The following is a 57,017-nucleotide window of genomic DNA, read 5'->3' on the forward strand; positions in this document are numbered from 1 at the left end:
GACGGTGAAAAGCTTTTATGCGTCTTCAACCTCGGTGAAGACGCGGCGAACTGGGCCGGACATGAAGGTGAGCCGACGTTGGTGCTGGGTGTCGGCGGTGTCGACAGCGCGGGCACACAAGCATTACCCGTCTGTGGCGGCTTTATCGCCAAACTATAGACAAAAAAGGGGCCAACAGCCCCTTTTATTTACCGCAAAATTAGATCTAGGATCCGCAGGATTCGCGGATAATGAGATCTGTGGGCAGGTTTGACGGCTGCACCGCCTGCCCTTCCAGCATGCGCAACAGTTTGCTGACAATCAACCGGCCAGCCTTTGTTACATCCTGCCTGATCGTGCTGAGCGCGGGGCTGGCAAACGCCGCTACCAGCACATCATCATACCCAATGACCGACACATCGTCGGGTACATTTTTGTCCGCACTGGCCAGCGCCCGCATTGCACCGATCGCGATCATGTCACTTGCCGCGACCACACCGTCAAACTGGATGCCTTCCTCAAGCAGGACGTCAATCGCCTCCATGGCTGATTCCGGGTAGAAATGTGCCGGGCGCACAAGGTGTGGATCAAGCGGCATGCCTGACAGTTCAAGCGCTTCCTTATAGCCGGCAAAGCGCAGCTGTACTTCAGGGCCGTCGGTATCACCAAGGAAAGCGATGCGTTTGCGGCCCATGCGAATGAGGTGGTTGGTCGCGCGCCTCCCGCCCTGCTGGTTATCACTCCCTACGGAGCAGTAAACCTGCCCCGGAAGCTGTGCACCCCAGGCCACAAATGGCACCTTCATCTGCGCCAGTTGGTTGAGCTGGTCATGCAGCGTGCTTTGCCCGATCACCACCAGTCCGTCACACCTGCCGCTGGCAACAAGATTGGCCGCGCTGTGATAATCCGTCATGGTCAGGTGCGAGATCAGCATGTCACAGTTCTGCTCCTTGAGCGCATCACCAATACCGCCAATCAGATCGAGGGTGAACGGGTCGGAAAGGCGTGTGTCACGGCCCTGTGGTGGCGGGATCACGATCGAAATCGTCTTGTCCGCATCATCAGTGTAGACCTTGTCCTTGAGACGACCGGAATAATTGTTGTTCTGGGCCAACGACATGATGCGCTTTTTTGTGCGGTCGGACACCAGCGGGCTATCGTTCAGTGCACGCGACACGGTCGAGATCGAGACGTTCGCAAGTGCCGCCAAATCCTCCAGCCGCTTCAGGTTCTTCTTGTTTGTATCGTCCATCACTACCCAATCTTGCACATTTTTGCATCAATACCGAGCCGGCATGCAGCCTGACACAGTTTAGCTTGATATCATCGTAGTTTGAAAGAGGGAATATTTTTGCAAGTCTTGCAATTTGTTGCCGGATAAAGCGCAAAGAAAAAGCCCCGGGCCGCAGCCCGGGGCTGATGGTTTTCATGTCGACGAAGGTCAGGCCTTGGCCTTGGCCCGTGTCTCAAGCTTGCGCAGCAGCACGTAGAACACCGGCGTGAAGAAAAGGCCAAAGAAGGTCACCCCCAGCATGCCGGAGAACACCGCGATACCCATCACGTTGCGCATCTCTGCGCCCGCACCTGTGGATAATACCATCGGCACCACCCCCATGATAAACGCGAATGACGTCATCAGGATCGGGCGAAGACGCAGACGGGCAGCTTCAATCGCGGCGTCAACAGTGCTGCGGCCATGCATCTCAAGCTCGCGGGCGAACTCCACAATCAGGATGGCGTTCTTGCACGCCAGTCCCGCCAGCACAAAAAGGCTGATCTGAGTGAAGATGTTATTGTCGCCGCCCGTCAGCCACACACCAACAACCGCCGACAGCACAGCCATCGGCACAATCAGGATCACGGCGAGCGGTAACGCAAGACTTTCGTACTGCGCCGCCAGCACCAGAAACACCAGAAGCACACAAAGCGGGAAGACAAACACCGCGGTGTTCCCTGCCAGGATTTGCTGGTAGGTCAGGTCCGTCCACTCATACTCCATGCCCTTGGGCAGGGTCTCGTCGAGGATTTTGGCGATCGCTGCCTGCGCCTGCCCGCTGGAATAACCCGGTGCTGCATCGCCGTTCAGGTCCGCCGCCCGAAAGCCGTTGTAGCGCTGCGCACTTTCAGGCCCGTAACTTTCGTCAAGCGACATGACAGCCGCCAGCGGGATCATATCTCCGGCATTGTTTCGCACCTTCAGTTGCAGCGCGTCCTGTGTTGTAGACCGATATTGTTTATCGGCTTGGGCCACAACCTGATAGGTACGACCAAAGTTGTTGAAATCATTCACATAAAGTGAACCGAGGTAAATCTGCATCGTTGTGAAGATTTCGTCGATATCGAGGCCAAGCTGTTTCGCACGCTCCCGGTCAAGGTCCGCATAGAGCTGCGGCACATTGATCTGGTAACTGGAGAATACCCCGGTCAACTCCGGCGCGGCCCATGCTTTTTGCAACACCTCCTGAAGCGCGGCGTTGAGTGCCTCATAACCAAGGTCCGTACGGTCCTCGATCTGCAGCTTGAAGCCACCGATGGTGCCAAGACCCTGGACAGGGGGCGGCGGGAAGATGGCGATGAAAGCTTCCTTGATATCACCGAACTTCTGGTTGAGGCGGCCAGCAATGGCACCGCCGGACATGTTGGCACCCTTGCGTTTCTCAAACTCGTCAAGGCTGACAAATACAATGCCCGCGCTTGAACTGTTGGTGAAGCCGTTGATGGAAAGCCCCGGGAACTGAATGGCGCTTTTCACACCGGGTTCCGCAAGCGCGATCTCACCCATCTCGCGGATCACCGCTTCCGTACGTTCCAGAGTGGCACCGTCGGGCAATTGCGCGAACCCGACAAGATACTGCTTGTCCTGTCCCGGTACAAAGCCTTGGGGCACTTCCTCGAAACCCTGATAGGTCAGACCCAGCAGGACAGCATAAAGCACAACCGCGACCGATTTACGGCCAAGGATTTTACTCACGCCCGACGAATATCCGTTCGAGCTCTTTTTAAAGCCGCGGTTAAACAGGCGGAAGAAACCGCCAAAGACAAAATCAATGCCCTTTGTCAGCCTGTCTTTCGGCGCGTCATGACCTTTCAGAAGCAGCGCTGCAAGCGCAGGGCTCAGGGTCAGCGAGTTAAAGGCGGAAATCACGGTCGAGATCGCGATCGTCAGCGCAAACTGTTTGTAGAACTGACCCGTCAGGCCGCTGATGAAAGCAATCGGCACAAAGACCGCCACCAGCGTCAGCGAGATGGCAATAATCGGGCCTGATACCTCACGCATGGCCTGATAGGTCGCTTCCTTGGGCTGCAGGCCCTTCTCGATGTACCGTTCGACGTTCTCAACCACCACGATGGCATCATCCACCACGATGCCGATCGCCAGTACCAAGCCAAAGAGAGAGAGAGCATTGATGGAGAATCCGAACAGAAGCATCAATGCAAAGGTACCGACGATCGACACCGGCACGGCGAGCAAGGGAATGATCGATGCACGCCATGTCTGGAGAAAGACGATGACAACAAGAACAACAAGCGCAACGGCTTCCAGAAGTGTTTTTACGACAGCCTCGATGGAGCCCCGCACAAACACCGTGGGGTCGTAGGCGATGGCATAGTCCACGCCTTCGGGGAAGTTTCTTTTAAGTTCTGCCATGGTGGCGCGAACATTATCTGAAATCTGGATCGCATTAGCGCCCGGTGCCTGGAATATGGGAATTGCCACAGCGGGCTTGTTGTCCAGCATGGAACGCAGCGCATATTGCTGAGCACCAAGCTCGACCCGTGCGACATCCTTGAGCCGCGTGATTTGCCCGTTTTCACCGGCGCGGATTACAATATTTTCAAATTCGTCCACACTCTCAAGCCGCCCCTTGGCGTTGATCGGCAACTGAAGCTGGATACCGTCATCATAAGGCGCGCCACCAATCACACCCGCAGCGACCTGAATGTTCTGTTCCCTGACCGCCGTGACAACCTCACCCGCCGTCAAACCTCGTTCAGCGATTTTCTCCGGGTCAAGCCACAGACGCATGGCATAGTCACCTGCGCCGAAAATACGAACCTGGCCGACACCTTCGATCCGCGCCAGTTGGTCCTTCACGTTAAGCACTGCATAGTTTCTGAGATAAAGCGGGTCGTAGCGCTCGCTCGGTGAGCGCAAATGCACCACCATCGTCAGGTCTGGTGAGCTTTTGACCGTAGTCACTCCAAGCCGGCGTGTAACCTCAGGCAACCTTGGTGTGGCCTGTGCCACCCGGTTCTGCACCTGCTGCTGCGCGAGGTCAGGGTCGGTGCCGATACGGAAGGTCACCGTCAGGGTCATCATGCCGTCCGAGGTGGCTTGCGAGAACATATAAAGCATGTTCTCCACCCCGTTGATCTGCTCCTCAAGCGGCGTCGCCACCGTTTCGGCAATAACCTTGGGGTTAGCACCAGGGAACTGGGCATTCACCACAATCGACGGCGGAACCACCTCAGGGTATTCGGAGATCGGCAACCGGAACATGGCGATCAGACCCGCCAGGAAAATGATGATGGATAACACGCCTGCGAAAATCGGCCTGTCCACAAAAAACTTGGAGATATTCATCTATTGTCTCCGCCTCATTGGCTGGGCGCACACCAGGGCCAGCGCAAGGAATGGAAAAAGAGCCACCCGTGGTGGCCAACCTGAAAACATGCTGAAAACTACAGGCACCACGTTGGTACATTTTTGGGGTGCGCCCCGGGGTGTGATGCCCGGAGCGCTGGGGGAGAATACCGCAAAATGATGCTATAGAGTTAGCCGAAGTTGACGCTTAGCGGCTTTGCGCAGCGCTGGCGGTTTGCACGACAGCATCGTCGCTGCGCGCGGCCACCGTCACATTGGGTCGTACCCGCTGTAGCCCGTTGATAATGACACGGTCACCAGGCTGAAGGCCTGTAAGCACAACACGGCCACCCGATACGGCACGACCGAGCTTCACCTCGCGATACTCCACAACGTTATCGTCGTTGACCGTATAGACAAACTTCTTGTCCTGATCGGTGCCGATGGCCTTGTCACTGACGACAAGAACGTCTTCCTTGGTAGGGGACCCAAGGCGAATTTCCGCGAACATGCCCGGCGTCAGCGCGCCGTCTGTGTTTTCAAATACCGCGCGGGCCCGAATGGTGCCGGACCGCAGGTCAAGCTTGTTATCGAAGGAATAGAGCTCGCCCTCATACGACACGGATGCGTCGCCCGCCAGGCTCATGATCACGGGCATTTTCCCTCCCTTCGAACCTTGGCGCTTGGCGTTCACATAGGTGCGTTCGTCGACGTTAAATTCGGCATAAAGCTTGTCATTTGACACAATGGTCGTCAGCACAGGGGCCGACACACCAGCCTCAATAACATTGCCTTCCGTAATTTCCGCACGGCTCACAACACCGGAAACCGGTGCCGTCACATGGGCATAGTCAAGATTCAGTTTCGCTGTCGTGAGCTCGGCTTCAGCCGATGTCAGCGTTGCTTGTGCAACGTCAAAATCGTTTTTGCGTTTATCATAGGCGCTTTTGGATACAAAGCTGCTTTCGACCAGTTCAGCCGCACGCTTCAACTCGGCTTCAGAAAGCACAAGTTGCGACCTCGCAGAGGCAAGCTGGGCTTCAGCACGTGCCACCGCCGCCTCAAACGGACGCGGGTCGATCACGAACAAGAGGTCGCCTTTGTTGACATAATCGCCGTCCTCAAAAGCCACTTCATGAATGGTGCCACCCACACGCGGACGGATTTCCACATAATCAACCGCCGTCAGCCGGCCGGAAAATTCGCTCCACTGGCGCAGAGCCTCGGGCTCAATGGTGGAAACCACCACTTCAGGCGTCGCAGGCGCCGACGCCTGTGGCGCTTCACCGGCGTATGCATCGTCAAGGTGGTAGACACTGACACCACCAATCAACGCTGTGGCCAAGAGGGCGGCAACAGCGGTATGGCGCTTCAGATATGCTTTGGTGCTGCTCATTTTATGTTCCTCAGTTCCTGTCGTGTAACCGGTTTACATACCAGTCGGTTTGTTTCGCTTGAGGCTAAAATGCATACCGGTCGGTATGTTTTCAAGGGTTGAGGCAATTTTTAATTCTGATAGCGGCCATTCATGAGCGTGATAGCGCTGCATTCACACGGCTTTCAGCGCAAACCCTGCGTGGAATGCAAAGCTCCCCTGCGTTCGGCGGGAAGCTGAGAGGGACTGGCCAGACCAGACGGGCTAAACCAATGACCGGGGGAAAACGGTGTTTAGCGACTCACGCCGCCTTTGGCTGGGCCTGTACGCGATATTCCGTCTTCAGGTCAAGCAGGCGGTATAGACCCGTGCGAATGTCGCGGCGCACAAGCTCAAGGTCCGCATGGGTGCGGCCATAAAGCAGTAACCCCTGAATATATTGCAACATCATCCGCGCAACCTGTTCGCTGTCACAGTCGCTGTTCAAATACCCGTCGGCCTTGAGGCTGCGGACCAGCGCAACATCATACTTGAGCGCATTGGCGCACATGATACGCCCGGCTTCGCGCACCTTGTCCTCGCCTGTCCCCACCTGCGCGCCCGCGGTGAAAAAGGGACAGCCAAGCACGGGGTTATCGTCACCCGACTCTTCGCTTTGGTGGTCAAGAATGTGATTGATCAGGTTCTCGAGCTGCTCGATCGGCGTATAACGGGGTGAGAACACTTCGTCCAGCTCCGGCTGTTTCTGCTCCCAGTGGTGCATGGACGCCTCAAAGAAAAGATCGGCTTTGGTTTCAAAATAATGATAAAAGCCGCCTTTTGTGACACCTGCACATTTGCAGATCTCATTCACGCCGACGCGCGTATAGTTGCTTTTCCAGATCAGGTCGATCGCGGTATCAAGCAACTTTTCCCGTGTATTTTTTGACCTTGTCATTCCAACCTCTTGTAGCTTTTCCCGACCTCATGGGCTGAATTTCATTACCTTATATACATACCGGTCGGTATCTTTTCAAGGTCGGTTCATCGCACCGGGGCACCATACCGTCCGGGATGTTCCGGATAGTGAAACAGGGCATTCTATTTTTTTATAGTAGAAATTGTCGGGCGAGTGCTTATCTAATGGACATAATAAAACATAAATGAACACGACAGGAGACCAACATGATCACCCCACAACCCCGAGGCAGGGCCGACCCATCAGGCGGCACGCCTAAAGTGCTCACCATCCTTAACCTCGCCGCAGTCACCGGCTTCATGGTTTACATGTTTTTGGTATAGGGCAACGCTTTAAGCGCGGGGGCGTCAGGCGCCCGCGCCTTCCACTTCGTGTTTGATGCGAATGCGGTCCTGTTCGGTTACGCCAAGAAGACCGGCAATTTTCGCCAGCACGTTGGCTTCAAAGTTATCGATCCGGTTGTCGGCAAAGGCAACCTGCCACAACAGCCGCACGATTTCCTGTCGGCCGTCCTGGTCCAGTTCCTTGGCGATAGCGCGGGTGAACTTATACAGGCTTGGCGCGTCCCGTTCCTCCACTCTTGCCTGATCGATAATTTCTTCCGCCTCTTCCGAAGAAAGCCAGAAATGCTCGGTCATGCAATCGGTCAGCCGCTCGCGCTCGTCATCGCAGAAGTCGCCGTCGCTTGATGCCACATGCACCATCAGTGCGGCGGTCGCCAGTTGCACATCGCTGGCGTTACTGTCTTTTTTATCGGCCCCGAGCCCCAGAAGCTCAGATACTTTGTTCCACATGAGTTTTCCTCATCATTGCTTATTCCCGGCTGTCTTCACCCTCCTATATGGCCCGCGCGGCGGCACAGCTCAAGCTTTGTGCGGCATTTTCACCAAAAACTGAATTCGACAGCAAGCTTCGGAGAGCACCGCGCCACACCCCCACATATGATGGCGGCAATGCTTGACATATGACACGAGGAATGAACGATGACACATGCAGCAACCATTAACGTAGCGCCTGACATGACGGACAATACCTATAGAACAAATGACGACAAATGGCAGGCCGTGCTGAAGCGCGATGCGACGGCCGATGGCGCCTTCTTCTTCTCTGTGGCTACCACAGGGGTGTATTGCCGCCCGTCCTGTGGTGCCCGCCAGCCCCGGCGCGAGAATGTGGATTTCCACAACAGCCCGGAGGCGGCAGAAGGCGCCGGTTTCCGCCCCTGCAAACGGTGCAGGCCGGATGAAACACCTGCCTGGGCGGAGCGCGAGGCCCTTGTCGCCCGCGCCTGCCGTTTCATTGAAGACGCGGACACTACGCCGGTGCTGGCAGATATCGCCGACCATATAGGCCTCAGCCCCTACCATTTTCACCGTGTCTTCAAGGAGATAACCGGCATTACCCCCAAGGCCTATGCCGATAGCCACCGCACCCGAAGCGTGAAAGGCAGCCTGAAGGAAAGCCGCACAGTGACCGACGCGATATACGACGCGGGCTACAATGCCAACAGCCGCTTTTACGAGAATGCACAAGGCTTCCTAGGCATGACGCCAAGAGAGTATCGCACTGGCGCGGCGGGCAAAAGCATTCGCTACACGGTCAGTGAATGTTCACTGGGGCTTATGCTGGTGGCTGCGACGGAACGCGGTGTCTGCGCAATCCAGCTTGGCGACAGCAGGGAGGCGCTCAAGGCTGACCTCAGGGCAGAATTTCCCGAGGCAGAAATCGATGAAGCAACCGACACGCTTGGTGGTATGCTCACCACGGCGCTTGCCCTTGTCGACCGGGGGAAAAAGGCCGGTGAAAGTTTGCCGCTTGATATTCGCGGTACCGCGTTTCAGCAAAGGGTGTGGCAGGCGCTTCAGGATATTCCGGATGGGAAAACAGCCACTTACAAGGATATCGCCAAAGCCATCGGCAAGCCCGGGGCCGTCCGCGCCGTGGCAAATGCCTGCGCAAACAACCGCATTGCGGTTGCCATTCCGTGCCACCGCGTGATCAGAAGCGACGGCAGCCTGAGCGGATACCGCTGGGGGGTGGATCGCAAACGCAAGCTTCTTGATAAGGAGGCGCAATGATGAACATGCAGGATACGGGCACAAGCCTTGGCAACCGCATCCAGTCCCTTGACTGGGAAAGGACAGAAAAAGACCTGCTGGAACAGGGTTTTGCCATCTTACCCCAATTGCTGACGGCGGCAGAGTGTTCCTTTTTCCGCGCGCGATACGACGATGAGAGCCTGTACCGCAAACAGGTTTTCATGGCGCGCCATGGCTATGGCGAGGGGGATTACCGCTACTATCGGTACCCCCTGCCCGACCCGTTGCAAGCATTGCGGCACACCAGTTTCCCGTATCTGGCACACACCGCTAATGAATGGGCCAAACGGTTGCAGCGCGACGTGATATTCCCCGAAAACCATGAGGAATTTCAAAAGCTGTGCCACGGGCTCGGCCAGCTTCGCCCGACCCCGCTGATCCTCAAATATACCGCGGGTGGATATAACCGCCTGCATCAGGACCTCTACGGCGAGGTCTATTTCCCTTTCCAGATGGCGGTGCTGCTCAGCCAGCCCGGGGAAGAATTTGAGGGCGGCGAATTTGTCCTGGTAGAAAACCGGCCCCGCATGCAATCCCGCCCGCGGGTTATCCCGCTCAGGCGCGGGGACGCTGTGGTTTTTGCCGTCAACGAACGTCCGCAGTTGGGGAAAACCGGGTACCACAAAGTCAGCCTCCGGCATGGGGTCAGTGACGTCACCGCCGGCACACGGTACACACTCGGGGTGATCTACCATGATGCGCTTTAGGGCCATGATATGAATGACCTTTTAGCAAACCTGCGACCCGCCGCCGAGGAGATGAAAGACGGTGCTTTCCTGCTGGCGAATTTTGCGGATACCGACAAAATCCTGCAGGAACTGCCCCGTCTTTTGGAAGCTTCCCCGCTCCGGCACATGACAACGCCCGGCGGGCGGCAGATGCGCGTAGCAATGACAAATTGCGGGCAATACGGCTGGGTTTCCGCGCCCTCAGGCTACCGCTATGACAGCACCGATCCCACCACCGGCAACCCGTGGCCGGATATGCCCGAACCCTTTATGGCCCTGGCAAAAAATGCAGCCGCTGCTGCCGGATATGACGGTTTTGCGCCGGACGTCTGCCTGATAAACCGCTACGGGGTTGGCACCCGGCTGAGCCCGCATATCGATCAGGATGAGGCGGAAAAATCATGGCCGATTGTCTCGGTCTCGATCGGAATTCCGGCGATATTTCAACTATTTGGCTCCGCGCGGGGTGGTACAGCAACCAACATCCCGCTTTATGACGGCGACGTCATGGTACTTGGCGGCAGGGCCCGCATGTATTATCATGGCGTAAAGCCGGTGACGGCCGCGCGCGATGCACGCATCGGCGCGCTGAGGTATAACCTGACCTTCCGCCGCGCGCGCTGAAGGAGCTAACCGGGCCCGCACACATATGCGCGAAAAGTGTGCGGAAAACAGCCGGATATGTGCAGAAAATGTGCGGAAAATGTGCGAGATCTGTGCGGCGATAAAACCCCCGTTCCCCGGCCCTGCAACACACAGAAGAAAAAGTGGCAATATAGCCCTTGATCGGATTTTTTTTTGTGTTAGAAGATGCGCCACGCAAAACACGCACCCCGAAAAACTTCCATGTCCGGGCCCTGCGTGCAGGCCGTGATGTGCCGGTATAGCTCAGCTGGTAGAGCAGTTGATTTGTAATCATCAGGTCCCGGGTTCGACTCCTGGTGCCGGCACCACTTTTCTCCAGAATTCGATCATATTATCAGGCCAGTGCGCGTTACCGGACAGCCGCCTTACCGGTCTGAGGAACGAGTGCTGCGAAGCCGTGCCCCAAAACACGGACCATGCGGTCGAGTATGGTTGCAAAATCGTCTGACCGGCACAGCCCCGCTGACAAAACATCGATGCGTCCGGTCTGGGCGAGCGATAATGAGATCGCGCCAGACACAAAATGATAATACCAGTACAGGTCCGCTTTCGGCACTTCCGGGCGCACATCTGCCAGCAGGTCAACAAGCCTTCCCACCACCGGATCGAACGGCGTATGAGTGGTATCCACATCCCCGCCCATGGCCGTGCTGTTCAATTTGGCAATCAACGCGCCGTAATTCAGGGTCCCCGGATCTCCGGACATCATGAAACGGAAGGTGGGCTCCAGATAAGCCCGCAACACCCCTTCAGCTGTCATCCTGCCCGCATGCGACGTGGCATATGCCTCAAGCGATGCCTGCCGGGTTTCATTCACAAGGCTTGCCCGGCGCGCGACCACCGCATCGAAAAGCCCTGCTTTTGTCTCAAAATAATAATGGAGAAGCGCCGTGTCCGCACCCGACGCGGTTGCGATCTCCCGCATGGTGACACCGTCATAACCTCGCCGGGCAAACAGCTCTTCAGCAGCATCGAGGATACGCTCCTGCGATAGTTCCCGTCGATCCGCCTGGCTCCGGCGCGCCGGTTGCCTTTTTCTTTGTTGTGTTCCTGTCATCCCTGCCCCTTTTGGTTTCCGGCACTTGGGTTTCTGGCACTTGGGTTTCTGGCACTTGGGTTTCTGGCACTTGGGTTTCCGGCACTTTGGCGCGGCGGACGGTTGATGACAAGCCTCAACGTCAATTTATTTATTCATCAATCAATAAATAAATTGACAAAACCTTATATTGACGCAAGCCTTAAACATAGCGCAGGGAAGGCGCCAACCCGGCGGCAGAACCATCCGGGTGTGAAATGGGAGGATTACAGATGACCAGTGTTGAACGGACTTTGCCGGCGCGGCTGCTGCTTGCCAGCGTATCGGCCGCGTCGCTCGCCACAGGCATGCCGGCCACCGCACAGGACAGCGCCGGCGATGCGGAAGCTTTTGGCATAGACACCATTGTCGTAACAGCGCGGCGCCGTGATGAGGCCATCGTCGATGTGCCGATCGCGCTGACCACGTTTGATGCCGACAAGCTGGATTTGCGCGGCGCACTCGATATCACCGCGCTGCAGCGCAACACACCAAACCTTACCCTGCAGGTCTCGCGCGGCACCAACTCCACCCTCACCGCTTTCATTCGGGGCATCGGGCAACAGGACCCGCTGTGGGGCTTTGAGCCCGGGGTTGGCCTCTATGTGGACGATGTCTATATCGCCCGCCCACAAGGCGCAATCCTCGACATATTCGACATCGAACGGCTTGAGGTTCTGCGCGGCCCGCAGGGCACGCTCTATGGTCGCAACACGATCGGCGGCGCGGTCAAATATATCACCAAACGACTGGATCAGGACCCATCGTTCAAGGTCCGCACCAACCTTGGCAACTATGGCCAGCGTGACCTTGTTGCCTCCGGCTCCGCACCTCTCGGTGACAAGGTCGCGATCGGCGCTGCGGTCGGATGGTATAACCGGGACGGTTACGGCACCAATCACTTCACCGGGGAGGATACCAACAACAAACAGTCATTTGCGGCGCGTATCACACTTGAAGCGACCCCGACCCCCAACCTGTTCTTCCGCCTGAGCGCAGACCGCACGGACGATGATTCAAACACTAATCACGGCCACCGCGAGACAGCGGTGCCTGCGGATTGGGCTGTATTACCCGCTGTATTACCGGGTTACAGCCCGGCAGCCGACCCCGTGCCCGCAGGCGCGTTCCCGGTGCAGGAAAGCAAATATGACACCTGGGCAGGCCTTGGCGACGCCAGTGAAGTGATCACACAGGGCCTGTCGATGTTGGCGGAATGGACATTGAATGACACCCTGACGTTCAAGTCCATCACCGCGTACCGCGAAGGCATCACCCACTCTGCCGGGATCGACTTTGACGGCACGCCGGCCCCGATCCTTGATATCGCCTCCAGCGGCTCGGTTTATGATGACAATCAGTTCTCCGAAGAACTGCAACTGGTGATCCAGAGCGACAGCTGGAGTGGCATACTTGGCGTCTATTATCTGGATGCAAAGGCAACAGGCCAGTATGATACCATCCTCGCAATTGGCGCGGCAGCGATCCCGGGCGTACCAACCCCACACCTCACACAGGGAACAAGCGGCGAAGTTGACACCAAATCCATCGCCGTCTTCGGTGATTTCGATGTGGATCTGGGTGATCGCTGGAACCTGTCGCTTGGCGGCCGCTGGACCCGCGACAAGAAGGAAGGCACGGTCTTCAAGGCCAATTACCTTGGCCTTGGGTCGCCCATCTCGGGCGCGGACAGCAGCATCCTGATCCAGACACTTACCGACTATACCCGCGACCTGACCTTCGAGGAATTCACCCCGCGTGTCAGCCTTACCTATGCTCTTGCGGATGAGCTGAACATCTACGCCGCCTATAGCCGTGGTTTCAAGTCGGGCGGTTTCGACATGCGCGGCGACGCCACGGCCACACCCGCTACCGCGGACGGTTATGAGCCGGAAACGGTTGATTCATACGAAGTTGGCCTCAAGGGAAACCTGCTTGATGGTCGGCTTTCCTTTGCTGGCGCCATCTTCCACACCTCCTACGACGGCCAGCAAGTCACCAGCCAGCAGGTCAACCAGTCAGGCACCGGTGTGGTCAGCTTTGTCGACAACGTCGGTTCGTCCACCATCAACGGGGCGGAGATCGAGGCCACGGCCTGGCTATCGAATGCCTTCAGTATCGATTTTGCGCTTGGGTATGTAGATGCCGAGTTCGACCAGTATCTGGCCTATGCGCCGGACCCCGGCGGTACGGGTTACGTTCAGGTGGATGTGGCCGACCAGCGCCAGTTCCAGAACACGCCTGAGTGGAACGGCAATGTTGCCCTTAACTACATGATCGACCTGGACACACGCGGTACCCTCGCGCTGCGCGGCGCGCTTTCGTTCCGCAGCGCAGTCAATATGTTCGAAACCCCGGTTCCGGCGATTGATCAGCCAGCCTATGAGCTGTTCGACGCCAGCATTGTCTGGACCTCCGCCAGTGACCGCTGGCGGGTTGGGCTGCATGGCCGAAACCTGGGGAATGAGCGTTACCGCACAGGTGCTTATAATTTCCCCGGGCTTGCTTTCGGGGATTCGGTCATTGGCTTCTACGGCCCTCCGCGCACCGTTTTTGCCTCAATCGAATATCGCTATTAAGCAACGCAACGCCGCCGGGCCAGCTGAAACCGGCGGCGTTCCCAGCGAGGGTAATAAGAATAATGCAGGATTTCTTCTGGCGCTCGCATGACGGGCTCAAGCTTCATGCCGCCGAGCACCTCCCCGCGTCAACGCCTACCGGCCTGCCCATCATCTGCGTGCCGGGCCTGACCCGCAACAGCCGGGACTTCAGCGACTTTGCACCCTGGGCTACCGGACTGGGCCACCGGGTGCTGGCGATTTCCCTGCGGGGTCGCGGCCTGTCGGACCGCGACAGCAAACCCAGGCGTTATCGCCCCACCATCTATGCCCGGGACGTTATCGGCCTTCTTGACGCGACTGGTATCGACCAAGCGGTCTTTGTTGGCACCTCGCTTGGCGGGCTGGTGACGATGGAAACTGCAAAGCAGGCAGGAGACAGGGTTGCAGCCGCCATCCTCAACGACATTGGCCCCACGGTAGAGAGAGGGGGCCTAGACCGCATTGCGTCCTATGCCGGGTCCGCCGCCCCTGTGACCGACTGGCAATCGGCGGTGGCCCATTGCCGACACATCAACGGCATAGCCTTCCCGGACTTCCAGGAAGCCGACTGGCAACGCCTTGCGCGTTGGACATTCAGGGAGGGGCCTGACGGCGCCCCGGTGACCGACTATGACCGCGCCATCTTCCGGCCCGCACCGGCGTGGGCGCTCCCGATCATGGAATGGCTGCTGTGGCGGCGTTTCCGCCACCTCGCTACGGGGCGACCGGTCCTTGCCCTGCGCGGGGCGCTCTCGGATATCCTGTCGTCAGCTACGTTGGCTGCCATGCGGAACGCGGGCCCCCTAGTGACCACAGCCGAAGTGCCTCGGGTCGGACATGCCCCCACCTTGGCGGAGCCGGAGGCACGCTCCGCCATGCAGGCTTTCCTTACCCGCTTGTCAGGCATATAAATCACCGCCCATCCACCACAGGCACACTATTCGTTTAAGGATCGGGGAGCGCCCAGGCGCTAACCAGCCGCTGTGATCAGCACGCCGCTTTTGGAAACTGCCGGCTCAGTGCATTGGCTGCGGTTAAAACAGCAGGGGCGGCGTTTGCCGTGCTCCAGCATATCGATTGCAGTGTTGATGCGCTTCGCCCGCGTCGCGGCCACCTTGGTGGCACGTATCCACCTGATCCAATCCCACCGCGCGATGGTGGTGATATCCCCCCACTGGGCCGCGGCGGCCGACGCAGCATCAAATGCAGCCTTCAGGTCGTCGGGCAGCTCTGGCTCCAGCCAGTCGTCGGTGGCTTTGATTTCCAGAACAACGGTTTCGCCGGCGGCCGTATCCATGGCTTTACCCAGCGTTTTGTCCACGTGAAGCCAATGGCTACCCTTGCCATCAGGTTCAAGCGCCGCCTTGAAGGCAACGTCGTTCATGGTCCCCTCAACCATCGTCACCCCGCGTGACGGCAGCGCCTTGCTCGCGCTTTCAGGCAAGCTGACAATTGTCCAGTCGTTGATTTTATAGATAGGCGCTTCAAAGCGTGCCGACGACATATTTCCCTCACTTACCTGACTGTTCAAAAGCCTTTTTTTACAGGCAGGGCCTGCGCTTGCCGGCATTCTATTAAAAAATAGTACCGTTGCAACCTTCGTCATACCGGGCCACGCCTGTAAACGGCGGGAGAGACAACCAATCCGGTGCACAGGGATGAGCCCGTCTTCACGTCGCCGCCAATGTGTAACCCCCGTGTAACCGGTAACACGCCCACCAGCCGCGACTTTCCGCCGCGCCAGTTTCTTGCTTATTCTGTCTGACAGCGCTTGTCATTTGCGATCTGCATCGTTAATAAGTCTGATAATCATTCTTATAAACGAACTTTCGGGGGCAACCGCCCATGCGGCGCAGCACCATTCGCATCTGGTACCTGACCCACAAGTGGACGAGCATATTATGCACGGCCTTCCTGTTGATGTTGTGCATCACCGGCCTGCCACTGATTTTCGAGCATGAGATCGAGGACTTGACCGGCGACGCCTACGTCATGCCACTGGTCGCTGATGAGGGCCAGCGCACCAGCCTTGATACGGTACTTGCCAATGCCCTTGCCTCCCGCTCCCGCGAGGTTGGCCTGTTCATGAGCTTCGACGAGGACCGACCGGTGGTCAATGTGACCTCAGGCCCCGCTCCAGATGCACCGGGCGGCCAGATGACCCTAATGTCGCTTGACTGGCGCACGGGCGATTTTGTACCCGCCCCCCATGAAGGCGGCGTGATGGGCTTTCTGCTGCAACTTCATACAGACATGTTCCTGGGCCTGCCGGGCATGTTGTTCCTTGGGGCCATGGGCTTCCTGTTTTTCACGGCAATCGTCTCGGGCGTGGTGATCTACGCGCCTTTCATGCGCAAGCTGGATTTCGGCACCGTGCGCGTGGGCCGCAGCAAGCGGTTGAAGTGGCTGGATTACCATAACCTGATGGGCGTCGTAAGCTTGATGTGGGCCAGCGTGGTTGGCCTCACTGGCGTGATTAACACCTTGTCGGACCAAATCACTACCTTATGGCAACATGACCAACTGGCTGAGATGACGCGGGAATATGAGGGCATGGGCATCCCGGCGCAACTTTCGTCCATCCAGGCGGCAATTGATACGGCCAAGGCCGCCGCGCCCGGCATGCGGGTCCAATTTGTTGCCTTCCCCGGGGGCACCTTCTCCACACAGCATCACTATGCGGTCTTCTTGCAAGGCAATACAGCCCTGACCAAAAAGCTGCTGACACCCGCGCTGATTGACGCGGAGACCGGCGCCTTCACCGCCATGCGTTCCATGCCGTGGTATATGCAGGCGCTCCTGCTGTCGCAGCCGCTGCATTTCGGCGATTATGGCGGGCTGCCGATGAAAATCCTATGGGCGGTGCTGGATATCTTCACCATCGTGGTGCTTGTCAGCGGGCTTTATCTGTGGCTGGGCAAACGCGGTACCAGCGTGGACGCCCGCGTGCGCGAACTTGAAAGCGGCGGCCGTAAAAGCCCCGAGGTCGCGGAGGCACAGACATGAGCCAGCCCCACACCGCCGCAAAACCGTCAACCATTCGCACACCGTGGCAGATATTCAAGGTGCCTGCCGCCCTCGCCGCGCTCAGCCTCCTCGGGCTTGTGAGCGCGCTGACGGGGGACGGCCTGCGCGACGCACTTTCATGGGCCGGCCTTGCCGCCCCCGTTGTTGTAACCCTGTGGGCGCTCAAGGCGCGCCGCAGATAAGGCATCCATAACAAGCACCCCTCCCCCAAAGCCGGGTGCAACATGAGGAAACGACCAATGAAACACCTATCCTCCATCAGGCGGCTTACGCTTTTGAGCGCAACCAGCCTGGCCCTTGCGGGCACTGCCATCGCGCAAGACACTGCCCGCACGGACGACGACCTTGAGACCATCGTCGTCACCGCACCAAACTATGTGCCTGTAGGCACGGGTGTGGCGACCAAAAGCGACATTCCGCTGGTGGAAACACCGCAGTCCATTTCTGTTATCACGCGTGACCAGATCGACCTGCTGGACTGGACCAACCTTGGCCAGACGGTGCGTTATGTGGCTGGTGTGAACGGCGAGAACTATGGCCCGGACGAACGGGTTGACTGGCTGACCATGCGCGGGTTTGAGCCAGTACAATATATTGACGGCGTTCAGTCTTCCATCGGCTCGATCGCCAACACGGGGCTTGACCTCTACGGCGCCCAGTCGGTTGAAATTCTCAAAGGCCCGTCGTCAGCACTTTATGGCCTGACCCCGCCCGGCGGTATCGTCAATGTAACCAGCCGCCGCCCCGACGAAGAATTTGGTGGCGAAATTGAAGCCCAATATGGCAACCGCGACCATATCCAGGTGAACGGCACCATCACCGGCGCGATCACCGACACCGTCAGCGCGCGCCTGACCGCCTTGTACCGTGACCACGACACCCAGACCTTCGGTGTAAACTCGGACCGGCTTTATGTCGCACCCGCCATCACCTTCCAGCCGGGCGAGGCTACCCGCTTCACCCTGCTCTCCTTCTATCAGGAAGATGAAATCACCGGGGACGGCGGCGGCTTCCTGCCAAGCCAGGGCTCGCTGTTTGGCAACCCGGAGGGTGAAATTTCCTCCACCGCGAACCTTGGTGAGCTGAGCTACAACCGCTTCTACCGCGAACATTACGGCATCGGTTATGACGCCGAGCACGCGTTTAACGAGACCTTCTCGGTGCAGCAAAACCTGAAGTACACACATCTGGACAGCGACCAGCGTGGCATCGGCGGCAGCGGCTTCGTGGATGCGGACTTTGACGGCACGCCCGACGATTACCGCACCGTTAACCGCTATAGCTTCTCGTTTGCGGAAGATGTGGACACCTTTGGCATCGACACGCGCCTGAACATCGACGTGGTGGATGATGGCGTGATGGAGCACAATGCCTTTGTCGGAGTTGATTACCGCACCTATGACTATGTTGGGGCGTCTGCTTTCAGCTTTGCGGGCATTCCGACCATTGATATCTTCGCGCCTGTTTACGGCCATGATATCCCGCTGCTGGCACCAGTGAAATTCTCCGACATCAAGCAAAAGCAAACTGGCGTTTATGTGCAGGACCACATCAGTATGGGTGGCCTGCGGTTCACTGCAAGCGTACGCCATGACTGGGTGGACACCACCGACCGCATGACGGGCGAAGAGCGTACGGACAAGGATTTTTCCTACCGGGGTGGTGTGTCCTATGTGTTTGAAAACGGCTTCGCGCCCTATGTTTCCTATGCGCGGTCCTACCAGCCAACCGCCGGCGCAGACCGGGACGGCACACCGTTTGAGCCGACAACCGGCAACCAGCTTGAAGCCGGGATAAAATATGACGCCCGCGGCCTGCCACGTGGCGTCAAGCTGTTCTCAACCCTCAGCGCCTATACGCTCAGCCAGAAAAACGTGCTGACGCCAGACCCGACCAACACCGGCGCGGAGGCCTTTGAGGTGCAGACCGGCGAAGTGCAAGTGAAGGGTGTGGAGTTTGAGGTGATTGGCCGCTTTGATGAGCGCCTGAGCATCAACGCAAGCTATACCTACACAGATAGCGAAGTGACGGAAAGCAACGGCCCGGAGCTGGGCGCGGAACTACCGGTCACGCCAACGCACAAGATCTCCGCGCTGGCGGACTATACGCTGCAGGACGGCACACTTGCCGGCCTTGGCGCCAGCTTCGGTGTGCGGTATCTGAGCGAAAGCGCGGGCAACCTGCCATCCACCTTTACGCCGGAAGTCTATACCAACCCGGCCGTGACCCTGTTTGATGCCAGCGTGCACTATGACCTTGAAGACTGGCGGCTCTCGGTTTCCGCCAGCAACCTGTTTGACAAGGAATATGTCGCCCGCTGTTACAGCGCGTCCAACTGCTTCTTTGGTACACGCCGCATGGTGGTCGCAAGCATCGCCCGTAAATTCTAGGCGCACACCTCACCAGCATCAAAGCCCGCGAGAGCATGTCTTTCGCGGGCTTTTTAATGCAATTCACCCTTGAGACAACTGAATTTACCTCGCCAAAACAATGTGTTGAGCATCGCCCCACGGTGCGGGCATAGTAAAAGGAGGTTAAGTCATGAAACGTAACATTTTGACACTTGCCATGATTACCGCTGTTGCGGGTATGGACGGCGCAGCCACCGCCGGTGACACAAACCCCTTCAGCACAGCCCTTGAGGATGGGAGCCACATCCAGCTCACCGGTGATGTAGTCGACATTAATGCCAGAATTTCACCCTCGACTATGGTGACGGTTTCATCACGGTCGAGATAAACGACTGGGACTGGTACAATGAAAACAGCCAGATTCTGGATGGCGACAAGGTAACTGTACGCGGTGTCATTGACGACGACCTATGTGAGCAGCGGTCCATTGAGGCGGATAGCGTATATGTACATTCCATCGCCATGACCTATTACGCCAACGACGCTGATGCGGAACAAGTGGTCCGCCTGATGGCCTTCTCCAGCTACCCCGCGTATCGGACAGTGATGCCTGAGGGCACATGGATGACGGTGGTTGGAACTGTCACTGACATTGATGGTCGCGAGTATCCTGAGTTCTGCGCATAAAACCGCTGCGCCTTCCCGGCGCGGCGGTTTTTGATTGAGTCACTCTGCGTCACCACCCGCTTTTCAAGCTTAGTCATAAACGAAGGTTTAATTTCCGACTTCATTTCTTGCGCGTGATGACACCGCCAGACAAGATTATTGTGCGTGCGTGTTATGTTCCCCACATTATGCTGCAAAGTCGCAGAAAAACGCCATATTTATGATTAACCCCCTTTAACCTTGGCGCAAGACAGTGTATTCCCTCGCGCTTAGCGTTCATGTGTTTCGAGTTTGTGAGTTGTCGTTTTGATACCCGGTTTGAAGAACATTAAAGACGCCCTGCGGCCCAGCCGTGAGAGCCTTTCCCGCAGCCCTGCGGATGAACGTGACAATACCACTTTTAAAAGTGCGTCGGTCGAACACCCTCTACTGGAAGCACTGTTTCGTTTCTGGTCAACCAAAAAGGCCAAACTGGGTCAGTTGCCCTCGCGCCGCGATATCTCGCCATCGGAAATCAAGAAATTGCTGCCGTATATCGCAATCGCCGATGTCATCGACGGCGGCCTCGACTTCTCGTTCCGGGTGTGTGGCACCATGATCTCGGAGGGCGCGGGCATTGAGCTTACCGGCAAAACCTGGTCCAGCTTCGAAAATACCCAGCACATCATCGAACGCACCCGTATCCTTGTGGAAAAAGCTGAGCCCTATTACCTGACCAATCAGCGCGCCACCTGGGCCCCGAAAGACTTCCAGCACTATAGCGTATTGGCGTTACCGCTGGCGCGCGACGGCAAGTCTGTTGATATGGTGCTCTATGGTGTGGTTTATCAGCCCATGGAACGGCGTGATTAAAACGCCTTCACGGCGGCAGCACACCATGTAATAGTTATCCCCCATCAAGGGGAAAGCGATGTCGTCAGCTATCATTCGCTGCACACTTCTGTGCATGCTTTTCATTACCGCGCACGCGGGCGCCAGCGACATGAAACTGGTGATGCTGGGTACCGGCACGCCAAACGCCGACCCCGCTCGCTCCGGCCCCGCGGTTGCGGTTGTTGTTGGCGGCAGGTCCTTCGTTGTTGATGCCGGGCCTGGGGTTGTGCGCCGCGCCGCAGCCGCCGCAGCAAACGGCATCCCCGCGCTCGCCCCCGACAAGCTCGATACCGCTTTCCTCACCCATCTGCATTCGGACCACACCGTCGGACTGCCCGACCTTATTTTCACTTCCTGGGTGCTCGAGCGGCCCATCCTCTTGAGACTATTTGGTCCCAAGGGTACGGCAGACATGGCTGGCCATCTGGCGAAAGCATATTCAGTTGATGTCCAGATGCGCCTGAGCGGCCTCGAGCCAGCAACGCCCGAAGGCCACAAGGTCAAGGTAAAAGAAATCTCACCGGGTATCGTGCTTGAGAGCGACGGTGTCACGGTCGAGGCGATCCCGGTGTTGCATGGCAGTTGGGAAGAAGCATACGGCTATAAATTCACGTCAGGCGGCAAAACCATTGTCATCTCCGGTGATGCCAGAACCAGTCCCGCGCTTATCGAAGCGGCAAAAGGCGTGGATATCCTTGTGCATGAGGTCTATTCGGATGCCGGTTTCAAAAGGCGGCAACCAGTCTGGCAAAAATATCATGCCAGCTTCCATACGTCCGCGAGCGAACTGGCCGCCATCGCGAACGAGGCAAAACCCAAACTTCTGGTGCTTTACCACCAATTATACTGGGGCACAGCCGACGAGGACCTCGTAAGGGAAATCCACGCCGCTGGTTATAACGGCGCGGTTATCTCAGCCAAGGACCTTGAGGTGTTTGAGCCTTAATCCGCCAAATTGGGCCGGATCCAGCGTTTGATCTGGTCGGTATCCACACCGCGGCGGTCGGCATACTCCGCCACTTGGTCTTCACCCACCTTGCCAACGCCAAAATAGTGCGTCTCGGGGTGCGCGAAATAGAAGCCGGAAACTGCCGCCGTTGGCAGCATGGCGAAACTTTCCGTCAGCTGAATACCGGCCTCTGCCTCCGCATCCAGAAGGCGGAACAGCTCGGGCTTTTCGCTATGGTCCGGGCACGCCGGGTAACCGGGTGCCGGGCGAATGCCTGAGTAGCGTTCCTTGATCAGTTCAGCCTTGTCCAGATTTTCATCCGCAGCATAACCCCAGAACTCCTTGCGCACCCGCTCATGCATACGCTCGGCAAAGGCTTCGGCCAGCCGGTCAGCCAGCGCTTTGAGGAGGATGTCGTTATAGTCGTCATGCGCGGCCTTGAAACGCGCCAGATGTTCCTCAATCCCGTGCCCGGTGGTGACGGCAAAGCCGCCCACCCAGTCAGGCTTTGTACCTTCGGGGGCGACAAAATCAGCAAGGCAGTCATTGGCGCGGCCTTCACGCTTCTGTACTTGCTGCCGTAGGAAATGCAGCCGCGTCAGTTCCTCATTCCGGTTATCACCGGTATAGAGCACCACATCGTCACCCACGGCATTGGCCGGCCAGAAACCCACAACAGCCCTGGCTGTCAGCCATTTTTCATCGACGATCTGTTTGAGCATGGCTTGTGCATCGGCAAACAGGCTGCGCGCACTTTCGCCCACGACCTTGTCCTCAAGGATCGCCGGGTAATTGCCCGCCAGTTCCCACGTGCGGAAAAACGGTGTCCAGTCGATATAGGGCACCAGTTCCGCCAACGGATATTCATCAAATACCCTGGTGCCGGTAAAGGCTGGCCGTGTCGGCGTAAAGGCTTCGAAATCTGGCGTGGCTTTATTGGCGCGCGCGGCCTCAAGGCTCACCAGCCGGTCGGACTTTGGCCGGGCGAGGCGCTTTTCGCGGATATCGTCATACTCGGCCTTCACCTTGGCGACAAAATCGGCACGCATGCCTTCCGACACCAGCGTGCTGGCGACACCCACTGCACGGGAAGCATCCAGCACGTGCGTCACGGCGCCCGAATACTCCGGTGCTATCTTGACAGCGGTGTGCACACGGCTGGTGGTGGCGCCGCCAATCAGAAGCGGAGTATTGAAGCCCGAACGCTCCATCTCGTGCGCCACGGTCACCATCTCATCAAGGCTGGGTGTGATCAGCCCGGAAAGACCGATCATATCCGCACTGTGGTCGTTCGCGGCCTTGAGGATATCAGCCCATGGCACCATCACACCAAGGTCGATGACTTCAAAGTTGTTACACTGCAACACCACGCCGACAATATTTTTGCCGATATCGTGCACGTCACCCTTCACCGTGGCCATGACAATCTTGCCCTTGGCTTTGGCGCCTTCGGCTTTCTCGGCCTCGATATAGGGTTGCAGGTAGTTGACCGATTGTTTCATCACGCGGGCGGATTTCACCACCTGGGGCAGGAACATTTCGCCCGCGCCAAACAGGTCACCGACCACATTCATACCGTCCATCAACGGGCCTTCAATCACCTCGATGGGGCGGTCGAACATCTGCCGCGCTTCTTCCGTATCCTCAATGATATAATCGGCGATGCCCTTTACCAGTGCATGCTCAAGCCGTTTGGCGACCGGCTGTTCGCGCCACGACAAGTCCTCAACGCGGGCAACGCCGCCCTGACCCTTGAACTGATCAGCGATTTCAAGCAAGCGTTCCGTGGCATCTGACCGCCGGTTCAGGACCACATCCTCCACCCGCTCCTTAAGCTCAGGCGGTATATCGGAATAAACCGTGAGCTGGCCTGCGTTCACAATGCCCATATCCATGCCCGCGCGCACGGCATGATAGAGGAACACGCTATGCATCGCCTCGCGCACCGGATTATTGCCCCGGAAGGAGAAAGACACATTAGACACCCCGCCCGAAACTTTGGCGTACGGCAGGTTCTTTTTGATCAGCTTTGTCGCTTCAATGAAGTCCACACCGTAGTTGTCGTGTTCCTCAATACCCGTGGCGACCGCGAAAATATTCGGGTCAAAGATGATATCCTCGGGTGGGAAACCAACCTCGTTCACCAGAATATCGTAGGAGCGTTTGCAGATATCGAACTTGCGCTCAAGGGTATCCGCCTGCCCCTTCTCATCAAACGCCATCACCACAACGGCAGCGCCATAACGCATAACCCGTTTCGCGTACGAAACAAAATCGTCCTTGCCTTCCTTGAGGCTGATCGAGTTGACCACCGCCTTGCCCTGCACACACTTCAACCCCGCCTCGATCACCGACCATTTGGAGCTGTCGATCATGACCGGCACACGGGCGATATCCGGTTCAGCCGCCAAAAGCTTGAGGAATTTCTCCATCGCTTCTTCAGCGTCAAGCATAGCGTCATCGAAGTTGATGTCGATAATCTGCGCGCCGCCTTCCACCTGATGACGCGCAACAGAAACGGCTTCCTCATAGTTCTCCTCAAAGATCAGTTTCTTGAACTTTGCGGAACCGGCAACATTGGTACGTTCGCCAACATTGATAAACTGCGCAGTGGGTTTACTCATAAAATTGGTACCTTACTCAGCCGCGTTGATAATGGTGATGGGGTCAATGCCGGAAAGCCGCATGGCGGGTTTGTGCTTGGGCACCTTGCGCGGTGCAACGCCCTCTACCGCCTTTGCGATCGCCGCGATATGCTCAGGCGTGGTACCGCAACAACCCCCGACGATATTCAGCAGCCCCTCTTCAGCCCACTCTTTCAAATGCCCGCCTGTGACCTCAGGCGTTTCGTCATATTCGCCCATCTCGTTCGGCAGGCCCGCGTTCGGGTAGATGGCGATACGCGCATCTGCAATGGCGGATAATGTCACCGCATGCGGACGCAGATGCTCTGCCCCGAACGCACAATTGAGGCCAATGGTGAACGGCTTGGCGTGGCGCACTGAATACCAGAAGGCTTCAACCGTCTGACCCGACAGGTTACGGCCCGACATATCCGTCACGGTACAGGAGAGCATAATCGGCAACCTGGTGCCGCGTGCCTCAAACACATTCTCGGTGGCGAAAATCGCTGCCTTGGCGTTCAGGGTATCAAACACTGTCTCAATCAGAATGATATCCACGCCGCCATCGATCAGGCCGTCCACCTGCTCTTCATAAGCTGCTACGACATCATCAAAGTTCACTTCACGGAAACCCGGGTTGTTCACATCGGGCGAAACGCTGAGCGTTTTGTTTGTCGGACCAACAGAGCCAGCGACAAAACGCGGCTTGTCCGGCGTGCGCGCTGTCCATTCATCGGCCACACGGCGGGCCAGCCGTGCACCTTCCACATTGATTTCGCGCGCCAGCGCCTGCATATCATAATCCGCCATGGAGATCGACGTGCCATTAAAAGTATCGGTCTCGATAATATCCGCACCAGCCTCGAGAAACGCCGCGTGAATATCCGCGATTACATCCGGGTTGGTCAGCACCAGAAGGTCATTGTTGCCCTTGAGGTCCGACGGCCAGTCCTTGAAGCGTTCGCCGCGATAATCCGCTTCCTGCAGCTTACGCTTCTGGATCATGGTGCCCATGGCACCGTCCATCACCAGAATGCGTTCAGCGGCCAGCTTGTTCAGAAGTTCCAGTTTACCCGACATGATCAAACCTCTTCATCCGCACCGCGTATGCCCAGCATATGGCAAATCGCATAGGTAAGCTCCGCGCGGTTAAGCGTGTAAAAATGAAAATCGCGCACGCCGCCTGCATACAGACGCCGTACCATCTCACCCGCCACGGTGGCGGCGACAAGGCTGCGGGTTTGCGGGCGTTCGTCCAGTCCCTCGAACAACTTGCCAAGCCACACCGGCACACTGGCGCCACAGGCTCCGGCAAAATTCTTCAGCGTGGCAAAGTTGGTTACCGGCAAGATGCCTGGCACCACCGGCACGTCAATGCCATAGCTTTCACAGTGGTCAAGGAAACGGAAATAGCTGTCCGGCTCAAAGAAAAACTGTGTGATCGCGCGGTTGGCACCGGCATCCACCTTGCGCTTGAGGTTCTCAAGGTCGGCGGCAAGGTTGGCACTGTCCGGGTGGCGCTCGGGATATGCGGCGACAGAGATATCAAAATCACCAACGCTGCGCAGGCCTTCGACGAGTGCCGCCGCGTTTTCATAGCCGCCGGGATGCGGTGTGTAACAGCTTGCACCTTCCGGCGCATCGCCGCGTAGCGCCACGATGGACCGCACACCGGCATCCCAATAGTCACGCACGACCTCATCCACCTCAGCCTTGTCAGCGCCAACGCACGTCAGGTGAGCAGCAGGTGTCAAGCTGGTTTCATCCAGAATGCGCTTGACCGTTTTGTGCGTGCGCTCCCGCGTGGTGCCGCCCGCGCCGTAGGTGACAGAGACAAACTTGGGGTTCAGTGCCTCAAGCGTCTTGATGGAATGCCACAATGTTTCGTCCATCTTCGGGGTCTTCGGGGGGAAAAACTCAAACGAGACATTCACGTCGCTGGCCATTTCTTCAAACAGCGAGCGTCCACCAAGACCGGTAGCACCATTTCGGGCCATACCCCTACTCCTTACCATTGGCAGGCCTGTCGCACCGCCAGATCGTCACACGCAGGCGGCCACCATCAAGGTGCCGCACCTCTGTTGTTTCAAGCCCCGCAACTGCACACCAGTTGGCGACTTCCTCATCCGCGAAACCAAGACGCCGGTGCGCCTGCTCGTCGCGTAAAAATTCTTCCCTATGGGGCGCAAAATCCGCCACCAGCAGCGTGCCACCCGGGGCCAGCACACGCGCGGCCTCCCGGATCGCGCGTTGCGGGTCATCGGCAAAGTGCAACACCTGATGAAACAGCACCATGTCCTGCGTGCTGTCACCAAGCGCGAGGTCATACATATCGCCCTGGCGCACCTGGCACTGCTCCAGCGATTTCATTGCCAGATTGCCGCGTGCCACCGCCAGCATGTCACGCGATACATCAATCCCCAGCGCCTGTTCGGTGAGCTCCGCGAATACTTCCAGCATGCGCCCGGTGCCGGTACCAACATCCAGCATACGCGCCATCCTGCGCGCGCCTTGCATCTCAAGAAGCGCGGCCTCAACTTCGGCTTCCGCCACGTAAAGCGAGCGTATCTGGTCCCACTCTTCCGCGTGTGCGCGGAAATAGGCCTGCGCCCGCTCGAACCGCTCCGCGCGGATGTCATCCAGCACCTTATAATCGGCCGCCAGTTCATCGTCGGTTTCCGGCAGCAGCTCCAGAAGCGCGTCGCTCAACCTCGCTCCCAAACCCCCATCAGTAAGGCGGTAAAAAACCTGCGTCCCCTCCTGAAAGCGATCCAGCAGCTCCGCCTCGCCCATCAGTTTCAGGTGGCGCGACACACGAGGCTGACTCTGCCCCAGAATCTGGACAAGTTCGCCGACCGTCAATTCGCCCTTGCCGAGAAGGGCAAGGATGCGAAGCCGTGTCGCTTCACCCGCAGCGCGGAGGGCAGCCAGAAGTTGTTCCATAAGATATGGGTCCCGTGATCGTGTTCGAGATCAATATAAAGATTTCTTTATATATGTAAAGGTATGATTTTCTGCGACCGGCGGGATATTTTTTCTAACTCATCACACGGGCATGTGAACAATGTAGGAGTGAAAAATTACACGCCCTCTTGTAGAAACCGCCTATTATTGCCACATTGCTGCAATAATTGCCAAAAAAAGACTATACCGCGAATCCGCTCGCGACTGAGGACAGTATGATATTTTCACACCATGGGAAAAGCGCCGTGGCTGCGGCTGCATTGTTGATGACAACCGCCTGCGCCTCCACGCACCCCGGCACCGCCTCCGGGGCTCACGACCCTCTCGAGCCAATGAACCGGGCCGTGTTTGAGTTTAACCGCGTGACCGACCGTGTGCTCCTCAAACCCGTCAGCGCTGCCTATATTGCCGTCGTACCGGAAGCGCCGCGTCAGGGTGTTTCAAACGTAATGCGAAACCTGCGCGAACCATGGGTGTTCCTCAATGATCTCTTGCAGTTCAAGTTTGACCGCGCGGGGGCGACGCTGGGCCGCTTCATCCTGAATTCGACCGTCGGCATCGCCGGCCTTTTCAAGGTATCGGACGATGTGGGCATTCCCTATCATAGCGAAGATTTTGGCCAGACCCTCGCCACCTGGGGCATTGGTGATGGTCCCTATCTTGTCCTGCCATTCGTCGGCCCCTCAAATGGCCGGGACGCCATTGGCTTTGCCGCCAATGTGTATGGTGACCCAGTGACACTGACACTGCAGGAAATTGATGACAGCAAGAAGTTCTTCGACCTCAGCCTGACCCGCACAGCCATTGAAGCTTTTGACGCACGCGTTCGCTTCCACAACGAGATTGATGAACTCTATAAGGAAGACGACCCCTATGTGGTAGCGCGCTCGGTTTACTGGCAACGCCGCCGGTACGAGATTTATGACGGCGCACCGCCGGAGCCTGAAGAAGACTTGTTTGACCAGTTGGAAGAGCAGCAGGCCGCTATTGAGGCAGAAGATGCCGCCCGACCGGACTAGCCAGATCAAGCGGCCGGCCTGCCGCCGTTTGCTGCACATGGCCATCCACAAAAAAAGGGGCCCTTGAAGGCCCCTTTGTTGTTTTTACAGCGCTGCGCCCTAGCGGGTGAAGCGACGGTATTTGATGCGGTGCGGCTGGGTTGCGTCGGCACCCAGGCGGCGCTTCTTGTCTTCTTCATAGGCTTCGAAGTTACCTTCAAACCATTCCACATGGCTGTCGCCTTCAAAGGCGAGAATATGGGTGGCAATACGGTCAAGGAAGAAGCGGTCGTGGCTGATAACCACCGCACAACCGGCGAAGTTTTCAAGCGCTTCCTCAAGGGCAGCCAGGGTTTCGGTATCAAGGTCGTTTGTCGGCTCATCGAGCAGGAGCACGTTGCCCCCCTCCTTGAGCATTTTGGCAAGGTGTACGCGGTTACGTTCGCCCCCCGATAGCAGGCCAACCTTCTTCTGCTGATCACCGCCTTTGAAGTTGAACGCGCCCACATAGGCGCGGGTGTTAATCTCGGTTTTACCGAAATAAAACACATCATGCCCGCCGGAGATTTCCTCCCAGACGTTTTTGTCAGCGTGCAGCGCGTCGCGGGACTGGTCTACGTATCCCAGCTCAACGGTTTCGCCCACATTGATCTCGCCAGAGTCCGGCTTTTCCTGGCCGGTAATCAACTTGAAGAGCGTGGTCTTACCGGCACCGTTGGGGCCAATCACGCCAACAATGCCCCCAGGTGGCAGGCTGAAGTCAAGCCCGTCAAACAGCAGCTTGTCACCGAAAGCTTTGGTCAGCCCGTTGGCTTCGATCACTTTTCCGCCAAGGCGTTTTGGTGGCTGAATCTTGATTTGCGCCGGGCCTGCAACACGGTCATGTTGCTGCTCGATCATCTCGTCATAAGCCTTAATGCGTGCCTTGGACTTGGCCTGCCGCGCCTTGGGCGACTGCCGGATCCACTCCAGCTCCGATTCCATGGCTTTCTGGCGCGCCTTGTCTGAGCGTTCTTCCTGCGCCATGCGCTTGGTCTTCATCTCAAGCCATGCGCTATAGTTGCCTTCAAACGGAATGCCCTGACCACGGTCAAGCTCCAGCACCCACCCCACAACGTTATCAAGGAAGTAGCGATCGTGCGTAACCAAAATCACACAGCCCTTGTATTGTTGCAGGTGTTTCTCAAGCCATGCCACGGTTTCTGCGTCAAGGTGGTTGGTTGGTTCATCAAGCAGCAGAATTTCAGGCTTCTCCAGCAACAGCTTGCACAGCGCCACCCGGCGTTTCTCACCGCCTGATAGCTTGTCCACTGGCCAATCATTTGGCGGGCAGCACAGCGCGTCCATCGCCACTTCAGCGCGCGACTGCAAATCCCACGCGTCGGCGGCGTCGATTTGTTCCTGCAGTTCGCCCATTTTGGCCAACAGGTCCATGTTTTCAGGGTCCATGCCATAGTCGGTCGCGACCTGGTTGAAGTCATCCACCAGTGCCTGAGTGGCTGCCAAACCTTCCATCACGTTACCCAGCACGTCTTTTTCCGGGTTCAGTTGTGGTTCCTGCGGCAGGTACCCGACGCGGATACCTTCGGCAGCCCATGCTTCGCCGGCAAACTCCCTGTCGTAGCCAGCCATGATTTTCATCAGGGTCGACTTACCCGCGCCGTTCTGGCCGATGACAGCGATCTTGGCGTCCGGCATGAAGTTGAGGGAGACGTTGTTGAGCACCTGTTTGCCGCCCGCATAGGTCTTGGACAGCTTGTGCATCTGGTAAACATACTGATAGGAGGCCATGAAATCGGTCCTTGGAATTTCGCGTGAAAACTTTGCGCCTCTGTTAACGCAGAATGGCGGTCAGAACAAGCGGGATTGCGGGATAGGCCCGGCTATTTGTCAGCTTTCGCCTTCTTCCTCGAATTTGCGGAAGACAGGCAGATGGTCGCTCAGTTCCACCCACGGCATGCGTGTTTTGACATAGACATGGGCTTCGGGTTCAAACTCTGCCGCCTGATCAAGGAACAGGGCGTGAAAATGAATCTCCCCCGGCCATGCCTCGCCCTCGAACGAAACCGGGCTGCCGCAAGTACCGCAGAAGCGGCGTTTGACCCCGGGGCTGGACTTATAGAGCTTTGGGTCCTCACCCGTGAAGCGCACAGCCACGCGTTCAAACCCCACATAGGTCGCAAAGCCGGCGCTGGTCGCCTTCTGGCAACTGGGGCAATGACAATGGCTGGACCATTTGGCCCGCGCCACAATCTCCGCCTTCACACTGCCGCACAGGCACCGACCGGTATAATTGACCTCTTCACGCATGAAATTTTTTATCCTTATTTGTCATTGTCGCCGAAGAATTTATCGTAGGCTTTTTTGGTGCGCTCAAAGCTGCGGGTCACCACCGGGTCGTCCTTCACCCGGTCCCAATAATCGGCGAGTTTTTTATTTTCGCCAAAACCTTCAAGCCCGAAACGCGGCATCAAGGCACCGTACCAATACAGATGGGAAATCAACGCGCAGTCGGCAATCGTCCAGTTGTCCCCCACCGCGCGCGTACCGTCACCCATATATTTGCATGCATAGGCCAGCGCCTTGGGGATATCTTCCTCGCGCGCCTTGGCGATCTCATCATCCGTTGCGGTACCACCAAAAGCCACCCGCCCCATGGGGCGCACGGCTTCCGCATAATAAAGGTCCAGAATCCGGGCGATGGCACGGGCGTCGGTCGCTGCATCAAAGTCTTCAGGCGTTAATAGTGTGCCGCCCAATGTGCGGTCCAGATATTCGAGAATCACCTGCCCCTCGGTCAGGGTGCTGCCATCATCCTTGATCAGATACGGGATCTTGCCTAAGGGGTGCGCCTTCCAGTGCGCGTCTGACTTGAAACCCCCGTCCGGCATGCCGTAGTCAAGCTTGTCGGTCATACCCTTGATATCAAGGCCTATATACACGCGTTCAAAATAGGGTGATACACTTTCGCCCACCAGTTTCATCATCTTCCCTCTTCCCGTCGTCATGTTGCCTGCTGCGCTTTGGCCGCCGCGATGCGCTTGAGCAAAAACTCCAGCGCTGCCGCCATGCGTTTATGGCTCCTGACCACGATATCAGATTCCTTATGCTTGTCCCACCATGCAGCAAGTTTTGGCCGCCCTTCAAACACTGTCACTTCAAACTCCTTTAGGAAAACGAGGAAATGGAACATGTGCGGTATGAGTGCGGTGTCAGCAAAACTGAAAGCATCCCCCACCACATAATCGCCGCCACCAAGATAGCCCTCAATGAGGTCAAGCCCCAGCGGCAAGCCGTCCTCAACCGCCGCCTTGATAGCCGCTTCGTCCCGAATACCACGTGTGATGCTGCGCGCCAGCGATGAGGTGTGCGGTCCGACATAAAGGTCGATCGTGCGGCACACGAGCTTGGCCTTCGCGGCCTCAAGTGCCGTGGCGGGCATCAAGTCAGGCCCTTCGAACGTTTCGTTGAAATACTCGGCAATGACTTGCCCTTCGGGGATAAATTCCCCGTCCGGCAGGCGAAGATACGGGATCTTGCCGGTCGGGTTGGCAGCTTTCAGTTCCGGCGAGCCAAACGGCCCCGGAGGCAATGCCAGTTCCACTTCATCCAGCGCGCCCTTGACATCAAGGGTGATGACCGCACGTTCAAAATATGGCGACAGGCTGATGCCGACAAGCTGCATGTGACTATTCCTTATGTGGGTTTCCCTTAAAGGGAAAGTTGGTGCCGTATGAGGAGGAATGCAACCCCAAGCATGACAATCGTGATGATGCTGTCGAGCACACGCCATGTTACCGGTTTTGCAAACAGGGGCGCCGCGCGCCTGGCACCATATCCGATGGTGTAAAACCACATGACAGAGGCCAGAACGGCACCCAGAAGGAACATCAACCGCGCGGCATCCGTGTCATATTTCACGCTAACACCCCCAATCAGCACCATGGTATCCACGTAAGCCCAGGGGTTGAGCCACGCAAACGCCAGTGCGTGCAGGACGGCGATTTTTGCACCCCTGCCCGCCGCAGCACCAGCGGAAGCGTCTATGCGATCATCTGTTATGACATCGGGCCTGATGGCAGCCTTCAGACTTTTAGACGCAAACCACATAAGGAATGCAACACCGCCCCACCCGAGCCAGTAGGCAAGCGCCGGAAAGTCAGCGAAAAATCGCCCGACCCCCATCACACCAAGGCTGATCATCAAGGCATCCGAGACAAAGGTGGTGGTGGTAACGGCAAAGACATGGCGGTGCTTCAGCCCTTGCCTCAACACATAAAAATTCTGCGGCCCGATGGCAAGCAGAAGCCCGAACGAGACCACAAGCCCTTCCAGAAAAACCGGCAGCATAGAACCGCTCCTGCGCCTCGCAGGCCGACCCTCATCAGGCGAAGTGGCGCTGCATCCAGTCCATGATCGCGGTGTTTACATCATCCGCGCGTTCCTGCTGGCTCCAGTGCCCGCAGCCTTTGAGGTCGATACGCTCATAGGGCGTGCACATGCCAGCCATGGCATCAGCAATAACAGGTGGGCAGGCGCGGTCAAGGTCTGCGGTGATCATCAGACACGGCAGGTTCACATGCGGCAGTCTGCCACCTTCGAGGAAGCGTTTCTGGTCCTGCCAGTTAGCGGTAAAATTGCGGTACCAGTGGATGGGGCCGGTAAAACCGTTTTTCTTATATGCCTTGGCGTAGACAGCTGTCTCCCTGTCCGACAACAGCCGCTCACCGCCCCAGGCGTCTTCGCCTTTTTCCAATAGCCCCAACAGGTCAAGGCTTTTTTCCTCAAACGGCACGTCAGACTTCTGCACCTTGCCCTTGTTGGGTTTGCGCAAGAAAAACTTGAAAGTCTGCATCAGGTCGCGCTCAAGAATCGGCTCGCACGCGCCCTCTTCCTGAAAGCGCACGATATACATATCCTCGCCAAACCTTGCGCGGAACATGGCGACAGGGTCCATCGGGTAATGCGGCAACAGTGGCACATTAAGCCCGGCGCAGCCCAACACACGCTCCGGCATATAAAACGGCAGTTGCCACAGGATGATGGCACCCCAGTCGTGCCCCACGAACACAGCTTTCTCGATGCCGTAATGGTCCAGTAGGCCGCGCAGGTCGTCGGTCAATTTCTGCATGGTAAACTGTTGCACACCCTCAGGCGCGTCTGAAACACCATATCCGCGCTGATCAGGCGTAAAAACACTGTGGCCCGCTTCGGCAAAAGCGGTCATCTGCGCGCGCCAGCTATAGGCAATTTCGGGGAAGCCATGCAGAAAAAAAACGGCCGGCTTGCCACTCTCCGCTGGTTCCGGGCCCATGCGGTAAACGCCAAGTGTCACGCCATTTGTGGGCACCATCTCCGGTACTGGCCACTCTGTCATACGATCCTCCCCTTCCGGTAATCAGCCCAACACCGCACCGATAAAAAGTGCGGTGATGGCCAGCGGCGCAATGATGCGCACCACCATGTACCAGAGGGTAAATAGCCTGCCATCCGCCATCGGCAAGGCTGCACGCACGTCATCGCGTCTCAGCGCCCAGCCGATGATCAGACAATAGGCAAGGCCGGAAAGCGGCAGGATAAAGTTGCTGACGCCTTCGCGGATCAGGTCAAAGGCCGTCAGCCCGTCAAAGCCAAGGGCTGCAAGCGGGTATACTTCCCGTCCGTCCGAGAAGGAATATACCGTGGCAAGGCTGGCAATAAAGGCTGTACCCGCCATCAGGCAGGCAGCAAACGGGCGCCCGGTGCGGCCCTCCGTCATGCGCGCCACCGTGGGAGCAAGCAGCGAAATGGATGATGTCACCGCTGCAAAGGTCAACAGCAGGAAAAAAGCAAAGGCAACAAAGGCGCCGCCGGGAATTTCGGTGAAGATGATCGGCAGGGTCAGGAACACAAGCCCCGGTCCCGCCGTAGGTTCCACACCACTGGCGAACACCAGCGGGAAGATGGCAAGCCCGGCGGCAAGCGCTACAAACAGGTCCATCGCCACGATCCAGAAGGTGGCGCGCGGCAGTTTCACGTCATCGCCCATGTAGGAGCCATAGGTCATAATGCCGCCCACCCCCACACCAAGGGTGAAAAACGCCTGTCCTACAGCTTCGAGGAACAGGCGCGAGGTGAAATTGATCTCATGAAAACCAAACAGAAAATCGACCGCACGGCCCATATCGCCGGTTTGCCCGCTATAGATCACCAACCCGATCAGCATAACAAACAAGGTGGGCATCATAACCTTGCCCGCGCGCTCAATCCCGGTGCGAATGTCGAAGGAAACGATGGCCGCTGTGAAGGCCATGAAGACCGCGGACCATAAGGCCATGGCCAATGGGTCAGCTTTGAAGTCCGCGTCCAGCGCGACAACCGCACCTTCGGGCCAGCCAGCAAACCCGCCCTGAAGCGCGATCAGGCCGTAATACATCGCCTGCCCGGCAATCACGGCATAAAAGCTGAGCACCATGATCGTGCCCACAAGGCCAATCCAGCCTATGGTGGGCCAACTGAGCTTCGCGCCAATGCTGGCTTGCAGTTCACCAAGCGCTGTGGGTGGGCTGGCCTTGCCCATGCGGCCAATCAGCATTTCCGCCATGAAGGCGGGCCCTGCCACAAACGCCAGCGCAAGCAGGTAAATAAGCACAAAACCGCCGCCGCCATTGGCACCAGCGACATAGGTAAAACCCCAAACGTTGCCCAGTCCGACGGCGGACCCTGCCGCTGCAATGATAAATGCCAGCCGTGATGTGAAGGACGGGTAGGCCCCCTTCGCCTGCATGCGCTCTCCCCTTACGCTTTTATGCTCCGTACAGTGTGTCCACGGCGCGGATTGCGGCGTCAACTGCGCCGTTGACATAAGCGTAGGCGGAACTGTCGGAATTGGCGATGGCTAATTTGCCGACCGGCTTGCGCGCCTCGATATGCGGGCCTTTTTGCGGGCTCCAGTCGCCGTCATAAAGCTCATTATATTCATAGGCATAGCCGTGTGGCCACCGGTTGACTGTAATGCCTGCGATATCGCGTTCTGCGTCAAAACCATAAGGGCCGAAGGCCTGGGTGAGCTCATTCACAATGGCGGTCTCGAAGTCCTCGAACGTAAGGGCATACATCTCATAGCGACCCGCCTTGTGCTGTTCGCGCGAGGTCAGGCCCGGAGATGTTGGTACATAGGTCATATGCAGCATGATCGGATCTTCGGGCTTGGCGGCGAAAGAATAGCCGCCCATCGAAACCGGGAAATCCAGCGAATAGTTGGAGAACAGGGCACCGGGCGTGAACACATAATGTACACCGGCGTTTTTGAAGGCCTGCCAGTTCCTCAGCGCCACGTTTATGTAGGCAAGCGGTACCTTCTCGGGCCAATCCAGCAGTTCGCGTTGTTTTTCACCAAGTTCGGGCATGATGAACGGCAGGATATGGTTATAACACGCCATAATGCCCGCGCGCGCTTCCACGCGTTCTACCTTGCCGTCGCGCACGTAGGTGACCTCAACGCCCTTGTCGGTATTCATCGCCTGCACAGCGGTTGAAGACAGGCGAATGCGCACCTTGTTTTCAGCCCCGTCAAGCCGGTCATAGTGTGCGCGGGTCAGCACTTCGTCTTCCATCGTGTGCGCTGGCAGCGCGTCGGGGATCAGCTTGGCAACCGCGAGGCGCGCAACGCCTGCGTTGCCGTCCGGGAAGTGGAAAATATAGGGCTCGTCCCAATGATACGGTTTGGGCACCGCCTGAGGGTCCAGCCCCAGACCAAGCGTTCCGCCCTGGCCCAGCCGCAAGGCTTCAAGGCCCGAGATCGCGTCCCAGCCAAGACCCCAAAGGCCGGTCATCTCATTGCGCATCAGCGCAAGCGCATCCTCGCCAAACCCGCCAAACTCCTGCATACAGTGCTCATAGGAATGGCTGCGCAGATAGTCGACCTTCTCATCGCGGCTCATGTGCGCCAGCCAGTCGGGCTGGTCCACCAGCCAGCGATGCAGGGCTTTTTTGTCCTCCGCACCAAGCGGCAGCTTCCCGATCATGGCGGCGACACGCTTTTTTCCATCAGCGTCATAGGCTGCCCAAACAGCAGACGAACCGCCCCCCGGTCCCACCGGGATCATCTCACCGCCAGGGAAACGGTCCGGGTTTGGGTGCACAGCCACACCAAGGCCGGCCCGTTCATAAAAGGTCTGGTCAAAATAACGGTAGAATTTTTCCGTATCGATGCCCAGTGCCTGAAGAAACGCGCGTGAGCCTTCGCTGTAATGCGCTGGTCCTTCAAGCGTCTGGCTCCCGCCATAACCGACCAGCATTTTACCGTCTACGTTGAATTCGTTGCGTTTGGCATGGCCGCCGAAATCATCATGGTTGTCGATGATCAGGATACGGGCGTCCGTACCCAGCTTCTCCTGCGCCAGCACAGCACTCGCCAGCCCGCTGATACCAGCCCCCACGACCACAAGATCATAAAGCCCGTCTGTCGCATCTTCAGGCCGCTCGTAGGTTTTACCTTCCCACGAGATGGCGTGGGCCACTTCAAAGCTGCCCACGTGGCTGCCGCGCATGCCGGTTTTGGCTGGTGGATATGTCCATACACCGTCTGACTTCACAAGCCCTTCGGCCATTGCCGCCACCGGGCTCAAGCCCACGGCAAGGCCCGTTAGCGCCACGCCGTTCAAAAAATCGCGTCTGTTGATGCCCCTGAGCTTGGACATGATATCCCTTTCCCCTCACAAGATGGCGCTACCCCTAGCGCCACCACGCGGGAGCATATCGCGTTTACGCAAACAGCAAAAGAGAAATGTGATCACATTATCGCACGAGATTACAGCAGTACCTCAATGTGCTTGCGGATGGCTTCGGGTTTGTCGGTTGGTGCAAAGCGTTTGACCACATCACCATCCTTATTGACCAGAAACTTGGTGAAGTTCCACTTGATGCCTTCTGTGCCCAAGACACCCTTTTTCTGTGCCTTCAGGTGCTTGTACAAGGGGGCGGCACCTTCGCCGTTCACGTCAATTTTGGCAAACATCGGAAAGCTGACACCATAGTTGACCTGGCAAAATTCGCCAATCTCATCATTGCTGCCGGGATCCTGGCTACCGAACTGGTTACAGGGGAAACCAAGGATAACAAGGCCCTTGTCCTTCAGGTCCTTATAAAGTGTTTCAAGCCCTTCGAACTGGGGCGTGAATCCGCATTTGGACGCCGTGTTCACAATCAGCAAGACCTTACCCTTATAGTCGCTCAGGTCTTCGTCCTTGCCGCTCAGGCGTGCGCAGGTGAAATCGTGAACCGTTGTCATTGGCGTGCTCCCTTATGCTTCATGCCCCATAATGGTAGCGCAAGGCATAAGGATAGCAAGCCCAGCCTAGCCGTCATGCCGCGCACGTACCAATTTCGCCACCACCAGCTCAAGCCGCTTGATCTCCCGCATCATGGAGGAGCGGTTCATCTCAAGCCATTGCCACTGCTTGAGCGCCACCTGCGCGTTCAGCGTCACGATAAACCAGATACCCCAGAAAACCCGGTCATCCAGTCCTGCCGCCACATAAAAGCGGTAGCCGCACCAGACCATGAAACCGGTAACCACCAGCGTGATGAAGCCGGTGAGCCACATCCAGCGTCGCAGACCGCCAGTGAACGCGGCCGCCACCATATCCGGCAGGCCGTCTTCACTGGCAAGCAGTTCATCTATTTCGTCGGTTTCGCGTTCAAGCTCCTCACGGATACGTTCATCAAGGTTGTTCATTATTGTCTCCTGTCATTTGCTGTCGTAACTGGGCCCGGGCCCGATGAAGCCGTGACTTGACGGTGCCGATGGGAACCTCCAGCACCGCTGCCATTTCTGAAAGCTTCATGTCCTCAAGATAAAAGAGCGTCAGCACAACGCGGTCACCGGCACCAAGCAGGGCCATATGGTAGTTGAGCTGATCGTTGGTTGCCAATTCCGGCTCTCCGGAACCTGTTTCGAGGTTGGCATCGTCAAGCGAGGCAGGAATGTCCCCTCGCCTGCGCACCAAATCCACCAGCCGCCATCGCACCGCCCGGTATATCCAGACACGGAAAGCACGCGGATCTTCCATTGTGCGCAGATTCCGCGCAAGGCTGACCCAGGCTTCCTGCACCGCGTCATGCGCCAGCCCACTATCTCCGGACAGCCGGTAAGCAAAACGTGTGAGCGGCAGGTTGTAGCGCTTGAAAAGACCGGCGAAAGCCTGCCTGCATCCCCCCTTTGCCTCCAGAACAAGCAGATCTTCTTCTGCGCGGGTATCGGTCATGGGCATCCTGGTGCATCCTTTTCTATTCCCTAGGGACGCAACAGAACGGGAAAAGGTTCACGTAAGGGTCAAATTTTTTCCGGCAGGTGCAGGCTGCCACGGATCACCTCAACCGCAAAGCCGGCCATTTTCACCCGGGACGCACCAACCTCAAGCCACAGGTCACCCCCACGCAGGGATACCTGGCGCGCAAAGAACTGCGTTTTGCCAAGGCGGTCGGCCCAATATGGCGCGGACACACAGTGTGCGGAGCCTGTGACCGGGTCTTCCGGTATGCCATGGTTGGGGAAAAAACAGCGCGAGACAAAGTCTGCGTCGCCGTCGCCCGGTGCCGTTGCGATAAAGCCGTATGGCGCAAATGCCCTGAGCGCGAGTTGGTCAGGCACCAACGCAGCAATATCGGCGGCGGAACCATAGACAAGCAAAAGGTCACGGTCTCCCTCATCGCTTTTCAACACAGTATCCGGTTCGGCGCCCATCGCCGCCCCCAGCCCCTCGGGGCAAGGAAAAGGGGCGGGTTTATAATTGGGGAAATCAAGGCACAGCTTGCCATCCGCTTCACGCGTCACAGCCATGGTGCCGGACCGGGTCTCGAAACGGACCTTGCTCAGGTCGGGCTCGAGATGATTGAAAACCACATACGCGCTGGCGAGCGTGGCGTGCCCGCATATTTCAATCTCAACCGTGGGGGTGAACCAGCGCAGGTCATAGTTTCCTGCCCCGCGTCTCACGATAAAGGCGGTTTCCGCAAGGTTGTTCTCGGCCGCGATGGCTTGCATCGTCCTGTCTGAAAGAAAAGCGGGCATAGGGCACACCGCCGCCGGGTTGCCGGTAAAGGCCCGGTCGGTGAAGGCATCTATCTGATAGAAGGCTATCTCGGTCATCTGGCTCCCTCAGGCTTTAAGCCATGCCTCCAGGGCGTCCATGTCCTTGGCAGCGAACCCCAAGCGATAGTCACCGCCTTTTTCCCACACAGGCCGCTTGATCAGCGCCTCATGTTCAAGCATCAGGGCCGCAGCCTTACCGGCATCCATATCGGCCTTTGCGTCGTCATCCAGCTTGCGCCAGGTGGTGCCCCGTGTATTGAGAAGCGCTTCGTAACCTATTCCATCCATGAAGCGGGCCATCTGGCCAGCATCAAGCCCATCTGCCCGGAAATCATGAAACCTGTGCTCCAGCTCTTCGGCCTCAAGCCACTTGCGGGCCTTTTTGACGGTGTCACAGTTCTTGATGCCGTATAGTGTGATCATGCGTCTTCCTCTCGCATCAACTCCCGCACTGTGAGCGCGTCCGACTGGGGGCTTGGCGGGTCCATGTGGATGAAAATTTCAGTATCGCGAAAATACTCGCTCAATGTTGCTTCGACCTCATCCGCAATAATATGGGCAGCGTCCACTGTCATCTCGCCGGGCACCTCAATATGCATCTGGATGAATCGATCTCGGCCGGACGATCGCGTTTTAAGCTCGTGCAGCCCCTGCACCTCCGGGTGCCCCATCACCACATTGAAGATGATTTCACGTTCCTCGTCCTCAAATTCCTTGTCCATCAGCATATCGATCGCCGGTTTAGCGACTTCATAAGCACCATAGAGGATATATCCGCCAATCAGCACGCCAAAAATACCGTCAGCATACAGGAAGCCGGTACTGGAGATGAGTGCCGAAGCGATGACAGAACTGTTCAGCAGCAGGTCGCCCTTATAGTGCAGATGGTCGCCAGCAATGGCGATGGACCGCGTCTGCCTGACCACATAACTCTGGAACAATACAAGGCAAAGCGACAAGAGAACTGCGAGCGCCGATGCGCCGATCACAAGGTCGGAGCGCTCAGGCATCACCGGCTCCCATATGCGGGACACCGCTTCAAGGGATATATAGACCGCCGAGCCTGTCATCACCGCTGCCTGAAACAGGCCCGCCAGCGCCTCTGCTTTGCCATGGCCAAAACGATGATCGTCGTCTGGCGGGATAAGGGCAAGGCGTACGGCGAACATGGTGACGAGCGACGCCGCAAGGTCAAGCGATGAGTCTGCCAGTGACCCCAACATGGCGACAGAGCCCGATAACCACCACGCCATAGCCTTGGCTGCCACGAGAGTGGAAGCAACGCCAACCGCTGCCCAGGTGGCCATTTTCATCAGTCTGCCTGCTTGCTCTTTTGTCACGGCGGCTTGCTCCTCTCGCATAAGAGAGATGGGTAGCCGATCCGTCGCACGCGGCCAAGAAAAAACGCCCCGCTGGTATGCGGGGCGCCTCAATATTCGGTACTGTAAAAATATACTCGAAACTCGAAAATACTTAGTGCAGCTTGCTTTCAACGTCAGCAATCGCGCGGTCAACAAGAGTGCCGCCTTCCTTGCCTTTCAGCTTGTCTGCAAACACGGCAGACGCTGCTTCAACAGCCGCGTTCACCGCAACTGCTTTAACTTCCTTCACGGCGTGGGCTTCAGCCTGCGCGATTTTCGCTTCAGCGGCGCGGGTGCGTCGCGCAGCCATGGCTTCGATGTCAGCTTTCGCTTCTTTTGCCATGATTTTCGCGTCTTCCTTCGCCTGAGCCACCATATCGGCTGCTTCTTTTTCAGCGTCACGGCGCTTGCGCTGATATTCGTTCAGAAGCTTCTCGGCTTCCTCGCGAAGTTCCTGCGCTTCATCAAGCTGTGCACGGATCGACGTCGACCGCTCATCAAGCATCGCCGCGATATTTTTGTGCGCCTTTTTCCAGACAACGCCGCCGACAAACACAGCAAATGAACCTGCCACCCAGAAAGTGGGGTCCATGTAAAAGGGTACGCCAGATGCCATCATTAAGCTCCCTTCACGCCGCTGAGAGCCGCTTTCGCAGCTTTTGTCGTGTCTTTGCTGTCAACTTCGATCCCGGCAAGCTTCGAGACCAGTGCAGCCGCGACTTCGCCAGCCACCTGATCGATGCCAGCCAGTGCTTCCGCACGGGCAGCGTCGATACGGGCTTCAGCCTCCGCCGCCTTAGCACCGAGTGTCGCATCAAGCTCGGCCTGAGCTTTGGCAATATCCGCCTGAATGCTTTCCTTGGTCGCCAGAATGGTTTCCTGCGCTTTTTTGCGTGCTTCCGTAACGGATGCCTCGTAGGCCTCCTTCACGTCTTCAGCCTCTTTTCTGAGACGCTCAGCCGTATCCAGGTCGGTCGCAATCCGCTCTTCACGTTCTTCCAGAACCTTTGTCACACGTGGCAGGGCCATGCGGGACACGATCACAAAAAGAACGATAAAGCTCAGGAACAACCATACGAGCTGGCTCTCAAATGTTGTGGCGTCGAACTGTGGAAGCCCACCTTGCCCGTGGTCAGCCACTTCGGTGTGCGTTTGTGCCATAGCCTGTCTCAATCGCTTTAGTATGACCACAGAACACCAAGGGTGCCCATGGCCGGATCACTGTCGCCCCGGACATTGCTGCAAGCAGCCTGCCGGGGCAGAGCCTCAAGTCGTCGTGGATTAAACGACGAAGAGAAGCAGAATAGCGATAAGCAGGGCGAAAATGCCAAGTGCTTCAGTCAGTGCGAAGCCCAGAAGCAAGTTGCCGAACACTTTCGGAGCAGCAGACGGGTTGCGAAGCGCGCCCGACAGGAAGCTACCGAAGATGTTACCAAGACCAATACCAACACCGGCAAGCGCGAGGGTTGCGATACCAGCACCAATCATTTTTGCAGCTTCAACGTCCATTTTTCTCGTTCCTTCATTTATGAGAAGATTTGGATTATCTCTAAGTTAAACTTTTTTCCTGAAACCTTAGTGTGCAGGGTGCAGCGCATCATGCAGGTAGATACAGGAAAGGATGGCGAATACATATGCCTGCAGGAATGCGACCAGAAGCTCGAGACCCACAAGGAAGATATTGAAGGCGAAAGGCAGCACAGCTGCGCCCGCGCCAAGGATGCCGGCAGCACCAAGGCTGACGACGAAACCGGCAAACACCTTCAGCATGATGTGGCCCGCCATCATGTTGGCGAACAAACGTACCGACAGGCTGATAGGGCGCGTGAAATAACTCAGCACCTCAACCGGCACAATCAGCAGATACAGGGGTACAGGCACGCCTGAAGGCACAAAGAGCTTCAGAAACCCGGCACCATGCTTCATGAAACCAAGGAGCGTCACACCCGCAAACACAACCAGCGCAAGCGCAAGGGTCACGATGATGTGGCTCGTAATTGTAAAGCTGTAAGGCAGCATACCTGCAAGGTTACCGCCCAGCACGAACATGAAAAGCGTGAAGATGAAAGGGAAATACTGCTTGCCTTCGCGGCCCACGTTTTCTTTCACCATATTGGCAACGAACTCGTACGCCATCTCAACCATGGCCTGCCAGCGCCCTGGCACCAGTGCACTTTTGCGCATGCCACCCACCAGAAACACGGTGAGAGAGGTTACAACAATAACCATCCAAAGGGAGCTGTTGGTGAAGGAAGCATCTACCCCGGCGACTTCCATTTCGGCGTACGGGGTGATTTTAAACTGCTCAAGAGGTCCTGCCACGGCTACCATCTCTTTTATTTAGGGCAACCCGCATCATGCGGATCGCGGTCAATCTTTGTCGGCTTTATCAGCCCTCTTTGCCCTTTTCAGCGCCTCCGCTTCCATCTCGCGGTTGGCATCAGCCTGCATGCGCATGGCATCGCGGATAACATTCCGTAGCCCCGCACCAAAGCCAATAAGCAGAAACAGAATCAGGAAAAGCGGAGACGTGCCAAGCCACTCATCAAGGTTGACGCCGAGGATCAGGCCTACGACCACACCGACAACCATGTGAACGCCCATCGTCAAGGCTCTTCCCAGTGGCGACGCCGGTACATCGGCATCGTGTGACTGGGCCTTTTGACGGGCGCGGCTCAAGCGCGCATCAAGGGAAGTCAGTTCAGGGTCCTTATCGTCCAAACCCATCGCCTGTTGCCCCCTTTGTGAAACCGCGTTTGACCAACGTTTCTGCCGGGCCACCCCCTCAACGAGGAAGCGCCATAAAAGGCGCCTGCAACATAGTGAACGCCCCTACCCGTGTCAAGAACCAATAAAAATAAGTTAAGTGTTTGTTTTTATTGAATATTCATGAAAACAAACACTTAACCTGCCTCGCGCAATTCCTCCGCGCGCTCAAGGTCAACAGATACCAGGGTGGAAATACCCCTTTCAGCCATCGTCACGCCGAACAGCCGTTTCATCCGGGCCATGGATACCGCATTGTGGGTGACGATAAGGAAGCGTGTATCGGTACGGTCGATCATTTCATCCAACAGGTTACAGAAGCGTTCAACATTCGCGTCATCTAGCGGTGCATCCACTTCGTCAAGCACACAAATGGGTGCCGGATTGGTAATAAAGACCGCAAATATAAGGGAAAGGGCGGTCAGCGCCTGTTCTCCGCCCGAAAGCAGCGACAAGGCCTGCAGGCGCTTGCCTGGCGGGCTGGCAAATATCTCGAGACCTGCGTCCAGCGGGTCATCGGATTCGGTCAATTCAAGGTGAGCGGCACCGCCGCCAAACAAGCTCTTGAACAGTTCACCAAAGTGGTTGTTCACCACCTCAAATGCCGCCAGAAGGCGGGTACGCCCTTCGCGGTTCAGATTCGATATCGCCTGTCGCAAACGGGCGATCGCGTTTTCGAGGTCGGCACGTTCGCTCGTCAAATGCGTGAGCTGTTCGTCAATTTCAGTCAGCTCTTCGTCTGCGCGCAGGTTCACAGCACCCAGGCGGTCACGCTCACGCTTGAGCTTATCAAGCCTGCTTTCAAGCACGCTTGCATCCGGTAGGCTGTCACTGGCTTCAAGCCCCACTTTTTCAAGGAGATGCGTCGGCGCACATTCAAAACGCTCCCCTACTTGTGTGGCAATATCCTTGCGGCGGCTGACAGCATTTTCAACCGCAGCTTCGGCGCGGATCTGCCGCTCTCGCGCGGTTGCCTGCCCTTCGCTTGTCGCCTTGAGCGCCTGATCCTTCTGCGCCAGCTCGGCTTCCGCCGCTTTCAGTTTGTCACTGGTATCGCGCCGGGTTTTGTCCGCCACATCGATGGCGTCAAGAAGTGCCTGACGGCGCGCTTCCATGTCTTCCGGGCTGGCCTCCGCGGCAGCGAGTTGCCGTTCGGTATCCGCCTGGCGCTCGTCAAGCGCCGTGAGTTGCTTACTGGCGCTTTTAACGCGAAGTTCCCACGCGCCCGATTCGGTGCGGATGGCATTGAGACGGTCGTTCCTGACATCGGCCTCGCGGCGCAGGCTGTCATAGCTGGCGCGCGCATGGCTCAGGTCCGCACGCAGCGCTTCAACCTTGCTCCGCATCACCTGCAGTTCTTCTTCAAGCTTCGCGTTCTGCGGCAGTTCGGCGACCTTCTCATCGATCGTCGCTTGCCGTGCGAGGCTTTCTTTTTCTTCTTCCGCAAGGCGGGCCAAGGTGTCCTTGAGCATGGCAACCTTGCTTGCGCGTCGGCTGGCTTCCTGCTCAGCGCTCACAAGCGCCCTGCGTGCCTCGCCCAGCGCCTTCTCCGCATCGCCCCGCACCTGCCGCTGAGCGGCCTCCGCATCACGCGCTTTCTGATGTGCGTCAACTGCCGCCGCGGCAGCAGCTCCCGCGCTGGCCGCTTTTGTCTCTGCGCCCTCAAGCTGGTGCTCAAGTGCGGCCAACCTGTTCTTGCGCTCAAGCCGGATCGCAGCTTCGGATGGCGCACCCGCGCGCTGGCAGAACCCATCCCAGCGCCACAAGGCACCGTCCATGGACACCAGCGTCTGGCCCGGCTTCAGTGCGCTTGCAATACGGTCGCCATCTGCCCCATCCCTCAAAAGCCCGGTATAGGCCACGCGACGCGCCAGCACGTCCGGCGCTTCAAGGTGCGGTGCAAGCGGGCCAACGCCGTCGGGCCAGTCCGGTACCGGCAGCGTATCCCGCGCTGCCCAGAAACGGGGCGCGTCGCCCGCCATACCTGCTTCAGCATCGTCACCAAGCGCGGCACCAACGGCAACTTCAAAACCCGGCTCCGCCCGCACATCGGCTGAGACAGGCACATCGTCCCCCTCGCCCTCGCTTTCAAACATGCGTCTCAGGCTCGTAACCTCACCGGTAAGGGTTTTCACCCTGCCTTCAAGCTCTGATTTTACCGCGTCGGCATCGTTTCGGCTGGCGCGGGCCTGCTGGGTCGCGGCCTCAGCCCCAGAGAGCGCTTCACCGGCATGTGTCAGCCGTTCTTCCTGCTTGGCGACAGCGCCTTCCGCCGCCTTCAGGGCTGACAGCACCTCATCCTCTGCGGTGATCGTGTCCATCTCGCCCCTCAGCCGGACCTGCTCTGCCTCCAACTGCGCGGTGCGGCGCGCGATGGCAAGCTTGTCGCTTTCCAGGCTTGAGCGCCGGGCGCGGGCCTGGGCGGCCTGCTCGGACAGGGTGTCATACTCTGATTCGGCCGCGCTGGCTGCCTTCGCGGCACCGTCCAGCGTCTCACGCGCCTTGATCTCATTTGCTTTTTCACTGTCGCGCGCCTTTTCAAGCCTTTCGCGTTCAGCCTTCAGGCGGTCAACGGCGGCTGTGGCGTCGCCTGCAATGTCCTGTTCGCGCGCACGGTCAGCGGCAACCTGTTCAAGCGCAGCGCGCAGGCTGGCCGCAGCCTCCTTCCGACGTTCCGCCTCCTTTTCCAGATTCTCGCGCTCGATGGTCAGGCGTTGCAGCGTGGCTGCGGCCTCAGCGTCTGCGTCCCTTAGAGGTGGCAGGGTTGCCGCCACTTCCGTCTGCTCTTTCGAGAGCCGCGCAACAACTTCAGCGACTTCCGCCGTGGCTTTCTCCGCCTCGCGCATGGTGCGCTCAAGCGTGATGACCTCCTCGGACGCCAGTTTCCACTTGAGATACAGGAGACTGGCCTCAGTCTTGCGAATATCGCCTGAAATATCGCGGTATCGGACCGCCTGCCGCGCCTGCCGCTTCAGGTTTTGCACCTGGCTTTCCATCGCCTGGATAACATCCTGCAAGCGGGTCAGGTTGCCCTCGGCACCCCGCAGACGGCTTTCGGCTTCCTTGCGGCGGGTGTGCAGGCCGGAAATACCTGCGGCCTCCTCAAGGATAGCGCGCCGATCCTGTGGCTTGGCGTTAATCAGCGCGCCGATCCGCCCCTGGCTGACAAGCGCCGGTGAATGCGCGCCGGTTGCCGCGTCGGCAAACAGCAGCTGCACGTCTTTCTGGCGCACGTCCTTGCCGTTGATGCGGTAGGCGGAACCACTTTCCCGCTCGATCCGACGGGTAACCTCGATAAAGTCTTCGTCGTTATAGTCGGCTGGTGCCGATCGGTCCTGATTGTCGATAACAAGGGTAACTTCGGCCATATTGCGCGGGGAGCGTTTATCGGTACCGGCGAAGATCACATCATCCATGCCCGAACCGCGCAATGATTTCGCGCGGTTCTCACCCATTACCCAGCGGATAGCTTCAAGAAGGTTGGATTTACCGCAGCCGTTAGGGCCCACGACACCGGTCAGACCACGCTCGATATGAAGCTCGGTCGGATCGACGAAGGACTTGAACCCGGATAATCGCAAACGCGAAAAACGCATGGCTGCGCCAAACTCCCCCTAACTCAAACCAAAAGCCACGGCGCCCACCCCGGCACCGACCAGCCGACGCCCCCTAGCTTGCGTCGTCGATGGCTTTTTCCATTGTTTCCATCAGATCATCGAAGGTCGTGAATTCAACCCGCTCACCGTCAACAAAAAAGCTGGGCGTGGAATTGACCTGATAGTCGTCAATCGCTGTTTTGGTCAGCGACATCAGGTGCTTGTGCATGTCCTTGTTGTTCACGCAACGGTCAAATTCAGTGCGGCTGATACCCACACGCCGCGCAAGCGACGCCAGTTCATCCCCCGGGTTTTGCGACCGTGCCCAATCATACTGGCGGGCGAAAAACAGGCCCATCAGCTTTTGGGTGACTTCCATGTCGCCACAGCGCGCAGCGGCGGAAGCTATCAGATCAACCCGGTTCATGATGAAATTGCGGTAAAGTACGCGGACCTTGCCGGTCTCGATATATTTTTTCTTGAATTCGGGGAAGACGTCCTTGGCAAAGGTTGCGCAGTGCGGGCATGTCAGCGAGGCATATTCGATCACGGTCACCGGCGCGTCGGCATCGCCATAAATGATATCACCCCATGTGCCCTGTTCGGCACCCGCTTCGGCAGGCACCTCTGTCGGCGCCATTGAAACGACTTCACCCTCGGTCGCTGCCTTGTCGTCACTTTGATCACCGCACGCCGCAAGCATCAGAAGCGCTGCCGCAGCACTGGTCACACGAAGGGAAAATGCGCTCTTATTGTAGTTCATGACTTCTCCACCCACTATATATTGTGTTTACATCGCATTGAAGGCGGTGACGAGTCTTTTTTGAAGCCCGTCGCCCTGATGATTTAGGAAATTATTGTGCGGCCTCGATCGCGTCCTTGAGGTCTTCATAGGAATGCATATCGATTTTGGCACCATTCACCAGAATGGCTGGCACAGCGTTGATCTGGTAGCTCTCGATGCCGAAGTTGCGCATCTCAACCATATGCTCCTGCAGGGCACGGTCCGAAATGCAGTTGCCCAACTCTGTCTGGCTGACACCAGCGTCTCCGGCGATCTCGGCCATTACCGCGTAAGGATTGTCTGACGTCATCCATTCTTTCTGGCGTTCAAAAAAGGTTTCCGTCATTGCCTTGGTGGTGTCCGCACTTGTGGTGCAGCGCGTGGTAACAGCAACCGCCATGTCGTAGCGGTCCCGCACGAAGTTACGGAAGATGAACTTCACCTTGCCGGTGTCGATATAATCGGCTTTCAGCTGCGGTAATATCTCGCGGGCAAAGCGGGCACAATGCGGGCAGGTAAAGGAGCCATATTCAATAACCTCCACTTTGGCGGTCTTGTCCCCATAGGTAAGCTCGCCTCTCAGGCGAGGCCCTTCCGCACTATCTTGTGCGTGTGCGACCGGAGCGAAGGCAAGAAGGATGGCGGCCAGTACTGCTTTTTTTAACACGTTCATATCCCATTTGTTATTGGTCTTTTTTTGTACCCGAGAAAACATACTCCCCCAGGCTTTTAACCGCTTCGCGTAGCGGGCTCAACTCTCCATCACCCACAAGCGTGTGCAAATTTTGGCTTGCTTCCGCGCTTAGGGGCTTTTTTTCCAGAAGCGCTTTGTGAGTACGCGCCGGCAGCGGGCCCTGCTTCACCTCAAGCTTGGCGACGGCGGCATAGCCAAAGAAGCTGTTCACCATCTCGATTACCCGGCCTGCCTTATGGCTCAGAAGCGGCGCAAAAGCGGATTCACACCTTACAACAAGCGTCGCCCCCATGCGTTCGCCTCGTGGGAAACGAAGGCTGACTGGCACGGTGCTGGCGGCAAGCTCAGGCCCCACGATATGCGCCCACCGGGTCACCACCTCAATCTGGGCAAAGCCCTTGGCTCGCATGGCGGGCGTGACAAGCGAACGCGCGACAGCAGAAGCGCTTGCGGTATATTTCCGGCGCTCGGGCTGCTTTTTTTTATCGCCAGTTTTTTTGTCCGGCGGCTTCGCCATGTGTCTCGCCCACCATTTGTGCTGTGTGCGGCCATTTTACTTGCAAGTCTATAAGGCCACGCTATGGTCCTGTGCTACCTGATGGCCCGGCCCCGGGCAAGGACAAACGGAAGACTTCAGCGCCTTGTGATCATGAGTATCGCCGACAAACTTCTTGACTGGTACGACGCCAACCGCCGCAGCTTGCCATGGCGATCAGCACCCGCTGACCATGCTGAGCCCTACCACGTATGGCTGTCTGAGATCATGCTGCAGCAGACCACCGTTGCCACTGTAAAGGGATATTTCGAGAAATTTCTGTCACGCTGGCCCACAGTCGTCGCCCTTGCCGCCGCGCCACTTGAAGATGTTCTGGCTGAATGGGCTGGCCTTGGCTATTACGCCCGGGCACGCAACCTGCACAAGTGTGCGAACGTTATTACAACAGGCCATGATGGGCGCTTCCCTGAAACAGAGGCCGAACTGCGCGCGCTACCGGGCATTGGCGACTATACCGCCGCCGCCATCGCTGCCATCGCCTTTGGCGAAAGCGCCGTGGTTGTGGACGGCAATGTGGAACGGGTGGTCAGCCGACTGTTTCGCGTAAGTGAAGCCCTGCCCGCCGCCAAAAAGCAGATCAAGGCCCGCACCGCTGAGATTACACCAGCGCAGCGTGCGGGCGACTTTGCACAGGCAATGATGGACCTCGGGTCAGCCGTTTGCACCCCGAAGAAACCCAAATGCCTGCTGTGCCCGCTTCACCGCGACTGTGCCGCCAAGGCCGAGGGCGACATGGAGAAATATCCCGTCAAGGCACCAAAGAAGGTGAAACCCACGCGTAGGGCCATCTCCTTCTGGCTGGTCCATGACGGCGATGTTCTGCTGGAACGCCGCCCCGTCAAGGGCCTGCTTGGCGCGATGCCGGGCCTTTATTCAACGCCCTGGGTGGAACGGATTGACTTCCCGGTAAAAGCCGAATGGCTGGAGCACGTACCAACAGATGATTACTGGAAACCGCTTGAGGGACTGGCCAAGCACACCTTCACGCATTTTCATCTGGAAACACAGCTTGTGGCCGCCAAAGCCAGCGCAAGGCACAATGTTGAAAACGGTTTCTGGCATCCACTTGACGGGCTTGAAAACGTGGGACTGCCCACAGTGTTCAAGAAAATCGCCCTGCTGGCGAGATCATCTTAATTTTCCTGTAAAGGGGGAGCCACCCGCCGCCACGAAGTTATCACCGCCCCAACAAGGCAAATGACTGCGATGGCCGCCAGTATAGCGTTTTGATACCATATGGCCTTTGCAAGCAGCATTGAGCCTATTCCCGCCACAAGCAACCGTGCAAAACGTCGCCAATCATGTGAAGGGCGCGGATCAAATTTCGCGCCTGTTTCTGTTTTGTGACGATTTCCCAGACAATGTTTTCTCACGAACTTTTCACCCACCAGAACCAGCGAAGAAAACAACACGGCAACCACGCCGGTAACCACAAGCCGATGCAATCCGGCAAGGGCACCAAGTTCTTCACTTAATAAGATAATACCCATCGTCAGCATGAAGCCCGCCGAATACATGAGAGACAATATCTGCGTTAGCTTTAGCCGTTCCGCATCGGACACCTCATAGCCCTGCCGCCAGTTCCTGACATAAAAAAGCCGTCCCTCTGTATTGCGTAGAAATGCGGTTTCATAAGCGTCAAAAAGGTCAAACATGAATTCCCCAGTACCTAAAGGCGATAGAATATTTATATAATATGCACTTTTAAAACTATAACGAGAAAATGAAATGAAAATGGGCCGCGCGAGCGGCCCATTCTTTCAACGTATGCATCAAAAAGTGAAAAGCCTGATATCAGGCCTCCCGATATCAGGACTCAAGGTATGCCGGTGCCTTTTTCGTGGCCTTGGCGGCTTTCTTGGCCTTCTTGTCGAGGGCCGGTTTCTTCTTCGCTTCTTTTTTGGTACTTCGCTCTTTGCTCATTCTATTCTCCAAACAAGCAATCGGCGCAGGCTGTCAAGCCTCGCGCCAGACCGGGGCGACCGACGGGCCGCACGGATGTCCGGTATCTGAAAGGATGTCGGTATCGCGCCCTTAAAATCAATACAGATTAGAAAAGATTGTGAATGCACGCAAAGTTCAATTTACCATAAAACAGGCGCCCTCCCCGGGCAGGGAGAGCGCCTTTGATCAGCCATGCAGACGGGCATCCGCACAGCCGGAGGTAACTTTTCAGTCTTTCTTGCGTAACTTTTGTCGTGCCCATCGCCAGGCTGAATAAAACCTGCCGCTTTCAAACCTTTTGCGCCGCGCCATACGACGGGCAAACCCCGCAAGAGAGGAAAAATACTGAGCCTGTTCGGCAAGAGACAGCGGCGGCTGCACATCGGGTGGTGCCAGAAGCTCATCCCGGTACGCTTCAAGTAGCGGATCACTGTATTCATGTGGGGCGCCCTGACATATTGCCGTAAATATATCGGCCATCAATGCGGTGTTCATCTTCATACCACCGAACTCGCGGTAATAGGCATCCCGTGTTCGCCGAAAATCACCGCCAGATTTGTCACATTCGATCGCCGCAAGCATGACCTGAATAACGGGGTCCATGCTGCGATTGCTTTCGTCCGCCATCTTCGATTTTACAGCGGGTTCAGGAATGCCAAGAGCGGCGAAAAAACCCGGGACAAGATTTTTTTTCTCTCGTTCATAAGAGCGAACATCAAGCGTTATCCCGGGGACAAATTTCTGCCAACGCGCAAGCAGCGCGTCATAGTTCAGGTTACGCTGTATGATCAGGGGTAAAAGCCTCGCGGGCGTACGCCTGTCGGCATATTTCAGATGCTGCTGGAACGCGCTACGGGCATAACCGTATATATTGCGGAAATACACAATAACTACAATTTCGTGCCCTTTTAGCCCATCGAGAATGGTCGCGATTTCTGGTTCTGACGCATTGGAGAAACCCTCGCCAGACAGAAGCAGGGATTGACAGCCCTGCTTCTCGGCATCTGTAATGGCATTGCCTAAAACTGCTAACGCTGCCTCCGCCTGCCCATACTGTACCAAGCGCCAAAGATGGGAATGCTGCCGCGCTACCTTATTCTCCTTCAGCATGACCGGCCAGAATACGCCATACTTGCGCAGGAGATTAACATTCTCCCGTGCAAACGCCTGAATGGAAGTGGTGCCGGTTTTGTGCATTCCTATATGCAGATAGATTTTCATTACTCATATCCTGTGGCGCGAGGCAAATCCGTCGCAACCCGAGCACCGTAACCGATTGGTTTAGTTCAGTTCCGCGCGCACCTGCTGGCGGAAAATGTCGATCGGCAGCAGTTCGCCCTTCTTCTCAACGTGCCAGAAAGTCCAGCCATTGCACGCTGGCGCACCCTGTACACTGGCGCCCACCTTGTGAATGGAACCTTTTTCAGCTTCCGAGATCAACGTACCGTCGGTGCGCACGCGGGCAGCATAGCGGCGGTTGCTGTCATAAAGGGTAGTGCCCGGTGTGATCAGCCCACGCTCCACGATGGAGCCAAAAGGCACACGCGGTTCGGCGCGTTTACTGGTCGTATAACCAAGCGCTTCGTCATCCAGTTGCTCAATGCCCGAAATACGCTCGCGCGCGACCTTGATGTAACCTGTCTCGCGCTCGATCCCGATATAATTGCGACCAAGCATTTTGGCGACAGCGCCGGTGGTGCCGGTACCAAAGAACGGGTCAAGCACAACATCACCCGGCTTGGTGGAAGACATCAGCACACGGTAGAGAAGCGATTCCGGTTTCTGCGTGGCATGGGCCTTCTTGTCACCAGACTTCAGGCGTTCCTTGCCTGAGCAGATCGGTAGCGTCCAGTCGGAGCGCATCTGAGTATCATCATTCATGGCTTTCATGGCGTCATAGTTGAAAGTGTATCCACCCTTGTCCGCCGATTTTGCTGCCCAGATGAGCGTCTCGTGTGCATTGGTGAAACGCGTACCGCGGAAGTTTGGCATCGGGTTCGACTTGCGCCAGATCACGTCATTCAGGACCCAGTATTCAAGGTTCTGCAGCGCAGTGCCGACGCGGAAGATATTGTGGTATGAGCCAATCACCCAAATGGTGCCGGTATCCTTGAGGCAACGACGCGCAGCCGCAAGCCAGCGGTATGTAAATTCGTCATACGCATTAAAGCTTGAGAATTTATCCCATGCGTCATGTACCCCGTCGACCTTGGAATTATCCGGCCGCGACAAGGTTTCCTTGAGCTGCATGTTATAAGGGGGGTCTGCAAAAATAACGTCGACCGACTTTTCGGGCAGCGCGTTCATCACATCGATACAGTCGCCCTGAACAATTTTGTTCAAAGGCAGCGTTTTAAGCCCGCCACCCGTGCGGGTCGCGCTTTTTGCTTCAGCCATCAATTTTCTCCGTCCCGGTTACAGGCCCCGTCCCTGGAGCCAACAGGCTGAAACTGCCCAATTCCGGGCGGCATTTTTGCTCAAGTTTCAGCAAACCATTGAGGAGATTATGATTCCGACTCGATTCGACGTCAAGCGATTCTTTAAGATGAATCAGCTAGTTATAGGCTATTCTTCATTCAAAATCTGCCGAATCGGCGCAAAAGTTTTCCGGTGATAAGGGCTCACACCCACAAGTTTTAGTGCGGCCATATGTTTGGCAACACCATATCCTGCGTTTGAGCCCCAACCGTATTCCGGATGATTTTCGCCGAGTTTTTTCATCAGTCGGTCGCGAAAAACTTTTGCAACAATGCTCGCAGCAGCGATCGAAAGCGACCGGGCGTCCCCTTTGACGAGGGTACGTGTGTGTATCTCAAGCCCCGGTGCGCGGTTCCCGTCTACCAGCGCGGCAGCCGGCGTTATCGGCAGCCCCGCCACTGCCCGGCGCATCGCCAGCATGGAAGCTTCAAGGATATTGATCTCATCAATCTCGGCCACCGAGGCATCGGCGACCGAAACCGCGATGGCGCGTTCATGGATCAGGTCATAAAGAGCCTCCCGCTTCCTTTCAGACAGCTTTTTACTGTCATTCAACCCCGCGGGTATGTAGCCAGGGTCAAGAACAACCGCTGCGGCAACAACCGGCCCAGCCAGCGGGCCCCGGCCCACTTCGTCCACCCCACATAGCGGAGAATAGCCTTCGCGCTCCAGAACGGCTTCAAAGCGCCAGTCAGGCGTCGCCGCCATATCAAGGCCACCATGTTCAAATAAATCCATCACCTTAACCGTTTCGTAAAGCACCCCGGTCCATATCTCGAAAGGGACTTGTGCCTTGACCATCGACCCACCAGCCCGGCATTCTGTGCCGCAAATTCACTCAAGCCGGACCATATTTGATATGCACCCGATTGCCAAAGCTTTTGACCGATACTGGCACCAGCTGAAAGGCGTCCGTAAAATTCCGCGCTTCCTTGATTTCAACATCAATGACGTGCCGGGTAACGCCTTGCCGTATATGTCGCTGCTGCAGGTGGAAAACAATCCACGGCGCTATCGCTACCGGCTGGCGGGCACGTCTGTTGTCGCGGCTTATGGTCAAGATCTGAGCGGTGTCTATCTGGACGAAATAGACACGGGCGGTCGGTACGATCGGTATGTACATAATTTCAATGAAGTGACGGACGACCGCGTCGTCAATCGCACCACTGACAAATATCTGATGGAAAATGGTCGGCTTTACAGCTTCGATGGTCATCTCTACCCATTTGAAGGGGTCGGCGGAGATGTCTCCCGCATCATCATCCTTGCGATTGATGACTGGACCGCCCTCAGATAAGCCAGCCAACAGCAAACGGAGTGAAAAAAAGGCGTTCCTTAGCGGATAAGGAACGCCCTCAGTGCTTGGGTAGGTTTAGGAAAGAATAGCAGAGCGCCGTGGAAGCAGCGCCCTTCACTCAAAACAAATAAGATACTCGGAACAAATAAGATTGGTCGGGCCGGGATGGGCGCTTGGGGCTAGGGTCAGGGGGTATCGTCCGCACCCCTGCCCGACCGGAACCTGCTGCTGCTCTAACACGTCGATGCACAGAGACTTGAGCTGGATGCAACAGCGGGTTCTAGGCTCTTCCGCTTAAGCTGCGAGCGGAACGCGTGCCAACCGAGCCGACCGCCGTTTGCGGCGCCAGGTGCGGGTCTCTGCCCGATGGCTTGTGGCTTGGGGTTGGGTGGCGACGGAGCGGGTGCCCGCATCGCGCATAAATTCGGTAAACATGTCTATCTCCTCGCTGTATATCGCAGTTTTCTGCTTCAGCTTTATATGCCGCATTTTATTTTTACGCGGCGTTGCTACTGTCGTGTTGCAGCCTTTTGTTTGGTTGAGTCTTTGCTCTCGGCTACATGTCTAATCTAGTGTTTAGCCCGTTTTGTTTCAATGGGTCTCACCTCATTTATCGCACCATTCGTCGCAATTTATGACACCGTTCTGCCACAAAGGACCGTGGCACAGGCTAAAAGCGCAGGCGCCGCGGAAACACGAGCACGCATCGCCAACAATTTTATCCAAATTTGAAAATTTTGGCGCCCTAAGCTTTTAGCTTAAACCCTTGGCAGTCTTAGGCCTCGCTATCGTCCTCAAGAAGCGCTGCAGCCGTGCTTTCTTCCACAGACTGCACATTCTTGAGGGCGCGCAACATCATGCGCTTGCGCCGGTCAAGTGTTTCAACGTGGTTGAGCGCAGACGTAAGGCTTTTGCCCATGCGGTCAATCTGGTCACCGAAACGGCCGAACTCCAGCTTGACGGTGCCCAGCACATCCCACACCTCGTTTGCTCGCTCCTGCAGGGCCACCTGACGGAAGCCCATGCGGAAGGTACTGAGGAGCACCTGAAGGTTGGTGGGCCCAGCCACCGTGATGCGGTGATCGCGCTGCAGGCGTTCAAAAAGGCCGGGTCGGCGCAATACCTCGGCATAGAGGCCTTCGGTCGGCAGGAACAGGACCGCCCAGTCGGTGGTGTGCGGCGGGTTGATGTATTTTGTGGAGATATCCTTTGCAAAACGCAGGACCGCCTTCTCAAGTGCCGCGCCGGCAAGCTTGACAGCATCCTGATCGTTCAGTTCGGCTGCATTCAGAAGGCGCTCATAGTCTTCCGTCGGGAATTTGGCATCAACCGGCAGATAGACATCGCGCCCCGCCCCCGGCACTCGAATGCCGAACTCGACCCGCTCACCGGACTTTTTCCCGCAGTCAAAGTTGGCGATATATTGGTCGGCCGTCAGGAAATCACAGATGATGATCTCGAGTTCCTTTTCGCCAAAGCCGCCACGCGATTTCACGTTTGTCAGCACCCGCTTGAGGTCCCCAACGCCAGAGGCCAGGCTTTGCATCTCGCCCAGCCCCTTGTGCACCTGCTCCAGCCGCTCTGACACCGACTTGAAGCTTTCGCTCAGGCGTTTTTCAAGCGTGGTTTGCAGCTTTTCGTCCACGGTGCGGCGCATTTCATCGAGCTTCTGGCTATTCTCAACGCGAAGCTCTTTCATCTTCTCGTCAAGTTTGTCGCGAAACTGTTGCTGCTGCGTGGACTGGTCAGCCCCCAGCTTGCGCACGGTCTCGCTGAGCGCACTGATGGCCTTGGCGACCTCTTGCCGATTGTCGCGAAACTGGTTCGACAATTCTGTGCGGGTCGCTTGCTCGCGCCGCTCCGCGCCGGTCACCATATCGCTCAGGCGGCCATCAATACGGATCAGATGGCCCTCCGCATCGCCGCCGCTAACCACGCGGCTAAGGGCCGACAGCTTGACGACGAGCCCGA

Annotated in this window: 54 protein-coding genes, 1 tRNA gene and 1 pseudogene (2 of these 56 cut by a window edge); 17 read left to right on the forward strand and 39 right to left on the reverse strand. The window is 57.1% G+C overall.

Annotation, left to right across the window (positions count from 1 at the left end; all coding sequences use genetic code 11):
- Positions 1-159 carry the 3' portion of an alpha-glucosidase family protein gene (locus OEU85_RS04290; RefSeq protein ID WP_262690214.1) on the forward strand. The gene continues 1,419 nt to the left of window position 1, outside the view, so the window shows 159 of its 1,578 coding nt (coding positions 1,420-1,578); the start codon falls outside the window, past its left edge; it ends in the stop codon at positions 157-159.
- A 46-nt stretch (positions 160-205) separates the two neighbouring features.
- Here OEU85_RS04290 and OEU85_RS04295 read toward each other — a convergent pair whose 3' ends face one another.
- From OEU85_RS04295 to OEU85_RS04315, 5 genes are all read right to left on the reverse strand, one after another.
- Complete coding sequence (locus OEU85_RS04295; protein ID WP_262690215.1) at positions 206-1,231, reverse strand: LacI family DNA-binding transcriptional regulator; 1,026 nt, start codon at positions 1,229-1,231, stop codon at positions 206-208.
- A 189-nt stretch (positions 1,232-1,420) separates the two neighbouring features.
- Positions 1,421-4,564: an efflux RND transporter permease subunit gene (locus OEU85_RS04300; protein WP_262690216.1), complete on the reverse strand. Its 3,144-nt coding sequence runs from the start codon at positions 4,562-4,564 to the stop codon at positions 1,421-1,423.
- 208 nt (positions 4,565-4,772) lie between these two features.
- The gene (locus OEU85_RS04305; RefSeq protein ID WP_262690217.1) at positions 4,773-5,960 is read right to left on the reverse strand and encodes an efflux RND transporter periplasmic adaptor subunit; all 1,188 of its coding nucleotides are present in this window, start codon (positions 5,958-5,960) and stop codon (positions 4,773-4,775) included.
- A gap of 280 nt (positions 5,961-6,240) precedes the next feature.
- Positions 6,241-6,876 carry a TetR/AcrR family transcriptional regulator gene (locus tag OEU85_RS04310; protein ID WP_262690218.1) on the reverse strand — a complete coding sequence of 212 codons (636 nt, stop codon included), beginning with the start codon at positions 6,874-6,876 and terminating at the stop codon, positions 6,241-6,243.
- 368 nt (positions 6,877-7,244) lie between these two features.
- Positions 7,245-7,691, reverse strand: coding sequence for a tellurite resistance TerB family protein (locus OEU85_RS04315; RefSeq protein WP_262690219.1), 447 nt, complete (start codon positions 7,689-7,691; stop codon positions 7,245-7,247).
- A 189-nt stretch (positions 7,692-7,880) separates the two neighbouring features.
- Between OEU85_RS04315 and ada the strand changes: the two genes are divergently transcribed.
- From ada to OEU85_RS04335, 4 genes are all read left to right on the forward strand, one after another.
- On the forward strand, positions 7,881-8,975 hold the full coding sequence (ada, locus tag OEU85_RS04320) for a bifunctional DNA-binding transcriptional regulator/O6-methylguanine-DNA methyltransferase Ada (protein ID WP_262690220.1): 1,095 nt from the start codon (positions 7,881-7,883) through the stop codon (positions 8,973-8,975).
- A complete protein-coding gene (locus OEU85_RS04325; RefSeq protein WP_262690221.1) occupies positions 8,972-9,703 on the forward strand; it encodes a 2OG-Fe(II) oxygenase in 732 nt (243 codons plus the stop codon). Before ada ends, OEU85_RS04325 begins: the two co-directional genes overlap by 4 nt.
- A gap of 9 nt (positions 9,704-9,712) precedes the next feature.
- Positions 9,713-10,348, forward strand: a complete 636-nt coding sequence (alkB, locus tag OEU85_RS04330; RefSeq protein WP_262690222.1) for a DNA oxidative demethylase AlkB — start codon at positions 9,713-9,715, stop codon at positions 10,346-10,348.
- A gap of 253 nt (positions 10,349-10,601) precedes the next feature.
- Positions 10,602-10,677: transfer RNA gene (locus OEU85_RS04335), tRNA-Thr, on the forward strand.
- Between the two features lie 41 nt (positions 10,678-10,718).
- Here OEU85_RS04335 and OEU85_RS04340 read toward each other — a convergent pair.
- Positions 10,719-11,426, reverse strand: coding sequence for a TetR/AcrR family transcriptional regulator (locus OEU85_RS04340; RefSeq protein ID WP_262690223.1), 708 nt, complete (start codon positions 11,424-11,426; stop codon positions 10,719-10,721).
- A gap of 251 nt (positions 11,427-11,677) precedes the next feature.
- Here OEU85_RS04340 and OEU85_RS04345 point away from each other — a divergent pair, with 251 nt between their 5' ends.
- Together OEU85_RS04345 and OEU85_RS04350 are read left to right on the forward strand one after the other, a co-directional pair.
- Positions 11,678-14,023 carry a TonB-dependent receptor gene (locus OEU85_RS04345; RefSeq protein WP_262690224.1) on the forward strand — a complete coding sequence of 782 codons (2,346 nt, stop codon included), beginning with the start codon at positions 11,678-11,680 and terminating at the stop codon, positions 14,021-14,023.
- 62 nt (positions 14,024-14,085) lie between these two features.
- Positions 14,086-14,955, forward strand: a complete 870-nt coding sequence (locus OEU85_RS04350) for an alpha/beta fold hydrolase (protein WP_262690225.1) — start codon at positions 14,086-14,088, stop codon at positions 14,953-14,955.
- 59 nt (positions 14,956-15,014) lie between these two features.
- On the opposite strand, the gene OEU85_RS04355 is transcribed toward OEU85_RS04350, so the two are convergent.
- Positions 15,015-15,548, reverse strand: coding sequence for a YdeI/OmpD-associated family protein (locus OEU85_RS04355; protein ID WP_262690226.1), 534 nt, complete (start codon positions 15,546-15,548; stop codon positions 15,015-15,017).
- A gap of 341 nt (positions 15,549-15,889) precedes the next feature.
- Between OEU85_RS04355 and OEU85_RS04360 the strand changes: the two genes are divergently transcribed.
- The 7 genes from OEU85_RS04360 (at position 15,890) to OEU85_RS04390 (ending at position 21,907) form a co-directional block, all read left to right on the forward strand.
- Positions 15,890-17,050, forward strand: coding sequence for a PepSY-associated TM helix domain-containing protein (locus OEU85_RS04360; protein WP_262690227.1), 1,161 nt, complete (start codon positions 15,890-15,892; stop codon positions 17,048-17,050).
- Entirely contained in the window at positions 17,047-17,253 is a 207-nt protein-coding gene (locus OEU85_RS04365) for a hypothetical protein (RefSeq protein ID WP_262690228.1), read from the forward strand. Before OEU85_RS04360 ends, OEU85_RS04365 begins: the two co-directional genes overlap by 4 nt.
- 57 nt (positions 17,254-17,310) lie before the next feature.
- Positions 17,311-19,461 (forward strand): TonB-dependent siderophore receptor, encoded by a 2,151-nt coding sequence (locus OEU85_RS04370; RefSeq protein WP_262690229.1) that lies wholly within the window; start codon positions 17,311-17,313, stop codon positions 19,459-19,461.
- Positions 19,462-19,612: 151 nt separating this feature from the next.
- Complete coding sequence (locus OEU85_RS04375) at positions 19,613-19,810, forward strand: hypothetical protein (RefSeq protein ID WP_262690230.1); 198 nt, start codon at positions 19,613-19,615, stop codon at positions 19,808-19,810.
- A 134-nt stretch (positions 19,811-19,944) separates the two neighbouring features.
- The gene (locus OEU85_RS04380; protein ID WP_262690231.1) at positions 19,945-20,109 is read left to right on the forward strand and encodes a hypothetical protein; all 165 of its coding nucleotides are present in this window, start codon (positions 19,945-19,947) and stop codon (positions 20,107-20,109) included.
- Positions 20,110-20,406: 297 nt separating this feature from the next.
- Positions 20,407-20,940 (forward strand): PAS domain-containing protein, encoded by a 534-nt coding sequence (locus OEU85_RS04385; RefSeq protein WP_262690232.1) that lies wholly within the window; start codon positions 20,407-20,409, stop codon positions 20,938-20,940.
- A 58-nt stretch (positions 20,941-20,998) separates the two neighbouring features.
- A complete protein-coding gene (locus OEU85_RS04390) occupies positions 20,999-21,907 on the forward strand; it encodes an MBL fold metallo-hydrolase (protein ID WP_262690233.1) in 909 nt (302 codons plus the stop codon).
- Here the strand turns inward: OEU85_RS04390 and metH are convergent.
- The 3 genes and pseudogenes from metH to OEU85_RS04410 form a co-directional block, all read right to left on the reverse strand.
- Positions 21,904-25,614 (reverse strand): annotated as a pseudogene (metH, locus tag OEU85_RS04395) (methionine synthase). The gene OEU85_RS04390 and the pseudogene metH sit on opposite strands and share 4 nt — an antisense overlap.
- A gap of 2 nt (positions 25,615-25,616) precedes the next feature.
- Positions 25,617-26,531: a methylenetetrahydrofolate reductase gene (metF, locus tag OEU85_RS04405; RefSeq protein WP_262690236.1), complete on the reverse strand. Its 915-nt coding sequence runs from the start codon at positions 26,529-26,531 to the stop codon at positions 25,617-25,619.
- Between the two features lie 4 nt (positions 26,532-26,535).
- Positions 26,536-27,477, reverse strand: a complete 942-nt coding sequence (locus OEU85_RS04410; protein ID WP_262690237.1) for an ArsR/SmtB family transcription factor — start codon at positions 27,475-27,477, stop codon at positions 26,536-26,538.
- A gap of 266 nt (positions 27,478-27,743) precedes the next feature.
- Here OEU85_RS04410 and OEU85_RS04415 point away from each other — a divergent pair, with 266 nt between their 5' ends.
- On the forward strand, positions 27,744-28,517 hold the full coding sequence (locus OEU85_RS04415; RefSeq protein ID WP_262690238.1) for an MlaA family lipoprotein: 774 nt from the start codon (positions 27,744-27,746) through the stop codon (positions 28,515-28,517).
- 99 nt (positions 28,518-28,616) lie between these two features.
- Here OEU85_RS04415 and ettA read toward each other — a convergent pair whose 3' ends face one another.
- The 23 genes from ettA to OEU85_RS04530 form a co-directional block, all read right to left on the reverse strand.
- Positions 28,617-30,287 carry an energy-dependent translational throttle protein EttA gene (ettA, locus tag OEU85_RS04420; protein ID WP_262690239.1) on the reverse strand — a complete coding sequence of 557 codons (1,671 nt, stop codon included), beginning with the start codon at positions 30,285-30,287 and terminating at the stop codon, positions 28,617-28,619.
- 99 nt (positions 30,288-30,386) lie between these two features.
- On the reverse strand, positions 30,387-30,806 hold the full coding sequence (locus OEU85_RS04425; protein WP_262690240.1) for a GFA family protein: 420 nt from the start codon (positions 30,804-30,806) through the stop codon (positions 30,387-30,389).
- A 14-nt stretch (positions 30,807-30,820) separates the two neighbouring features.
- Positions 30,821-31,483, reverse strand: a complete 663-nt coding sequence (locus OEU85_RS04430; protein WP_262690241.1) for a glutathione S-transferase family protein — start codon at positions 31,481-31,483, stop codon at positions 30,821-30,823.
- Positions 31,484-31,500: 17 nt separating this feature from the next.
- Positions 31,501-32,181, reverse strand: coding sequence for a glutathione S-transferase family protein (locus tag OEU85_RS04435; protein ID WP_262690242.1), 681 nt, complete (start codon positions 32,179-32,181; stop codon positions 31,501-31,503).
- A gap of 26 nt (positions 32,182-32,207) precedes the next feature.
- A complete protein-coding gene (locus OEU85_RS04440; protein WP_262690243.1) occupies positions 32,208-32,846 on the reverse strand; it encodes a LysE/ArgO family amino acid transporter in 639 nt (212 codons plus the stop codon).
- Positions 32,847-32,880: 34 nt separating this feature from the next.
- Positions 32,881-33,873: an alpha/beta fold hydrolase gene (locus OEU85_RS04445; RefSeq protein WP_262690244.1), complete on the reverse strand. Its 993-nt coding sequence runs from the start codon at positions 33,871-33,873 to the stop codon at positions 32,881-32,883.
- Positions 33,874-33,894: 21 nt separating this feature from the next.
- Positions 33,895-35,262, reverse strand: coding sequence for a sodium-dependent transporter (locus OEU85_RS04450; RefSeq protein ID WP_262690245.1), 1,368 nt, complete (start codon positions 35,260-35,262; stop codon positions 33,895-33,897).
- Positions 35,263-35,281: 19 nt separating this feature from the next.
- A complete protein-coding gene (locus OEU85_RS04455; protein WP_262690246.1) occupies positions 35,282-37,177 on the reverse strand; it encodes an NAD(P)-binding protein in 1,896 nt (631 codons plus the stop codon).
- 110 nt (positions 37,178-37,287) lie between these two features.
- Positions 37,288-37,767, reverse strand: coding sequence for a glutathione peroxidase (locus tag OEU85_RS04460; RefSeq protein WP_262690247.1), 480 nt, complete (start codon positions 37,765-37,767; stop codon positions 37,288-37,290).
- Between the two features lie 66 nt (positions 37,768-37,833).
- The gene (locus OEU85_RS04465) at positions 37,834-38,214 is read right to left on the reverse strand and encodes a DUF6768 family protein (RefSeq protein ID WP_262690248.1); all 381 of its coding nucleotides are present in this window, start codon (positions 38,212-38,214) and stop codon (positions 37,834-37,836) included.
- On the reverse strand, positions 38,201-38,743 hold the full coding sequence (locus OEU85_RS04470; protein WP_262690249.1) for an RNA polymerase sigma factor: 543 nt from the start codon (positions 38,741-38,743) through the stop codon (positions 38,201-38,203). The genes OEU85_RS04465 and OEU85_RS04470 overlap by 14 nt, the downstream gene beginning before the upstream one ends.
- 68 nt (positions 38,744-38,811) lie before the next feature.
- A complete protein-coding gene (locus OEU85_RS04475; RefSeq protein ID WP_262690250.1) occupies positions 38,812-39,627 on the reverse strand; it encodes a PhzF family phenazine biosynthesis protein in 816 nt (271 codons plus the stop codon).
- 9 nt (positions 39,628-39,636) lie between these two features.
- Entirely contained in the window at positions 39,637-39,993 is a 357-nt protein-coding gene (locus OEU85_RS04480) for an ArsC family reductase (protein WP_262690251.1), read from the reverse strand.
- Positions 39,990-40,910 (reverse strand): cation diffusion facilitator family transporter, encoded by a 921-nt coding sequence (locus OEU85_RS04485; RefSeq protein WP_262690252.1) that lies wholly within the window; start codon positions 40,908-40,910, stop codon positions 39,990-39,992. The genes OEU85_RS04480 and OEU85_RS04485 overlap by 4 nt, the downstream gene beginning before the upstream one ends.
- A gap of 133 nt (positions 40,911-41,043) precedes the next feature.
- Entirely contained in the window at positions 41,044-41,550 is a 507-nt protein-coding gene (locus tag OEU85_RS04490) for a F0F1 ATP synthase subunit B family protein (RefSeq protein WP_262690253.1), read from the reverse strand.
- Positions 41,550-42,092, reverse strand: coding sequence for a F0F1 ATP synthase subunit B family protein (locus OEU85_RS04495; RefSeq protein ID WP_262690254.1), 543 nt, complete (start codon positions 42,090-42,092; stop codon positions 41,550-41,552). The genes OEU85_RS04490 and OEU85_RS04495 overlap by 1 nt, the downstream gene beginning before the upstream one ends.
- Before the next feature lie 120 nt (positions 42,093-42,212).
- A complete protein-coding gene (locus OEU85_RS04500) occupies positions 42,213-42,440 on the reverse strand; it encodes a F0F1 ATP synthase subunit C (protein ID WP_020400691.1) in 228 nt (75 codons plus the stop codon).
- A 66-nt stretch (positions 42,441-42,506) separates the two neighbouring features.
- Complete coding sequence (locus tag OEU85_RS04505) at positions 42,507-43,262, reverse strand: F0F1 ATP synthase subunit A (RefSeq protein WP_262690255.1); 756 nt, start codon at positions 43,260-43,262, stop codon at positions 42,507-42,509.
- A 39-nt stretch (positions 43,263-43,301) separates the two neighbouring features.
- Positions 43,302-43,658: an AtpZ/AtpI family protein gene (locus OEU85_RS04510; RefSeq protein WP_262690256.1), complete on the reverse strand. Its 357-nt coding sequence runs from the start codon at positions 43,656-43,658 to the stop codon at positions 43,302-43,304.
- Between the two features lie 176 nt (positions 43,659-43,834).
- On the reverse strand, positions 43,835-47,293 hold the full coding sequence (locus OEU85_RS04515; protein ID WP_262690257.1) for a chromosome segregation SMC family protein: 3,459 nt from the start codon (positions 47,291-47,293) through the stop codon (positions 43,835-43,837).
- 73 nt (positions 47,294-47,366) lie between these two features.
- Positions 47,367-48,056: a DsbA family protein gene (locus OEU85_RS04520; protein ID WP_262690258.1), complete on the reverse strand. Its 690-nt coding sequence runs from the start codon at positions 48,054-48,056 to the stop codon at positions 47,367-47,369.
- Positions 48,057-48,147: 91 nt separating this feature from the next.
- Positions 48,148-48,744, reverse strand: coding sequence for a DsbA family protein (locus OEU85_RS04525; RefSeq protein ID WP_262690260.1), 597 nt, complete (start codon positions 48,742-48,744; stop codon positions 48,148-48,150).
- A gap of 16 nt (positions 48,745-48,760) precedes the next feature.
- Positions 48,761-49,288 (reverse strand): DUF721 domain-containing protein, encoded by a 528-nt coding sequence (locus tag OEU85_RS04530; protein ID WP_262690261.1) that lies wholly within the window; start codon positions 49,286-49,288, stop codon positions 48,761-48,763.
- Positions 49,289-49,420: 132 nt separating this feature from the next.
- Here OEU85_RS04530 and mutY point away from each other — a divergent pair, with 132 nt between their 5' ends.
- A complete protein-coding gene (mutY, locus tag OEU85_RS04535; RefSeq protein WP_262690262.1) occupies positions 49,421-50,464 on the forward strand; it encodes an A/G-specific adenine glycosylase in 1,044 nt (347 codons plus the stop codon).
- Here the strand turns inward: mutY and OEU85_RS04540 are convergent.
- The 4 genes from OEU85_RS04540 to OEU85_RS04555 form a co-directional block, all read right to left on the reverse strand.
- Positions 50,461-50,982 (reverse strand): hypothetical protein, encoded by a 522-nt coding sequence (locus OEU85_RS04540; protein WP_262690263.1) that lies wholly within the window; start codon positions 50,980-50,982, stop codon positions 50,461-50,463. The two genes, mutY and OEU85_RS04540, sit on opposite strands and share 4 nt — an antisense overlap.
- Before the next feature lie 517 nt (positions 50,983-51,499).
- Positions 51,500-52,492: a hypothetical protein gene (locus OEU85_RS04545; protein ID WP_262690264.1), complete on the reverse strand. Its 993-nt coding sequence runs from the start codon at positions 52,490-52,492 to the stop codon at positions 51,500-51,502.
- 60 nt (positions 52,493-52,552) lie between these two features.
- Positions 52,553-53,668 carry a site-specific DNA-methyltransferase gene (locus OEU85_RS04550; protein WP_317277410.1) on the reverse strand — a complete coding sequence of 372 codons (1,116 nt, stop codon included), beginning with the start codon at positions 53,666-53,668 and terminating at the stop codon, positions 52,553-52,555.
- A 168-nt stretch (positions 53,669-53,836) separates the two neighbouring features.
- Positions 53,837-54,550: a ribonuclease HII gene (locus OEU85_RS04555; RefSeq protein ID WP_262690265.1), complete on the reverse strand. Its 714-nt coding sequence runs from the start codon at positions 54,548-54,550 to the stop codon at positions 53,837-53,839.
- Here OEU85_RS04555 and OEU85_RS04560 point away from each other — a divergent pair.
- On the forward strand, positions 54,543-55,046 hold the full coding sequence (locus OEU85_RS04560) for a PAS domain-containing protein (RefSeq protein WP_262690266.1): 504 nt from the start codon (positions 54,543-54,545) through the stop codon (positions 55,044-55,046). The two genes, OEU85_RS04555 and OEU85_RS04560, sit on opposite strands and share 8 nt — an antisense overlap.
- 294 nt (positions 55,047-55,340) lie before the next feature.
- Here the strand turns inward: OEU85_RS04560 and OEU85_RS04565 are convergent, their stop codons facing one another.
- Both OEU85_RS04565 and OEU85_RS04570 read right to left on the reverse strand, forming a co-directional pair.
- Entirely contained in the window at positions 55,341-55,481 is a 141-nt protein-coding gene (locus OEU85_RS04565; RefSeq protein WP_262690267.1) for a hypothetical protein, read from the reverse strand.
- Between the two features lie 340 nt (positions 55,482-55,821).
- Positions 55,822-57,017, reverse strand: the 3' portion of a protein-coding gene (locus tag OEU85_RS04570) for a DNA recombination protein RmuC (RefSeq protein WP_262690268.1). Its footprint extends 58 nt past the window's final position; only the last 1,196 of its 1,254 coding nucleotides appear in the window; its start codon lies beyond the right edge, outside the window — the gene reads right to left on this strand; its stop codon occupies positions 55,822-55,824.

This window comes from Kordiimonas aestuarii (assembly GCF_025574465.1).
Taxonomy (GTDB): Bacteria; Pseudomonadota; Alphaproteobacteria; order Sphingomonadales; family Kordiimonadaceae; genus Kordiimonas; species Kordiimonas aestuarii.

Bases quoted from the DNA above. Each gene is read 5' to 3' on its own strand.
- OEU85_RS04295 (WP_262690215.1), bottom strand. From the start codon at position 1,231: ATGGACGATACAAACAAGAAGAACCTGAAGCGGCTGGAGGATTTGGCG.
- OEU85_RS04300 (WP_262690216.1), bottom strand. From the start codon at position 4,564: ATGAATATCTCCAAGTTTTTTGTGGACAGGCCGATTTTCGCAGGCGTG.
- OEU85_RS04305 (WP_262690217.1), bottom strand. From the start codon at position 5,960: ATGAGCAGCACCAAAGCATATCTGAAGCGCCATACCGCTGTTGCCGCC.
- OEU85_RS04310 (WP_262690218.1), bottom strand. From the start codon at position 6,876: ATGACAAGGTCAAAAAATACACGGGAAAAGTTGCTTGATACCGCGATC.
- OEU85_RS04315 (WP_262690219.1), bottom strand. From the start codon at position 7,691: ATGTGGAACAAAGTATCTGAGCTTCTGGGGCTCGGGGCCGATAAAAAA.
- ada (WP_262690220.1), top strand. From the start codon at position 7,881: ATGACACATGCAGCAACCATTAACGTAGCGCCTGACATGACGGACAAT.
- OEU85_RS04325 (WP_262690221.1), top strand. From the start codon at position 8,972: ATGATGAACATGCAGGATACGGGCACAAGCCTTGGCAACCGCATCCAG.
- alkB (WP_262690222.1), top strand. From the start codon at position 9,713: ATGAATGACCTTTTAGCAAACCTGCGACCCGCCGCCGAGGAGATGAAA.
- OEU85_RS04340 (WP_262690223.1), bottom strand. From the start codon at position 11,426: ATGACAGGAACACAACAAAGAAAAAGGCAACCGGCGCGCCGGAGCCAG.
- OEU85_RS04345 (WP_262690224.1), top strand. From the start codon at position 11,678: ATGACCAGTGTTGAACGGACTTTGCCGGCGCGGCTGCTGCTTGCCAGC.
- OEU85_RS04350 (WP_262690225.1), top strand. From the start codon at position 14,086: ATGCAGGATTTCTTCTGGCGCTCGCATGACGGGCTCAAGCTTCATGCC.
- OEU85_RS04355 (WP_262690226.1), bottom strand. From the start codon at position 15,548: ATGTCGTCGGCACGCTTTGAAGCGCCTATCTATAAAATCAACGACTGG.
- OEU85_RS04360 (WP_262690227.1), top strand. From the start codon at position 15,890: ATGCGGCGCAGCACCATTCGCATCTGGTACCTGACCCACAAGTGGACG.
- OEU85_RS04365 (WP_262690228.1), top strand. From the start codon at position 17,047: ATGAGCCAGCCCCACACCGCCGCAAAACCGTCAACCATTCGCACACCG.
- OEU85_RS04370 (WP_262690229.1), top strand. From the start codon at position 17,311: ATGAAACACCTATCCTCCATCAGGCGGCTTACGCTTTTGAGCGCAACC.
- OEU85_RS04375 (WP_262690230.1), top strand. From the start codon at position 19,613: ATGAAACGTAACATTTTGACACTTGCCATGATTACCGCTGTTGCGGGT.
- OEU85_RS04380 (WP_262690231.1), top strand. From the start codon at position 19,945: ATGACCTATTACGCCAACGACGCTGATGCGGAACAAGTGGTCCGCCTG.
- OEU85_RS04390 (WP_262690233.1), top strand. From the start codon at position 20,999: ATGTCGTCAGCTATCATTCGCTGCACACTTCTGTGCATGCTTTTCATT.
- metF (WP_262690236.1), bottom strand. From the start codon at position 26,531: ATGGCCCGAAATGGTGCTACCGGTCTTGGTGGACGCTCGCTGTTTGAA.
- OEU85_RS04410 (WP_262690237.1), bottom strand. From the start codon at position 27,477: ATGGAACAACTTCTGGCTGCCCTCCGCGCTGCGGGTGAAGCGACACGG.
- ettA (WP_262690239.1), bottom strand. From the start codon at position 30,287: ATGGCCTCCTATCAGTATGTTTACCAGATGCACAAGCTGTCCAAGACC.
- OEU85_RS04425 (WP_262690240.1), bottom strand. From the start codon at position 30,806: ATGCGTGAAGAGGTCAATTATACCGGTCGGTGCCTGTGCGGCAGTGTG.
- OEU85_RS04430 (WP_262690241.1), bottom strand. From the start codon at position 31,483: ATGATGAAACTGGTGGGCGAAAGTGTATCACCCTATTTTGAACGCGTG.
- OEU85_RS04435 (WP_262690242.1), bottom strand. From the start codon at position 32,181: ATGCAGCTTGTCGGCATCAGCCTGTCGCCATATTTTGAACGTGCGGTC.
- OEU85_RS04440 (WP_262690243.1), bottom strand. From the start codon at position 32,846: ATGCTGCCGGTTTTTCTGGAAGGGCTTGTGGTCTCGTTCGGGCTTCTG.
- OEU85_RS04445 (WP_262690244.1), bottom strand. From the start codon at position 33,873: ATGACAGAGTGGCCAGTACCGGAGATGGTGCCCACAAATGGCGTGACA.
- OEU85_RS04450 (WP_262690245.1), bottom strand. From the start codon at position 35,262: ATGCAGGCGAAGGGGGCCTACCCGTCCTTCACATCACGGCTGGCATTT.
- OEU85_RS04455 (WP_262690246.1), bottom strand. From the start codon at position 37,177: ATGTCCAAGCTCAGGGGCATCAACAGACGCGATTTTTTGAACGGCGTG.
- OEU85_RS04460 (WP_262690247.1), bottom strand. From the start codon at position 37,767: ATGACAACGGTTCACGATTTCACCTGCGCACGCCTGAGCGGCAAGGAC.
- OEU85_RS04465 (WP_262690248.1), bottom strand. From the start codon at position 38,214: ATGAACAACCTTGATGAACGTATCCGTGAGGAGCTTGAACGCGAAACC.
- OEU85_RS04470 (WP_262690249.1), bottom strand. From the start codon at position 38,743: ATGACCGATACCCGCGCAGAAGAAGATCTGCTTGTTCTGGAGGCAAAG.
- OEU85_RS04475 (WP_262690250.1), bottom strand. From the start codon at position 39,627: ATGACCGAGATAGCCTTCTATCAGATAGATGCCTTCACCGACCGGGCC.
- OEU85_RS04480 (WP_262690251.1), bottom strand. From the start codon at position 39,993: ATGATCACACTATACGGCATCAAGAACTGTGACACCGTCAAAAAGGCC.
- OEU85_RS04490 (WP_262690253.1), bottom strand. From the start codon at position 41,550: ATGATGGCATCTGGCGTACCCTTTTACATGGACCCCACTTTCTGGGTG.
- OEU85_RS04495 (WP_262690254.1), bottom strand. From the start codon at position 42,092: ATGGCACAAACGCACACCGAAGTGGCTGACCACGGGCAAGGTGGGCTT.
- OEU85_RS04500 (WP_020400691.1), bottom strand. From the start codon at position 42,440: ATGGACGTTGAAGCTGCAAAAATGATTGGTGCTGGTATCGCAACCCTC.
- OEU85_RS04505 (WP_262690255.1), bottom strand. From the start codon at position 43,262: ATGGTAGCCGTGGCAGGACCTCTTGAGCAGTTTAAAATCACCCCGTAC.
- OEU85_RS04510 (WP_262690256.1), bottom strand. From the start codon at position 43,658: ATGGGTTTGGACGATAAGGACCCTGAACTGACTTCCCTTGATGCGCGC.
- OEU85_RS04515 (WP_262690257.1), bottom strand. From the start codon at position 47,293: ATGCGTTTTTCGCGTTTGCGATTATCCGGGTTCAAGTCCTTCGTCGAT.
- OEU85_RS04520 (WP_262690258.1), bottom strand. From the start codon at position 48,056: ATGAACTACAATAAGAGCGCATTTTCCCTTCGTGTGACCAGTGCTGCG.
- OEU85_RS04530 (WP_262690261.1), bottom strand. From the start codon at position 49,288: ATGGCGAAGCCGCCGGACAAAAAAACTGGCGATAAAAAAAAGCAGCCC.
- mutY (WP_262690262.1), top strand. From the start codon at position 49,421: ATGAGTATCGCCGACAAACTTCTTGACTGGTACGACGCCAACCGCCGC.
- OEU85_RS04540 (WP_262690263.1), bottom strand. From the start codon at position 50,982: ATGTTTGACCTTTTTGACGCTTATGAAACCGCATTTCTACGCAATACA.
- OEU85_RS04545 (WP_262690264.1), bottom strand. From the start codon at position 52,492: ATGAAAATCTATCTGCATATAGGAATGCACAAAACCGGCACCACTTCC.
- OEU85_RS04550 (WP_317277410.1), bottom strand. From the start codon at position 53,668: ATGGCTGAAGCAAAAAGCGCGACCCGCACGGGTGGCGGGCTTAAAACG.
- OEU85_RS04555 (WP_262690265.1), bottom strand. From the start codon at position 54,550: ATGGTCAAGGCACAAGTCCCTTTCGAGATATGGACCGGGGTGCTTTAC.
- OEU85_RS04565 (WP_262690267.1), bottom strand. From the start codon at position 55,481: ATGTTTACCGAATTTATGCGCGATGCGGGCACCCGCTCCGTCGCCACC.